At 58.9% G+C, this 57,162-nt stretch carries 51 protein-coding genes and 4 pseudogenes (1 of these 55 running past the window's edge); 37 read left to right on the forward strand and 18 right to left on the reverse strand.

Features of this window, described 5'->3' with window-relative positions; all coding sequences use genetic code 11:
• The 7 genes and pseudogenes from ACSQ36_RS40895 to ACSQ36_RS40925 all read left to right on the forward strand — a co-directional run.
• Positions 1-140: the 3' portion of an ATP-binding cassette domain-containing protein gene (locus ACSQ36_RS40895; RefSeq protein WP_436186602.1), read on the forward strand. It extends 661 nt beyond the left edge of the window; the window shows 140 of its 801 coding nt (coding positions 662-801); its start codon lies beyond the left edge, outside the window; its stop codon occupies positions 138-140.
• A complete protein-coding gene (locus ACSQ36_RS40900) occupies positions 97-954 on the forward strand; it encodes an ABC transporter permease (protein WP_436186603.1) in 858 nt (285 codons plus the stop codon). The genes ACSQ36_RS40895 and ACSQ36_RS40900 overlap by 44 nt, the downstream gene beginning before the upstream one ends.
• A 756-nt stretch (positions 955-1,710) precedes the next feature.
• Positions 1,711-2,163, forward strand: a complete 453-nt coding sequence (locus ACSQ36_RS40905) for a YMGG-like glycine zipper-containing protein (protein ID WP_436186604.1) — start codon at positions 1,711-1,713, stop codon at positions 2,161-2,163.
• A 391-nt stretch (positions 2,164-2,554) separates the two neighbouring features.
• Positions 2,555-2,776 (forward strand): annotated as a pseudogene (locus ACSQ36_RS40910) (IS110 family transposase); the annotation flags it as partial.
• 27 nt (positions 2,777-2,803) lie between these two features.
• A complete protein-coding gene (locus ACSQ36_RS40915; protein WP_436186993.1) occupies positions 2,804-3,175 on the forward strand; it encodes a transposase in 372 nt (123 codons plus the stop codon).
• Complete coding sequence (locus tag ACSQ36_RS40920) at positions 3,124-3,621, forward strand: IS5 family transposase (protein ID WP_436186994.1); 498 nt, start codon at positions 3,124-3,126, stop codon at positions 3,619-3,621. Before ACSQ36_RS40915 ends, ACSQ36_RS40920 begins: the two co-directional genes overlap by 52 nt.
• A gap of 121 nt (positions 3,622-3,742) precedes the next feature.
• The gene (locus ACSQ36_RS40925) at positions 3,743-4,321 is read left to right on the forward strand and encodes a hemerythrin domain-containing protein (RefSeq protein ID WP_436186605.1); all 579 of its coding nucleotides are present in this window, start codon (positions 3,743-3,745) and stop codon (positions 4,319-4,321) included.
• 162 nt (positions 4,322-4,483) lie between these two features.
• On the opposite strand, the gene ACSQ36_RS40930 is transcribed toward ACSQ36_RS40925, so the two are convergent.
• Entirely contained in the window at positions 4,484-5,320 is an 837-nt protein-coding gene (locus tag ACSQ36_RS40930) for a potassium channel family protein (protein WP_436186606.1), read from the reverse strand.
• 367 nt (positions 5,321-5,687) lie between these two features.
• Between ACSQ36_RS40930 and ACSQ36_RS40935 the strand changes: the two genes are divergently transcribed.
• The 3 genes from ACSQ36_RS40935 (at position 5,688) to ACSQ36_RS40945 (ending at position 9,607) form a co-directional block, all read left to right on the forward strand.
• Entirely contained in the window at positions 5,688-7,208 is a 1,521-nt protein-coding gene (locus tag ACSQ36_RS40935) for an ArsR/SmtB family transcription factor (protein WP_436186607.1), read from the forward strand.
• A 263-nt stretch (positions 7,209-7,471) separates the two neighbouring features.
• On the forward strand, positions 7,472-8,296 hold the full coding sequence (locus ACSQ36_RS40940; RefSeq protein WP_436186608.1) for a universal stress protein: 825 nt from the start codon (positions 7,472-7,474) through the stop codon (positions 8,294-8,296).
• A 12-nt stretch (positions 8,297-8,308) separates the two neighbouring features.
• Positions 8,309-9,607 (forward strand): NRAMP family divalent metal transporter, encoded by a 1,299-nt coding sequence (locus ACSQ36_RS40945; RefSeq protein WP_436186609.1) that lies wholly within the window; start codon positions 8,309-8,311, stop codon positions 9,605-9,607.
• A gap of 256 nt (positions 9,608-9,863) precedes the next feature.
• Here ACSQ36_RS40945 and ACSQ36_RS40950 read toward each other — a convergent pair whose 3' ends face one another.
• The 3 genes from ACSQ36_RS40950 to ACSQ36_RS40960 all read right to left on the reverse strand — a co-directional run bounded on the left by ACSQ36_RS40950 (position 9,864) and on the right by ACSQ36_RS40960 (position 11,506).
• Positions 9,864-10,880, reverse strand: a complete 1,017-nt coding sequence (locus ACSQ36_RS40950) for a CorA family divalent cation transporter (RefSeq protein WP_436186610.1) — start codon at positions 10,878-10,880, stop codon at positions 9,864-9,866.
• A gap of 124 nt (positions 10,881-11,004) precedes the next feature.
• Positions 11,005-11,214 carry a ChaB family protein gene (locus ACSQ36_RS40955; RefSeq protein WP_436186611.1) on the reverse strand — a complete coding sequence of 70 codons (210 nt, stop codon included), beginning with the start codon at positions 11,212-11,214 and terminating at the stop codon, positions 11,005-11,007.
• A 52-nt stretch (positions 11,215-11,266) separates the two neighbouring features.
• Positions 11,267-11,506 (reverse strand): hypothetical protein, encoded by a 240-nt coding sequence (locus ACSQ36_RS40960; protein WP_436186612.1) that lies wholly within the window; start codon positions 11,504-11,506, stop codon positions 11,267-11,269.
• 805 nt (positions 11,507-12,311) lie between these two features.
• On the opposite strand from ACSQ36_RS40960, the gene ACSQ36_RS40965 reads away from it, so the two are divergent.
• The 11 genes from ACSQ36_RS40965 (at position 12,312) to ACSQ36_RS41015 (ending at position 24,545) form a co-directional block, all read left to right on the forward strand.
• Complete coding sequence (locus tag ACSQ36_RS40965; RefSeq protein WP_436186613.1) at positions 12,312-13,460, forward strand: PAS domain-containing sensor histidine kinase; 1,149 nt, start codon at positions 12,312-12,314, stop codon at positions 13,458-13,460.
• A 1,153-nt stretch (positions 13,461-14,613) separates the two neighbouring features.
• Positions 14,614-15,555: a TIGR00730 family Rossman fold protein gene (locus ACSQ36_RS40970; RefSeq protein ID WP_436186614.1), complete on the forward strand. Its 942-nt coding sequence runs from the start codon at positions 14,614-14,616 to the stop codon at positions 15,553-15,555.
• A gap of 238 nt (positions 15,556-15,793) precedes the next feature.
• Positions 15,794-16,168: a hypothetical protein gene (locus tag ACSQ36_RS40975; RefSeq protein WP_436186615.1), complete on the forward strand. Its 375-nt coding sequence runs from the start codon at positions 15,794-15,796 to the stop codon at positions 16,166-16,168.
• Between the two features lie 35 nt (positions 16,169-16,203).
• Entirely contained in the window at positions 16,204-16,701 is a 498-nt protein-coding gene (locus ACSQ36_RS40980; RefSeq protein WP_436186616.1) for a hypothetical protein, read from the forward strand.
• A 48-nt stretch (positions 16,702-16,749) separates the two neighbouring features.
• Positions 16,750-19,578 carry an AMP-binding protein gene (locus tag ACSQ36_RS40985; protein ID WP_436186617.1) on the forward strand — a complete coding sequence of 943 codons (2,829 nt, stop codon included), beginning with the start codon at positions 16,750-16,752 and terminating at the stop codon, positions 19,576-19,578.
• Between the two features lie 202 nt (positions 19,579-19,780).
• The gene (locus tag ACSQ36_RS40990) at positions 19,781-20,008 is read left to right on the forward strand and encodes a hypothetical protein (RefSeq protein WP_436186618.1); all 228 of its coding nucleotides are present in this window, start codon (positions 19,781-19,783) and stop codon (positions 20,006-20,008) included.
• 164 nt (positions 20,009-20,172) lie between these two features.
• Positions 20,173-20,421 (forward strand): hypothetical protein, encoded by a 249-nt coding sequence (locus tag ACSQ36_RS40995; RefSeq protein WP_436186619.1) that lies wholly within the window; start codon positions 20,173-20,175, stop codon positions 20,419-20,421.
• Between the two features lie 410 nt (positions 20,422-20,831).
• Positions 20,832-22,295 carry an MBL fold metallo-hydrolase RNA specificity domain-containing protein gene (locus ACSQ36_RS41000; RefSeq protein ID WP_436186620.1) on the forward strand — a complete coding sequence of 488 codons (1,464 nt, stop codon included), beginning with the start codon at positions 20,832-20,834 and terminating at the stop codon, positions 22,293-22,295.
• A gap of 143 nt (positions 22,296-22,438) precedes the next feature.
• Positions 22,439-22,654, forward strand: a complete 216-nt coding sequence (locus ACSQ36_RS41005) for a hypothetical protein (RefSeq protein ID WP_436186621.1) — start codon at positions 22,439-22,441, stop codon at positions 22,652-22,654.
• Positions 22,655-22,845: 191 nt separating this feature from the next.
• Positions 22,846-23,367 carry a hypothetical protein gene (locus tag ACSQ36_RS41010; protein WP_436186622.1) on the forward strand — a complete coding sequence of 174 codons (522 nt, stop codon included), beginning with the start codon at positions 22,846-22,848 and terminating at the stop codon, positions 23,365-23,367.
• Between the two features lie 341 nt (positions 23,368-23,708).
• The gene (locus ACSQ36_RS41015) at positions 23,709-24,545 is read left to right on the forward strand and encodes a universal stress protein (RefSeq protein WP_436186623.1); all 837 of its coding nucleotides are present in this window, start codon (positions 23,709-23,711) and stop codon (positions 24,543-24,545) included.
• A 181-nt stretch (positions 24,546-24,726) separates the two neighbouring features.
• On the opposite strand, the gene ACSQ36_RS41020 is transcribed toward ACSQ36_RS41015, so the two are convergent.
• The 5 genes and pseudogenes from ACSQ36_RS41020 to ACSQ36_RS41040 all read right to left on the reverse strand — a co-directional run.
• Positions 24,727-25,275 (reverse strand): hypothetical protein, encoded by a 549-nt coding sequence (locus ACSQ36_RS41020; protein WP_436186624.1) that lies wholly within the window; start codon positions 25,273-25,275, stop codon positions 24,727-24,729.
• Positions 25,276-25,723: 448 nt separating this feature from the next.
• Positions 25,724-26,212, reverse strand: coding sequence for a hypothetical protein (locus tag ACSQ36_RS41025; RefSeq protein ID WP_436186625.1), 489 nt, complete (start codon positions 26,210-26,212; stop codon positions 25,724-25,726).
• A 595-nt stretch (positions 26,213-26,807) separates the two neighbouring features.
• Entirely contained in the window at positions 26,808-27,473 is a 666-nt protein-coding gene (gmtX, locus tag ACSQ36_RS41030; protein ID WP_436186626.1) for a gamma-mobile-trio protein GmtX, read from the reverse strand.
• Positions 27,470-28,726, reverse strand: a complete 1,257-nt coding sequence (locus ACSQ36_RS41035) for a hypothetical protein (protein WP_436186627.1) — start codon at positions 28,724-28,726, stop codon at positions 27,470-27,472. Before ACSQ36_RS41035 ends, gmtX begins: the two co-directional genes overlap by 4 nt.
• A 243-nt stretch (positions 28,727-28,969) precedes the next feature.
• Positions 28,970-29,026 (reverse strand): annotated as a pseudogene (locus ACSQ36_RS41040) (VPA1269 family protein); the annotation flags it as partial.
• Positions 29,027-29,082: 56 nt separating this feature from the next.
• Between ACSQ36_RS41040 and ACSQ36_RS41045 the strand changes: the two are divergent.
• A complete protein-coding gene (locus ACSQ36_RS41045) occupies positions 29,083-30,105 on the forward strand; it encodes an IS30 family transposase (protein WP_436186628.1) in 1,023 nt (340 codons plus the stop codon).
• On the opposite strand, the gene ACSQ36_RS41050 is transcribed toward ACSQ36_RS41045, so the two are convergent.
• The 3 genes from ACSQ36_RS41050 to ACSQ36_RS41060 are packed head-to-tail and all read right to left on the reverse strand — an operon-like array spanning position 30,102 to position 32,889.
• A complete protein-coding gene (locus ACSQ36_RS41050) occupies positions 30,102-31,175 on the reverse strand; it encodes an integrase family protein (protein ID WP_436186629.1) in 1,074 nt (357 codons plus the stop codon). The genes ACSQ36_RS41045 and ACSQ36_RS41050 overlap by 4 nt on opposite strands.
• 9 nt (positions 31,176-31,184) lie before the next feature.
• Positions 31,185-32,576, reverse strand: a complete 1,392-nt coding sequence (gene gmtY, locus ACSQ36_RS41055) for a gamma-mobile-trio recombinase GmtY (RefSeq protein ID WP_436186630.1) — start codon at positions 32,574-32,576, stop codon at positions 31,185-31,187.
• Positions 32,577-32,589: 13 nt separating this feature from the next.
• Entirely contained in the window at positions 32,590-32,889 is a 300-nt protein-coding gene (locus ACSQ36_RS41060) for a hypothetical protein (protein WP_165989488.1), read from the reverse strand.
• Positions 32,890-33,176: 287 nt separating this feature from the next.
• Between ACSQ36_RS41060 and ACSQ36_RS41065 the strand changes: the two genes are divergently transcribed.
• Positions 33,177-33,848: a hypothetical protein gene (locus ACSQ36_RS41065; protein WP_436186631.1), complete on the forward strand. Its 672-nt coding sequence runs from the start codon at positions 33,177-33,179 to the stop codon at positions 33,846-33,848.
• Positions 33,808-34,659 (forward strand): annotated as a pseudogene (locus ACSQ36_RS41070) (helix-turn-helix domain-containing protein); the annotation flags it as partial. The gene ACSQ36_RS41065 and the pseudogene ACSQ36_RS41070, both read left to right, overlap by 41 nt.
• 157 nt (positions 34,660-34,816) lie before the next feature.
• Here the strand turns inward: ACSQ36_RS41070 and ACSQ36_RS41075 are convergent.
• The 4 genes from ACSQ36_RS41075 to ACSQ36_RS41090 are packed head-to-tail and all read right to left on the reverse strand — an operon-like array spanning position 34,817 to position 40,381.
• Positions 34,817-35,179: a hypothetical protein gene (locus ACSQ36_RS41075; RefSeq protein ID WP_436186632.1), complete on the reverse strand. Its 363-nt coding sequence runs from the start codon at positions 35,177-35,179 to the stop codon at positions 34,817-34,819.
• The gene (locus ACSQ36_RS41080) at positions 35,176-37,059 is read right to left on the reverse strand and encodes an integrase (RefSeq protein WP_436186633.1); all 1,884 of its coding nucleotides are present in this window, start codon (positions 37,057-37,059) and stop codon (positions 35,176-35,178) included. The genes ACSQ36_RS41075 and ACSQ36_RS41080 overlap by 4 nt, the downstream gene beginning before the upstream one ends.
• Complete coding sequence (locus tag ACSQ36_RS41085) at positions 37,056-38,936, reverse strand: integrase (protein WP_436186634.1); 1,881 nt, start codon at positions 38,934-38,936, stop codon at positions 37,056-37,058. The genes ACSQ36_RS41080 and ACSQ36_RS41085 overlap by 4 nt, the downstream gene beginning before the upstream one ends.
• Complete coding sequence (locus tag ACSQ36_RS41090) at positions 38,933-40,381, reverse strand: site-specific integrase (RefSeq protein WP_436186635.1); 1,449 nt, start codon at positions 40,379-40,381, stop codon at positions 38,933-38,935. Before ACSQ36_RS41090 ends, ACSQ36_RS41085 begins: the two co-directional genes overlap by 4 nt.
• Before the next feature lie 84 nt (positions 40,382-40,465).
• On the opposite strand from ACSQ36_RS41090, the pseudogene ACSQ36_RS41095 reads away from it, so the two are divergent.
• The 4 genes and pseudogenes from ACSQ36_RS41095 to ACSQ36_RS41110 all read left to right on the forward strand — a co-directional run.
• Positions 40,466-41,623: pseudogene (locus tag ACSQ36_RS41095) on the forward strand (integrase); the annotation flags it as partial.
• Positions 41,624-41,647: 24 nt separating this feature from the next.
• On the forward strand, positions 41,648-42,625 hold the full coding sequence (locus ACSQ36_RS41100; RefSeq protein ID WP_436186636.1) for an AAA family ATPase: 978 nt from the start codon (positions 41,648-41,650) through the stop codon (positions 42,623-42,625).
• On the forward strand, positions 42,612-43,316 hold the full coding sequence (locus tag ACSQ36_RS41105; protein WP_436186637.1) for a hypothetical protein: 705 nt from the start codon (positions 42,612-42,614) through the stop codon (positions 43,314-43,316). Before ACSQ36_RS41100 ends, ACSQ36_RS41105 begins: the two co-directional genes overlap by 14 nt.
• Positions 43,317-43,669: 353 nt before the next feature.
• A complete protein-coding gene (locus ACSQ36_RS41110; protein ID WP_436186995.1) occupies positions 43,670-44,377 on the forward strand; it encodes an IS6 family transposase in 708 nt (235 codons plus the stop codon).
• Between the two features lie 77 nt (positions 44,378-44,454).
• On the opposite strand, the gene ACSQ36_RS41115 is transcribed toward ACSQ36_RS41110, so the two are convergent.
• The gene (locus tag ACSQ36_RS41115) at positions 44,455-45,669 is read right to left on the reverse strand and encodes a porin (protein WP_436186638.1); all 1,215 of its coding nucleotides are present in this window, start codon (positions 45,667-45,669) and stop codon (positions 44,455-44,457) included.
• A gap of 1,336 nt (positions 45,670-47,005) precedes the next feature.
• Here ACSQ36_RS41115 and ACSQ36_RS41120 point away from each other — a divergent pair.
• The 9 genes from ACSQ36_RS41120 to ACSQ36_RS41160 all read left to right on the forward strand — a co-directional run bounded on the left by ACSQ36_RS41120 (position 47,006) and on the right by ACSQ36_RS41160 (position 55,989).
• Positions 47,006-48,208, forward strand: a complete 1,203-nt coding sequence (locus ACSQ36_RS41120) for a CaiB/BaiF CoA transferase family protein (RefSeq protein ID WP_436186639.1) — start codon at positions 47,006-47,008, stop codon at positions 48,206-48,208.
• Positions 48,209-48,276: 68 nt separating this feature from the next.
• Entirely contained in the window at positions 48,277-49,047 is a 771-nt protein-coding gene (locus ACSQ36_RS41125) for a 3-ketoacyl-ACP reductase (RefSeq protein WP_436186640.1), read from the forward strand.
• Between the two features lie 27 nt (positions 49,048-49,074).
• Entirely contained in the window at positions 49,075-50,037 is a 963-nt protein-coding gene (locus ACSQ36_RS41130) for a dihydrodipicolinate synthase family protein (RefSeq protein WP_436186641.1), read from the forward strand.
• Positions 50,038-50,079: 42 nt separating this feature from the next.
• Complete coding sequence (locus ACSQ36_RS41135; RefSeq protein WP_436186642.1) at positions 50,080-50,538, forward strand: MaoC family dehydratase; 459 nt, start codon at positions 50,080-50,082, stop codon at positions 50,536-50,538.
• 1 nt (position 50,539) lies between these two features.
• Positions 50,540-51,304, forward strand: a complete 765-nt coding sequence (locus ACSQ36_RS41140) for an enoyl-CoA hydratase/isomerase family protein (RefSeq protein WP_436186643.1) — start codon at positions 50,540-50,542, stop codon at positions 51,302-51,304.
• 112 nt (positions 51,305-51,416) lie between these two features.
• Positions 51,417-52,445, forward strand: coding sequence for a TRAP transporter substrate-binding protein (locus ACSQ36_RS41145; RefSeq protein WP_436186644.1), 1,029 nt, complete (start codon positions 51,417-51,419; stop codon positions 52,443-52,445).
• Positions 52,438-54,342 carry a TRAP transporter large permease gene (locus ACSQ36_RS41150; RefSeq protein WP_436186645.1) on the forward strand — a complete coding sequence of 635 codons (1,905 nt, stop codon included), beginning with the start codon at positions 52,438-52,440 and terminating at the stop codon, positions 54,340-54,342. The genes ACSQ36_RS41145 and ACSQ36_RS41150 overlap by 8 nt, the downstream gene beginning before the upstream one ends.
• 25 nt (positions 54,343-54,367) lie before the next feature.
• Entirely contained in the window at positions 54,368-54,850 is a 483-nt protein-coding gene (locus ACSQ36_RS41155; protein ID WP_436186646.1) for a MaoC family dehydratase, read from the forward strand.
• Complete coding sequence (locus ACSQ36_RS41160; protein WP_436186647.1) at positions 54,847-55,989, forward strand: acyl-CoA dehydrogenase family protein; 1,143 nt, start codon at positions 54,847-54,849, stop codon at positions 55,987-55,989. Before ACSQ36_RS41155 ends, ACSQ36_RS41160 begins: the two co-directional genes overlap by 4 nt.
• Positions 55,990-56,056: 67 nt before the next feature.
• Here the strand turns inward: ACSQ36_RS41160 and ACSQ36_RS41165 are convergent, their stop codons facing one another.
• Positions 56,057-57,106 (reverse strand): LacI family DNA-binding transcriptional regulator, encoded by a 1,050-nt coding sequence (locus ACSQ36_RS41165; RefSeq protein ID WP_436186648.1) that lies wholly within the window; start codon positions 57,104-57,106, stop codon positions 56,057-56,059.
• Positions 57,107-57,162 lie beyond the last annotated feature (56 nt).

Genomic DNA, 57,162 nt, shown 5'->3' on the forward strand with positions numbered 1-57,162 from the left:
CGCGTGAGTTGCAACGAGCGCTGGGGGAAACCGCCAGTTTCGAAGATGTATTCGAACATTACACGAGCGAAGAAGCCGCGACGCAAGGTGCCTACAATGAAACCTCTCAAACCCGCCGTACAGCCAATCGGCTTGGTTGACACATCGTCACCGGAGCAGCCGGCACGGCGGTGGCCCGCGATGGGATTTTTGTCCAAGACGATCGCGATCGCCGATATGGAAGTGCGCAAGCTGCGCCACGATCCGACTGAACTATTGACTCGGGCGGTGCAGCCTGCACTTTGGCTGCTCATATTCGGGCAGGTCATGAGTCGGGCACGAGCGATCGATACTGCGGGACTACCCTACCTGGATTTTCTGACCCCGGGCATCCTTGCGCAAAGCGTGTTGTTCATCGCGATCTTCAACGGCATTTCGATCATCTGGGAACGCGATCTAGGCATCGTGCATAAATTCCTGGCAAGCCCGACTCCGCGAGCATCGCTGGTGCTGGGAAAAGCGTTGGGGGGAGCAGTACGCGCATTGGTCCAGGCAGTAGTCGTCATGATTCTTGCGGCAGTACTCGGGGTCAAGATGCGCGTAGATCCGTTTGCGCTGGGAGGAGTTGTGTTGTTTGTCGCGCTGGGCGCCGCCGTGTTTTCGAGCTTCTCTTTGATTATCGCGTGCCTGGTCAAGACCCGCGAGCGTTTCATGGGTGTCGGACAGTTGCTTACGATGCCACTGTTCTTCGCCAGCAATGCTATTTACCCTACCGCCATGATGCCGCGCAGCCTGCAGATCGTGGCCCATCTGAATCCGTTGACCTATGAGGTCGATGCGCTCAGATTGCTGCTTCTTCCGGGGTTCGCCGGGACGCCACATCTAGGACTAGGGGTGGATCTAGTCGTACTCAGCTTGACGCTTGCAGCGCTTGTGGCGGTGAGTGCGCGACTCTACCCGCATATCGCGCGCTGATAGAAAAACGAAGCATTCGTACGCGGGCTATTGATTTCCCAAGTCCGCTGAACAAGTCTCGGCAGGAGTTGAGCTCCTCAAAGAATCGATCTTTAACGCCGGAACCATAGTGCAAACGCCTGAAATCACCACTTCGTTAATCGGTCCCTAGTTATTTAGCAATGCTATATTATTTCCAAAAATTACCTGCACTACGCATACGTGTTCGGCGCCACGAGAGCGGGAGCTTGGGTGGAGTCTTTTGATTTCAACATAGGAGAGAAAAATTGAACCGTCTCAACGTCTTGGTACCACTCGTGGCGCTAATTGTCGCTAGCGCCTGCGGGCCAGCAAGTGCCGCGCACGTTGGCGTTGGCATCGTTGTTGGAGGACCTTACTACTATCCAGTCGTACCAGTGCCCTATTACTACCAGCCAGGACCCTACTACTACCCTCCTCCTCTTATGGTGGTGCCTGCAGCGCCACCGGATGACTATGTCGAGCAGGGGCAAGTGGGAGGGACCCCGCAGATGACTAGTGGCCCAGGACCGCAGAGCGGCTCCTGGTACTACTGCGATGCAGCGAAAGCGTACTACCCGTATGTGAGGGATTGCCCAGCCGGTTGGCGGCCGGTAGCGCCCCAACCTAGTTCCTCCAATTAAACGCTGAGCGAAAGGTCACCCCGTGAAACATGCAAGGCTTGCATTACTCGGTTCATTGGGCGCATCGCTGGTAATTTTAGGCGCCTGTGCCGTCGTCCCGACAGGGCCCAGTGTCATGGTCCTCCCTGGCACCGGAAAGAGTTTCGAGCAGTTCCGTGCAGACGAGGCCTCGTGTCGCCGGTTCGCCTTCGAACAGGTTGGCGGAGTCTCGGCCAACAACGCCGCCACCAACAGCGCGATTGGTAGCGCCGCCGTCGGCACAGCGCTCGGCGCGGCGGCTGGTGCGGCGTTCAATGGTGGCTCTGGGGCCGCCGTGGGAGCGGGCGTCGGGCTGCTGGCGGGCAGCATGGCCGGCGCAAACGCCACTCAAGGATCTGCTTACGATGTGCAGCGCCGCTACGACTACGCATACATGCAATGCATGTATGCGACCGGCAACCGCGTGCCGGTCCGTGGTGCGATGATAAGCACGCAGCAGGGTGTCGGATCCTATGCGACCCCGAGCCGGGCTTCAGCTCCACCGCCTCCGCCGCCCGGTATGCCGCCCCCGCCACCGCCGGGTTATTGACGCTCTCGACCCAGATGGCTATACCCGGCCCTCGTCTTGTCCACTTCGCCTCGTCGATCTGCCGCGCGCTGTGCCTTCAGGCGCCTCCCGTATCGCGGCATTGAGTCTCTTCCGCCCTTCAGTTGATCGACATCAGTCTCGGAGCATTTCTCGGCTGCGAACGTAGTTCGGAGCGACGCGCCAAGTTAACACAGATCGAGCATCAAACGACATCGTGCACACCAGTTGATCTCGATCAACGACTTAAATCAGATACGCGCCATGCTTTTTATAAGAGGTGGTTTCAAAAAGACATTGCGGGGCTGTTAACTTTCTCGACATGCTGTAATGGGATGGTCACCCCCACCTCTCAGCGAGTAGGCTGCTGAAACTTTCCAGCGGAGGCCATGCCATGCAAGACGTCACGTTAGTCGGGATTGATCTGGGCAAGCACTCATTTCACGTTCATGGGCAGGACAGAATCGGCAAAGCTGTGTTTCGTAAAAAGCTCTCGCGCAAGCAGGTGCTTGAGTTCTTCGCCACCTTTCACGGCTGCACTGTCGTGATGGAGGCATGCGCTGGCGCTCATTGGATGGCACGAAAGCTCAGAGATCTCGGACATGCCGTTAACCTTGGCCATCGTGACGACGAGACCAAGGGAATGGACAAGCCGATCATTGACGACGAATTATGGAAGCGAATCGAACCCTTACTGCCAAAGCCGAAGGCTCGACGCGAGAAGTATCCAGGTCGCAAGCCAGTACCCGACCGCGCGGCATTGAGCGGCATTGTCTTTGTATTACGCACAGGGCTACGTTGGCGCGATCTACCCGCCGAAATGGGTTGCGGCTCCGGGGTGACCTGTTGGCGCCGCTTACGCGACTGGCAAGAAGTAGGCGTGTGGGATCGATTGCACGAACTGCTGCTCGACGAGTTACGCGCAGCTGGACAGATCGACTTGTCGCGGGTGGTTGTCGACTCATCTTCCGTGCGGGCTATTGGGGCGGGCCAAAAACTGGGCCGAACCCCGTAGATCGTGCGCGGCCCGGCTCTAAGCACCATGTCGCTACTGACGCAAACGGGGTACCGCTCTCGATTATCTTGACCGGTGCCAATCGTCATGACGTCACACAATTGTTGCCGCTGATCGACGCGATTCCAGTCATCCGTGGCATTCGCGGCCGCCCTTTGCAAAAGCCCCAAGTCGTCTATGCTGACCGCGGATACGACTCCGAAGCACACCGACAGAAATTGCGCGAACGGGGCATTAAACCTGTACTCGCCAAGCGCCGCACTGAGCACCGCAGCGGACTCGGAAAGTATCGATGGGTAGTCGAGCGTACGCATGCTTGGTTCCATAATTTCCATCGTCTGCGAATCCGCTACGAGCGACTCGCCAAGATCCATGAAGCCTTCTTGAAGTTCGCTGCTTGTCTGATCTGCTGGAATACTCTCCAGCGATCTATTTCCGCTTTTTGAAACCACCTCTAAGTATCAGTTTGGTATCTCCTGGTCGTGCTTCGCAGTCAACGAATGACAGTGCCTGCATCGCGATCGCTCGACCTTCCTTCTTGCCTTCTTGTATCACCGCGGAGTTAGCATGTCTGCATGGGGACCACGAACGGCCGTACAGGTCATTCTCGCTGAGCACGAACAGTTGACGACTGTGATCGGGGGAATGCTCCGGTTTGTCGATATGCTGGACGCGGGAGGCAAGCCTCCGAGCCTGATGGTTTTCAGGGCGATGCTCTATTACATCCGTGAGTATCCTGACCAGGTCCATCACCCGAAAGAAGATCGCTTTCTGTTCACACGATTGCGCGCACGCACGCATGAACTCGATGAAACCATCGAGGAGCTCGAACTTCAGCATGCTCAGGGCGACGTACGGCTTAGAAATCTGGAGAATGCCCTAACCCGCTATGAATTGACGGGAAAACCGGCACTCCCCGCGTTGCATGTGTTAGTGGAGGAGTATGCAAAGTTCTACGCCAACCACAGGCAACTGGAAGAGGAGCGAGTTCTGCCGGTTGCGCAACGGGTGCTAACGAAAGAAGACTGGAACGAGATCGACCGTGTCTTCTGCGCTAATCGCGACCCCTTCGAGGGTGTCAAACTTGAAGAGGATCTCGACAAGCTGTTCTCAATCATCGTTAAAACCTTCCCGGATCGGAATTGATAGGCGGACACGGGCTTGCAATAGTCCAACAGCGTCCCTTCCGATGCAATGGCGCGGAATCTCCCAGAATATAACGACCCGCGCTCGCCAAATGCCCCACGCCTTTAGCGTGGCGCAAGCCGCTGATTCCAGCTCCCCGTTGTATCCGCGCCGAACGGCGACTCAATCGCTAGAAGGAGCGTCGGGAAGACGCGTCTCAACTAATCGATCGTCGTCCGAGTCGAGGTGCACTCTTTGTGAAGCCGAGTCGCGGTCGCGTGTTTCGCATAAAGCCTGCACGCTCTCACGCAACGCAACGATCTCCTTGTGCAAGTGCTTGATGTCGCGATGCATTTCCCGGCGCAGTACTCTTTCTTCCTGACCCACAAATATCGCCGCGATGCTCGCAAACACTAGGGACAGCATGCCGTAGCCAAGCAAGACCACGAACGCGGCAAAAATGCGGGACGCCGGTGTCGTCGGCGCGATGTCCCCATACCCAACTGTTGCACTGCTTTCGAATGCGAGCCATACGCCCTCGGCATAGGTATGCACTCGCGGTTCCAGCCAGTAGAAGCCAGCGCCTGCCGATGCAAGCAGGGCCGCACCTGCCAAGAACAGCAGGAGCAATCGGTTAGGCGAGAAGAAGTCGCGCAAGGACAACACGATCCGCAGGGCTACGAAGGCCATGAATGAAATGCGAAGCACCCATTCCAGCGACGACCACGGGGACGTGCCCCACGCGACGCTTGCCGCTGATCCGAGCAAGATTCCGACGTCATACCGGTTGCGAAGGAGAAATCGCGCGGGTCTGCGACTCAGGTGGGTAGCCCAGGCCAGTGAAGCCGCGAACCCGGCGAACATGCACGAATACAGTATTCGCCCAAGGTCACGAAAGAAAGAGGGTCCGACCGTCAACTGAACGTAGAAAGCGGGAATCGCGAGCACGCTGAACGCGAGTAGAGCCCAGTGAAGCCAGCGCCACGCGCGCACGGCCCTGGGATCATCGTGCGGATCCATGCCCTCCAATCCGGGAACGTGAAAACCATCGTCCATTTGATGAGCCGTAGCAGGGGTAAATTCAGACCTGAATGCAAACACCTTCCGGCAAAGTGCTTCGCCGTGGCACAGCGCCGAACCGTGCCGGATTTGCTCATCCTATAAGAACGACTTCAAATATCTTTGATCCGGATCAGACATATGAAGTGCCATGCTTCCAACAGATTAGCCAGGCCGTTGCTATGAGAGTTGGCTGCTCGACTCGCAGCCGTCTTGCCGGCCGGACGGTGGATCAACGGGCTCCATTTCGTTCCAACCTAAGCCGGACGAGCCGGAACCAAACAGGTAATACGATGTGTTGCGTAGCCATCCGATGACGGTGTGAGCCATGAAGGCCGATCTGATTGAGCGTTACGCGGCGAATTTGCACGGCGTGCTGTCGTGCTTTGACCGAATCCTGATCACGGGCACGCTGCCCGGCGCGTGCTACGCCGCGGGCATGACGAGTTTTCTGAACGCCAACGGCATTCGCATATTTGACTACGCCAGGTTCGCCGAACCGCTGCGCGAACGCATCCGGGTGCGCTCGCAAGAGGTCTGCGCCGCCGCCGGCATCGAGATTGAGCACGTCAACAAGAGCCACATCCGCAAGGAAGATTTGGTGGCACGCGTGCTGCAGGGGCGTGGCGATGCACCCGGGCTGGTGCACGTCATCTCGGCGATGGAGGCCTGCCCGAGCTACAAGCCGTGGCACGACAAGAGCAGCGGCAAGACCTACCTGCGCCCCGAGACGGGCAAGTGTCTGCACTACTACTTCTACTTCTACTTCATCGATGACGAACTCGGGCTGTGCTACCTCAGGGTCCCGACCTGGGCACCGTTCGGCTTGCAGTTTTACTGCAATGGCCACGGCGCTGTGGCCCGTGCGCTCAAGCGCGAGGGCATCGGGTTCGTGCAGGCCGACAACGCCTTTTTACGCATTGCCGATGTGGACCGTGCACAGGCCATAGCCGACGCGCTGAGCCCCGATATGCTGCATGAGCGGCTGGACCGCTGCGCGCAGTGGCTGTGCCCGGTGCCCGACGTGTTCGGCCAGACCTACCACTGGAGCCTGCGGCAGGCCGAGTATTCCACTGACCTGATGTTCCGCAGCCAACAGACGCTGGTGCCGCTGTACGACGTGCTGTCGCGTCAGGCGGTGCTGGCCGCGCACGCCGGGAAAGTAGCCAGCTTCCTGGGCAAGAAGGTCACGCCGCAATTGGCACAGGAGATCGGCTCGCGACTGTCCACCCGCATCGAGGGGCGCTGCATCAAGCACCACATGGGCGTTGCCAGCGTCAAGGTTTACGACAAGTTCTCCCATGTGTTGCGCATAGAGACCACCATCAACGACGTGAGCTTCTTCAAACACCACCGCAAGGTGGAACACAAGAATGGCCAAAGCACCTACGAACTCGCAGCGTTGAGGAAAACCATCTACAGCCTGATCGACCTGCGCGAGATCATGCTGGGCTGCAACCAACGCTACCTGGCGTTTTTGTCCAGTCTGGATGACCCAAGCGCTGGTGAGCGCGACCTTCAACGTTTGAGCCAGCCGCGCGTAGGCAGTGATGAGCGCAGGGTCAAAGGACTCAACTTCTTCAACGGCTGCGAGCAAGCACTGCTACGTGCCTTGCAGCGCGGCGAGTTCAACGTGCATGGCCTGCGCCGTGCCGATCTGGCCAGGCATGTGGACATGAGCGCCTCAGTGCTGTCCCGACAGCTCTCGCGACTGCGCACACTCGGCTTGATCAAGAAGGTCGCCCATACCTACCGCTACTACCTCACGCGTCTGGGCCGTGCCGCCATCGCTGCTGCCTGTTCTCTCACTCGTTTCAACATCGTTCCAATTCTGGCCGCAGCACACTGAAGTCTTCTCACAAATCGCGAAGACTTAACTCCTTAGTTACTAAGTTCTTTGAGGCAGAGGCGCGACAATTCAAACTTTTGCGTTGTTTTCTCTATCGCTTACCGTTGGAGCAGTCACTTGATCCGCATCAACGTATATGTACGATGTAGGACGTCAAATGCATGAAAGGCGATTTCCGTGACTAAAGTGCCGGCCGCCCCTTGGAACGCAGTCTGGTCGACAGCGCCCCCAGATCCGATTCGGAAGCAATGAGGAGACTGGACATGTTTCGCGACATACTGGTACACGTGGACGGGAGCGAGTCAGGGCGACGTAGACTGCACTTCGCTGTCGACTTCGCTATGCGCTCGGGCGCGCGACTCAGCGGACTACATGTGACCCCGCCGGCAGAAGTCCCGCCACGATACAAACCAACTCGAGTGGCAGACATCGCCGCACATCTTTCCTCGAAGTTGGCTCTTGATGCCCGAGCAGCAGCGACGGCGTTCAGCGAAGAAATCGCCGGTCGCTTGGCTGATTCATGCTGGTTCAGCGCAGAGGGCAACATAGCCGAATGTATCAGCAACAGGGCTCGCTCTACCGATCTTGTCATCCTGGGGCAGAACGATTGGCAAGGCTCGCCCGAAGCCCATCCGCTGCCGATCGCCCACTCAGTCGTACTGCGTTGCGGTCGCCCAGTTCTAGTTGTGCCCGCTGCATTGCAGTCGAGCTCGATCGCGAACATTGTCGTGGCGTGGGATGGTAGCCGCGAAGCCGTAAGAGCAATCCACGATGCGTTACCGCTATTGCGTCTATCCCGATCGGTTCAGATCTTGACCGTCACCTCCCAGTCTGCTGCGGACAGCAAGGCAGATGCGGAAAACCTGTTCGCGCACTTGGCCAAACACGGTGTCAAGACCGGATCAGACGAGCTGCAACTCAGCGCGCTCGAGGATGATTATTTACTCCTGGAGCAGATCAAGAAAGGACCCTACGACCTAGTGGTGATGGGAGCGTACTCACACCCCGCGTGGATGGAGTTCATCTTCGGTGGTGTGACCCAGTCCGTTCTCCTGTCGTCGAAAATACCGGTGCTTGTTTCTCATTAGACAGGTGAATGTATGGACGTCAATGGACTGCCCCGCTCAAATGTGTTTCGTGTCCTTTGGGAGCGCCTGAAGGAGCACCCGCTTTCGCGGGTAGGACCGGGGCTCATCACTGGCGTAGCTGACGACGATCCTAGTGGCATCGCCACGTATTCGCAGGCCGGCGCTCAATTCGGTCTCAACATGCTGTGGACGATGGCGCTGGCATTCCCTTTGATGGCCGCGATTCAATCGATGTGCGCGAACATTGGCCGAGTCACGGGGAAGGGACTCGCTGCCAATATTAAGACCGCGTTTCCACCGGTCGTGCTTCAGGGGGTCGTACTGTTATTGCTTGTAGCGAATACGCTCAACATCGCAGCAGACGTCGCTGCCATGGGGGAAGTAGCGGAGCTCGTCACGGGATTCAACCGCCATCTCATGACGGCCTTCTTTGTGTTCGGGACGCTTCTACTGCAGGTATTTGTACCCTATCACCGTTACGTCTTTTTCCTGAAGTGGCTGACGGTCTCCCTGCTTGCCTACGCCGCTGTTCTGTTCACGGTTCACGTCCCTTGGGGCCAGGTCGTGTTGCGCACGGCCTGGCCGCATTTCACGCCAGATTCTACCGCTGCCGCCGTAGTCGTCGGGGTCTTCGGAACGACCATCAGCCCGTATCTCTTTTTTTGGCAGGCATCGGAAGAAGTTGAGGACATGCAGGCCAGAAAGGGCATGCCTCTCGTGCGCGATGCACGTGCTGCAGGAACAGAACTTCGCCGCATCCGCTGGGATACCTGGAGTGGCATGCTCTACTCCGACATCACCGCCTACTTCATCATCCTTGCGACCGCCGTGACACTTCATGTGGCAGGGGTTACCGACATCAACACAGCTGCGCAGGCGGCCAGCGCGCTTCGGCCGCTGGCTGGCGACTTTGCCTACATGCTCTTTGCGCTTGGCATTCTCGGCGTGGGCATGATCGGCGTGCCCGTACTCGCGGGCTCTGGCGCCTATGCGCTCTCCGAGGCGATGGGTTGGAAAGAAGGTCTTGAACGCAAGGTGAGCGAGGCGCGCGGATTCTACGGCATCATAGCCATCAGCGTGCTCGCCGGACTGGGTATCCAGTATTCGCCGATCAGTCCGATGAAGGCGTTGTTCTGGAGCGCAGTGATCAACGGTGTGGTTGCTGTGCCGCTGATGGTTGTGATCCTCATTCTGGTTTCGAAAAAATCGGTCATGGGCGCTTTCACTGCGAGTCGGCCGCTCATCATCCTTGGCTGGATCGCGACGGCGGTTATGGGTGCAGCGGCCGTGGCGATGTTCATCCCGGGCTAGGGATCGCGGCCGGGAAGCACTCGACGTTAGCTGGCCAATTAATCCGCGTCCGATGTTGATTTAAGGGCTGGCGGGGACTCGTCAGTGACCAGACGACCCGAAATACCTCTGGTCTCGCATTCTACGAAGGGACCTCCCGCTTCACGCATCGGAACCGCCGGCTACCGTGCACGCTGTATCTCCACAGGCAGAGTGCGGCCGGTGCATTTGATGAGCCTGGTCGGTACCCACTCCATTTGGCGGCACGCTGATGTATTCAATCCTGCCTTCGCCGGAAAATCAGCCATGCGGCCAAGCTTGTCAGGACCGCCGACATCATGGCGACGATCCAGAACCCTTTGTTGTCGTACCTTAAGGGAATGCCACCAACGTTCATACCCATCAAGCCGGCGATCAGATTTGTGGGTAAAGCGATGACGGTCACGGCCGTCAGGATCAGCACGCTGCGGTTGGTGTGCTCCCCTACTCTGTCGGCGATGTCCTCTTCCAGCATCTCGATGCGCTCTTGAAGACCCGCCATGTCGCGTAGCGTAAGGGAAAATTCCTCGGCGGACTGCCTCAGCGACTGAGCGTCATCTTCCTTTACCCAGTGCGGTGGCCGATTGACAAGACGGAACAGAGCGCCGGGTTCCGGTGCCAAGAGGCGGCGCAAGCGCACGAGATCGCGGCGAATACCGCCGAGGCTGGAGCGCGTGGGCAATCGGCCGGCGAGCAGCATCTCTTCAACATTGTTGGCGGTTTGGGCGGAGCTCCGGACGATGCCGAGCAGCGCGTCGGCTTGCTGTTGCAGGAGGTGGATCAAGAGGCCCATAGGGCTATGAAAGGCTTCCCCTCGCTCGACTGCTAGGCGCAACTGATCGACCGAACGCAGAGGAAGGCTACGCACGCTCAGAAGACAGCGAGCGCCTGCATTCAGCCATAGCGTTGCGACTTTGAGCGGCTTTTTCCGCTCGAAGTCGTAATCGACGTCATTGATTACGGCGATGAGGTTCTTTTGCACATGTTCAATACGAGTGGAGCGAGACGCCTCTTTGAGCGTGTCGCCGAATGCCTGTGGCAGTTCAACATGCTCTAGCGGCCAACCGTCCAGGACGGTCGGGATGTCATGAAACTGCAGCCAAATGAATTCCTCGCCCGCGCCGTCCTGACGCTTGAGCCACTCGATAGCTTCTTTTGCATCGATCTTGCGACCCATCCCGCTCACGGAGAACAGGTAGCCATGGTCCAGCGGCCAGTGATCAGGGTGCCGCGCTGACGGAGATTCGGTGGCCATTCCAAGTTCCTTCCAATCGAAGAGTATCCGCCCGCCCGACGTTGCTACCGTGGTCGCATTCGACGCCCACGGCGCTAACACCCATCCGGTCAATCGATTGGGACGCAGACCTTTGCTCCAACGATCAATCCCGCCGCATCCAGACATCACTGACCTTGGTGTAGGAGCGTTTTACGGCTGCCCAGGCAATCCGGCGAGCGATTTCCTCCTGGCGCGGATCTCCAGCATGCGTCGCATAGGCGTGGTTGAACGCGGCGCGATAGATGTCTTGCGCATGTGACGGCAGATGATCATGTACTGAAGCAGGTAGATCGACATTGGATTGGTAGGGCATGGGTCTTCCAAACAAGGATCACATCTACCCGCATCGGCGAAAATCGCCCTTCCTATTTTTCAGAGACCGCCACTAAGCTGGCAAGGGCTGAGGTTCTTTGGCAAGCCGCTGGGTGAGCATAGCCAGCACCGAAGAATCTAAGACGCGTCGATTCAAACCGCGACAGCAGGCCACGCGTGCCGGCAAGCTGGGCAACCTTCATGCGGAAACGGGGATGCAGGCACACAATCGTTAATACAATGAAAGCACCGGGCAACATAAGGAAACTGAAAAATACGAGGCGTTTTGACATGCTGCACTCCTGTCTGGCGTGTACCGGGATGCAGTCAGCTTAGGTGCCGGGCGCGCAGGGACGCTTGATCTGGGTCAATCGACCAGTCGCCCTCATAGCGATGCAGCGTGGATCCGACACTCGCCCGCGGGTACGGCGCAGGCGCCCTTCACGGATTCGGCTTGCCGTGACATGGTGGAAATTCTCGACGGTCATCGCATGCACACGCCATGCTGGTGACAAATTCCAGCGAACCTCTTGCACGATGCCATCTGCGATAGCCGCGTCTCCGAAGTCATGCTTGTTCAGCTCGTGCACCATGCTCGCGGCATTACTCTCCGCTTGCGCACAACGCAAAAACGCGCGTCGGCTCGACCGGAAGTTGGGAATCAAATGAGTCAGCAAGATCCCCTGTCGCTCGGTTTGTTCGCGATGGCATGGAATTTTGCCCGCTTTGCCGTGAACTCACGATTCGCTGGCCATGGCATGGTCGTTCATCTGGGTGGAATCAGCCGCGTGGCAAAAGGTGTGCCGAGCACAGTCGCTGTCCGACTACAAACTCGGGATTGATCGCAACCGGACGACCGCTGGGAGCGCCGGATCGCCATCGTTTGCTGGTCCGTGCTTGCTTGAATACGCTGTAAATGATCGCCCTCGTCCGTGAGAGAGGGCGGGTAAACGCTTATCAGCGTGGTTACGACAAATGTTCGACAGACGGCTATATTTTCATGGAAACTCTGACAGAATTAAGCGTTGACATCATACTTCCGAGGTACCAGGCGGCAATTCGGTGGCAAACCCACTCAGTTCATTCTCGGGAAATACAATGGACGCCGGCTCCGAATCTCCAGAACTGCAAGGTGAACACGCATCGGGTTCCGAAATTCCGATCGCCGAACGTTACCGTCTGCTAATCGACGCGGTCACGGACTACGCGATTTTCATGCTCACTCCGTCGGGCCATGTTGCTACGTGGAACATGGGTGCACAGAAGATCAAGGGTTACTCTTCTGATGAAATTGTTGGTCGCCACTTCTCCGTTTTTTACTCGGACGATGACGTTGCCCAAGGAAAGCCGGACAAAGAAATTGCTATTGCGGTCTCGCAAGGCCGCGTGGAGGACGAGGGCTGGCGCGTACGGCGTGACGGCTCACAGTTTTGGGCGAGCGTAACCATTACAGCGGTCTACGATGCGTCGCGCACGTTATGTGGGTTCGCCAAGATTACTCGTGATATGACCGAACGCCGGCGACTGTCGGAACTCGAACACGCCAGCGAATTGGCTGCCGAAATCCAACGCACACGTGAAGACGAACAAAAGCGGATCGCCCGGGAATTGCACGACGACCTCGGACAACAACTAGCCGCCTTTAAGATGGCGGTGGCGATGCATGAAAGTCACCTAGGCGCGAGCGGCAGCTCGCGCCGATTGCTGTCAGAGACCCGTGGGTTGCAAGAGCAGATCGACGCTATGGCGGCAACCGTACGCCGCATCGCGACCGATCTGCGCCCGCCCATGCTCGATGACCTTGGACTGCTCTCCGCCCTGGAGTGGCTCGCAGACGATTTCAGTCGACGTTATGGGGTAAACGTGGCTTTGAATCTTCAAATGGGCGATCTGGAATTTACCGAATTTGCCGCGACGGCGATTTTCCGCATCGTGCAGGAGGCGCTGACGAATGTGGCGCGGCATGCACACGCCAACGCAGTGACCATAGAGATGGCTTGCACCGAGAACGTCTGCACGGTACGAATCCAGGACGACGGCAATGGCGTCCAACTCGATGCGCCGCGCACTCAACGATCCTTTGGTCTGCTTGGCATGCGCGAGCGAGCCCGTCAGCTGGATGGCACTGTCTTGATAGATAGCAAACCCGGTTGTGGATTCCAGATTGCGATTCAGTTTCCTAAGCGTGCTATAGAGCGAAATGGCATTGGGGTAACAAGGCCCCTGTGCGAGCGCCCCGATCAGTAGTTTGTATGCTCGGATGCGTAAGCTCCTGTCTGGCGCTTCGCTATGAATGGCCTATTAATACGACGGTCGGCGCCTTGTTCTCTAATGTGCAACTTCATTTTCTTAACTAACCCACCACCGGCAAAATGGCCTTACGTTTCGTGATTCCAAGTCAACGCCGGTACGTTGGTCGCAAAGAAGAAGACTCCGGTCTGTCGCTTACGCCGTCGTTTGAAAAGCGATAAAAATGGCTTCTGTCTCAATATTGGAAGAATGATAACAAATGGTGATAGATCGTATTACTTATGAAAGTGTAAAGTGTAGATAGGCTGGATGCGGCAACGAAGTCTCGTTTCGATACCGCACCACACGGTCCGTACCGACGCAGCAGGACTTTTCACGGCCACCACTCAGTGCCGTAAGCAGAATTGACTAGACTCAACGCCTCACCCGCGTCAGACCGGACAAGCGGCACGCATCTGAGTTCACTAACAGCATGAAGAGACACCGACTGGCATCATTCGACGAGTCTGACGCTTTCTGCGAGCACGAGAAGGCAGGTGATACGCGCGGCTTGAGGCACAACTCAACCTGATGCGTACACAGCGGGTCGACCACGCTCGGCTACAGGGCGAGCGCACAGTCGGGATTGGCGGGTTTCGCGGGTTGCAGCCGCCGGCCGTGCGACTGAATGTACCGCCTGCCTCGGCCTCCGCTCGAGTCTCTTTCTTTACGCCACGACCAGATCCAGCATCCAAACGCTGCCCGTGATCTGCGCCGAGCCCGTCTCCAGATCAAGTCAACGACCGACGCGCCTGGATATACGATTTGTCGCGGGCCAGCGCCCAGTTCCGAAGTGGCGAAACGCGAAAAGTGTAGTCAAGCGTGGTCGTTCAAGCAATGTACCATCGCTGGCCGCCGCCGATCTGCGTATGCGCTGGCACCGCGCGACGTGCAGACACCGCTGTGCCCCGCCCCCGATTCCGGTGACCTCCCTGCGCGCACCCGCTCAAACGGACGGCAGCGATCTGATCCGCTTGCCGAGAGCGAACAAATTCGCTGCCTCCATCCTGACTAGTGGATGAATTTGACATGGATCATGTTGTTCAGCGCTTGTGCGCCGATGATGGATCCAGTTCCGATACGAGCAGACATTCCTCTGCGCTAGGCTTCTATGACGGAAAAATTCGTTACCGCACCGACGCCGTCCGCTCCCTCGGCTGCGCGACACGATCCGTTTGCGCAGCAGACAGCGAAAACACGCGCGACCGACACCGAGACACAACGCCGAATTCGGCACCTAACCGAAAGCGCGAGCTATCGTCAGGCCGACGAGGACACGGCTTTCCTGCAACGTCCCGAAATGTGCGGCGTGCGCCTGCAACTCGATTACTGGAAGGCTGAAGAACTGCTGCAACGCCACCGGATTGATCACACGGTCGTCGTCTACGGCAGCACGCGGCTCGTGGAACCACGCGCTGCGCGGCTCAGACTCGAAGCGGCGCATCGCGCTCTAGGGGCCGCCCCCAATGATGCAGACTGCATGCTCCATGTCGGCATCGCTGAGCGCCTTCTGGAAAAGAGCAGGTACTACACGGTAGCGCGCAAACTGGGCCGCCTCATCGGGCGCTCGGAGGCAACGACGACGCTTCCGAAACTGACCATCGTCACGGGCGGCGGCCCAGGCATCATGGAAGCCGCTAACCGTGGCGCCTTCGAGTCCGATGCGGCAAGTGTCGGCTTCAATATCTCTCTGCCGCACGAGCAGTTACCGAATCCATATCTGACGCCGGCTCTCTGTTTCCGATTCCACTACTTCGCCATCCGCAAGCTCCACCTGCTGGAGCGCGCGAAGGCAGCGGTATTTTTTCCTGGCGGTTATGGCACCTGCGACGAACTGTTTGAAGTGTTGACGCTCCTGCAAACAGGCAAGATCAAACCTCTGCCGGTACTGCTCGTTGGCGAGCGCTTCTGGCGCAAGGCATTCGACGTCGAATTCCTCGTCAACGAAGGCATGATCTCCGTGAGCGACGCGAAGTTGTTCGTCATTACGGAAACGGCTTCGCAGATCTGGCAAACGATTGTTGAATGGTACGAACGGGCCCGGCATCCATGATGGCTGTCCGGGCGGTGCCCCGCATCCCTTTGTCCATTTGCAACCACACCGGACGTATCGATCCAAACCAAGAATCCGGCAAGGTTAAGGTCTCGAACACGGACGGTCTAGTTTGACCGGGATCAATCGAGCCACACCCGCACCATATAGGCTGGACTCAAGCAGAACCGGTGCTCAAGGCAAACATCGGACGACCTGGCGCATCACCCGTGACAGGCTACAAACCCGGAGGTGGACTATGTTGGCCGTACCACGAGTCTTTCATCAGAATGCGGGTGACCTGCTGCTCAATCGCGTGAAGTCAATGGCCGAAACTTTCAGAATGACCCTCTGCCGTGGCGAGCGTAACGTCATCGTCGAACGGCCCGATAGATCGCCGGTGGTCACGCCGGCACCCATGCACCTCCGAAGAAGAGTCGGCGCAATGTGTACAGAGGGCAGTTCGACGCTCGACGATCAATTCGAGATTGTCCGCAGCTCTCCGGGCGAGCACGACTCCTCCACACACCCGTTCATGGAAGGGAAATACAGCGTGGTCGTGCTTGGCTTGCAGACTATTATCGAGACATATTCCGGTCGACTCTCCCCAGATACGTATGGCGGTGGCGCATGATGTCTACGCGAATTTCACAGACGTCGGAGTTGCCCATGGCTATCACGCGGTTCTGCTTTCGCTATCGAGCCGCGCGTCACCACGTGAGGCTGTATGACGTGCAGATCGCGCTTGATAGAGAAGGCGGTGCGTGTCGCATCGAAGTCCGTCATGCCGCCGCGGCGGCAGACGATCTGCCACCTCTGTCTAGCGGCGTGCTGAGTGCCGCGCGCTTGCGTACAGCTGTCGACATGCTGGGCTTGGTCGAACACATCATCCGCACCGACAGAACCTCCAATGTACCCGGCACGCTCGTCAAGGTGGTCCACCTAAAGCACAGTGCTTTGCCAAAGCAGACCCAGCTCGGGCTGACGCGCAAGACCTGCAGCGTCGGTCAGCAATCACCTGCCGGAACTCGGGTCGACGGAGTCTGCCATCCGTCATCGCCTCTAAGAGCCGTGATCCGCACGAACCTGCCTCCGGCTCTCGCCGCTAACCGCACATCGCTCCTGCGCGCTCATGCCCGCCGTAGATATCCAGTGCGTCGCCCCTGACGCTCCGCCGAAACCCGACTGTTGCTTTTATTGAGGTGCCGCGCTGCCATGAACAACGATCAGGTTGTGAACGCCCCCGCTACCTCAAACCGACTCCTCGAGATTGTAGACACCCTCGCTAAAGAAATGCATGCCGATGAGCATGCACCCGGGCAGGTGAAGCTCGATACGCAGTTCGAGCGCGATCTCGGTTTCGACAGCCTTACGCGTGCCGAACTGCTGGCCCGCATCGAGCAGACGTTTCATCTCCACTTTCCGGTCGATACGTTCGCCTCCGCTACAACCCCGGCGGACCTGCTGCGCACCCTCCTGACGGCAGCTGCCGAGCCAGTGCCAGAACTGCTGGTCACGGGACACGCACGAGCCGAGCCAGCCGGCGCGATCGATACACCGCAGAATGCCGGCACACTGATCGAGGCATTGCAGTGGCACGTGGACCGGCATCCCGAGCGCACCCACGTCGTCCTGCTCGAAGACGGAGTGACGCCCACGACGCTCAGCTACGGCGCACTCCATCGCGGCGCTATGGCCATCGCGCTTGGCTTGCGCGCGCGCGACATTGGACCCGGCGATACGGTGGCGCTGATGCTGCCCACTAGCTTCGAATATTTTGTCTCGTTCATCGGGATCATGTTGTGCGGCGCGATTGCCGTGCCGATCTATCCTCCGGCCCAGGCATCCCAGCTCGAGGATCATGTTCAGCGGCACACCGCGCTCCTGTCGAATGCCGGGGCAAAGATGCTGATTGCGTCCCTTCAAGTTGTCAGTGTTGCCCGGCTATTGCGCCTGCACGTTCCAACCATCGAGCACGTGCTGACACCGGCAGACATCGGCACTGATCTGACGGAAGAGCCCGTCATGCCAGATCCACAAAACATCGCGTTGCTGCAATACACCTCGGGTAGCACGGGCAATCCGAAAGGCGTCATGCTCACGCACGCCAATCTCCTCGCGAACATTCGCGCGATGGGGCAGAAGATGCAGGTCAATGCGAACGACGTGCTGGTCAGTTGGCTGCCGCTCTATCACGACATGGGTCTGATCGGCGCCTGGTTTGCGCCAATGTATTTCGGCATAACGCTCGTAGTGATGTCGCCGCTCACATTCCTCGCGCGCCCGGAGCGTTGGCTGCGCGCAATCGACCGATATCGCGGCACAATCACTGCCGCACCCAATTTCGCCTACGAGCGCTGCGCCCGCCACCTCGACGAGGCGGACCTTGATGGCCTCGATCTTTCTTCGTTGCGCTTCTCCTTTTGCGGCGCGGAACCGGTCAGTCCGGATACCATGCGAGCGTTCGCCGCGCGCTTCAAATCCTACGGGTTCGACGAGCACGCGCTGACATCGGTGTATGGCCTCGCCGAAAATACGCTGGGGTTGACGTTCCCGCCGCCCGGGCGCGGCCTGCGAATCGACCAAATCCAGCGTGAGCCGCTTGGGACGACACAGAAGGCTCTTCCAGCATTGAGTGGGAATCACTTTATCGAACTCGTCGGTTGCGGACAGCCGCTCGCCGGTAGCGAACTGCGGATCGTCGACGCAAATGGCCTCGAACAGCCAGAGCGGCATATTGGACGCATCGAATTTCGGGGTGCATCGGCCACTTCCGGCTACTACCGCAATCCCGAGCAGACTGCGCGTCTGATGTGCGATGGATGGCTCGATACCGGCGACCTGGGTTACTTCGGTGACGGCGAATTGTTTATCACAGGACGCACCAAAGACATGATCATCCGCGGGGGACGGCATTTCTTTCCCCAAGAGCTCGAGGACGCCATCGGCCGCCTGCCGGGTATTCGCTCGAACTGTGTCGCGGTGTGCGGAAGCACCGATCCGTCGAATGGCACCGAGCGCGTCGTGATCCTCGCCGAGACCGCCGAGACCAATTCCTCCGTGCGTGCGCAACTTGTAGCGCACATCAATGCTGTCACGATCGCGCTACTCAGCGCACCGGCCGAACAGGTGAGCCTCGTCCCACCGCTCAGCATCCTGAAGACACCGAGCGGTAAGATACGCCACGCCGCGACACTCGAGCTGTTCCAACGCAGCGGGCAAAGACTGGCCGCCCGCCCGCTATGGCGGCAACTAGTGGATCTCGCCCGCGACAGCATAGCGCCCGTGTTAAGACGCGGCGCCCGCCAGGTCGCGCATATTGCCTATGGCACCTACTGCTGGGCCGCTCTTGCCGCAATCGCTCCCGTCGTATGGTGCATGGTCGTCCTGCATCCGAACACACGCCGCAACTGGCAACTGAGCGCAAGCGCGTGCCGCCTTTTCCTACGGATGGCCGGACTGCAAGTTGAAACTAACTTCGACCCACGAACCATCGGGCAGGAACGCGTGATCATCGCCGCCAACCATACAAGCTATCTCGACGGTCTCGTATTGCTCGCGGCGTTGCCTCAACCGGTCAACTTCGTGGCGAAACGCGAGTTGTACGACCAGCGTTTCGTCGGGCGATTCCTGCGTGCGATTGGCACGTGCTTCGTCGAACGGCGTGATTATCGAGGCAGCCTCGAAGACGAGGCCCGTCTCATCGATCGAGCAAACGCAGACGACACGCTGCTGTTCTTTCCGGAAGGTACGTTCAGTCGCGCCGCAGGGTTGCGCACCTTTCATCTGGGCGCTTTCCGCGCGGCCTGTGTAACGAAGCGGCCCGTCATACCGGTCGCACTGGCAGGCGTGCGCTCGATACTGCCCGATGGGAATTGGTTGCCGCGCCGTGGCCGCATCGCGTTGACGCTACTCGCGCCAGTCGTACCCCACGGTGATAACTTCGCCGCCGTGACCCGGCTACGCGACGACGTGCGCCACGCGATCTCTCTGCACAGCGGGGAACCCGAACTGACAAGCAATTCCATGGACCCTAATGCGTGAGGACAGGGGATGCGGTTCACGTCCGTGCATTGTGTAGGAAAACACTGACACGACTGCCCGATGGCTTACACCAAGTTCAGCGCCGCCTGATTTGATTCCCGATGCCGGTGAACAATACTTAAGTCCATGGATACGCACGTCCAACGACTGTTACCGTCACGGGACATCGCACCCGTCAACGGACGATACAAGGAGATCGATCATGTTGAACCACCCCGCTTTTGCTCAATCCGTCCCTACGCCTGCGGGGAAACACGACCCCGACTCAGCGCGCGGCGAGTTCGATGAAATCCTCACGCTTGCACGTGAGGCCGGCATGCTGATCACGCTTGACGGACAGATTGGCCGAGAAAAGTACCAAAGCATCGCCGGGTCCATCGCATCGTTCAGGCGTTTCGCCGAAGCCCTTCGCACGACCCGGCTCTGCTGAGTTAGAAATTGCCAGACCAAGTCTGCGCGATCCTCTCGGCACACCCGCCTGACCCCGATTCGAACTATGCGGGACGACTCTTCTCAGTGTCACCAAAGCCGAGTAGTGGACGAACGCGGTAAGGGCAGTTCAAATCAACGGAAACGATGTTGAAGGAGCCACAAATGAACATCGGAGAACAGTCTCTGCGTTTGCTGGTCGAAAAATGGTTTGCGCCAACTGCGGAGACGCCGGTTCGCATAACCCGATTCGGTCGCACACATGCCAATCAGGAGCGCTGTATACGCGTCGAGACACTTCGCACGGAAGGTGCCGTTGCAATTTTTTTCTTCCGGCACGATGACGGTATCTGGTGCGTTTTCCCGCCTAAAGTCCGGTGCCAAACGATGCGTGCTTATGAAAGTGCATTGTGATCGGGCTGTCAGCAGCGCAATCAACGGCGAACATGTCTACCGGTTTATCGGAGATCACCCTGATCGACGGCATTAAAGACGCATATCCCTCGAAAATGCTCGGAACATGGAAATGCGAGCGTGCGCCTGATACAAGGACGCGTGCTTGGATTTGCAGCGCATCCTGTTCGTACAGCGTAATCATGAGACACCGACAGGATCATCGTCAGGACGGCCAGTGTCCGTCGAAGCTGAAGACACAAGCATCCGTCACAAGCTATGAGCAACTCTGCAAACGGCCCTTGTCTAGTAGCCGTACTATCTGTGATACAGACGACAACATGGAGATTGAGCGAAACCCCAATTCACGATACTAGCAGCTCCAATCTCCACCTGACATATCGCACTCCACCCGTGTAGAAGGCCTTCTTATGAAACTGACATTCCTCGGTGCAACAGAGACCGTCACCGGATCGAAGTACCTTCTCGAGGGTGCGGGTCTTAGGCTGCTGATAGACTGCGGCCTGTTCCAAGGCACGAAGAACCTGCGCCTGCGTAACTGGAGTGCGTTGCCCGTCCCAACCGATACGCTTGACGGCGTCATTCTGACGCACGCGCATCTTGATCACAGCGGCTACTTGCCCGTACTTGCGCGCATGGGATATCGCGGACCGATCTACTGCACCAGTGGTACCCGCGATCTGTGCGGCGTGATGCTGCGCGACAGCGCGAAGCTGCAGGAAGAGGAAGCGGATTTTGCCAATCGGCACGGCTTTTCGAAGCATCATCCTGCACTACCGCTCTACACGCTCAAAGATGCAGAAGATGCACTGCAGCTGCTTGTGCCACGCGACTTCGACGCGCCAATGAAACTGAACGACCGCACGTCTTTCCGCTTGCTGCCGGCTGGCCATATTCTGGGCGCCGCAAGCGTTGTGCTCTGCATGGAGGGCAAGGTGATCGCCTTCTCGGGCGATCTCGGCCGTCCGGATGACCCCATCATGCGTGCGCCGTTGCCGCTCCGTCACGCCGATTACCTGGTAGTCGAATCGACCTATGGGGACCGTCTGCACAGCACGACCGATCCGGCTGCCGAACTCGAGGACATCTTCGCGCGCACGTTCAGGCGTGGCGGCGTGGTCGTGATTCCCTGCTTTGCGGTCGGTCGCGCGCAGTCCATCCTCTACTACATCGCGCAGTTGAAAGCGACTGGTCGGATGGCCGACGTACCCGTCTATCTCGACAGCCCAATGGCAACCAGCGTCACTGAGCTCTACGAGCATCACTTGGATGAACACCGGCTGACAACGACGCAAGCCAATGCGATTAGTCATGCGGCCGAGATTGTGCGTACCGTCGATGAATCGAAAGCGGTAGCCAGGCGGCACGGCCCGATGGTAATCATCGCCGGCAGCGGGATGGCAACAGGCGGGCGCGTGCTGCATCATTTGAAGGCGTTCGCACCTGACAGCCGCAATACGATCGCGCTCGTCGGCTACCAAGCCGCGGGCACCCGCGGCGCCGCACTCGCGGCCCACGCCCCGAGCATTAAAATTCACGGCGAATATGTACCGGTTCACGCTTCAGTCGAATCGATTTCTTCGCTGTCGGCGCACGCCGACTATCAGGAGACCCTGGCGTGGTTGGGGGCTATGTCAGCGATGCCCGAGCGCACCTTCATCACCCACGGAGAGCCTGCCGCCGCCGATGCGTTGCGCCGCCGGATCGAAGAAACGCTCCACTGGCGATGCGATGTACCGACGTATCTCGAGTCTGTCGAGCTGCCGGCATCCGCGAGTGGCGACAGCGTCCATCCATGCTCGATGGTGCAGACCGCAGACAGTACTAGCGAAGCAGGTGCCGATCAAACGGCCGGCCCCGCTTCCGCGGCCTAATCGAGGTGTATCCGCAGAATGGAGGGATTTTTTCGAGAAAAACTCGTGGATGATTGACGGGCGCTTTCGTCGCGCGCTCACGTAAGACGGCCACAGCTGCTGCATCGAAGCGCTCGAAGCTCAGTTTGCTGAGGGCTCTCGTCATGGGCTCGATGATCGGCCACGAGGTGTTTCACCGCCGCAGAAACATAGACTTGGGCACCAACACGGATGCCGTGCTGCTCGCCCTTTTGATTACCCGTGCGGGCATGCTGCTGATACCCACTTCATACGAAATAACCACCTCAAAAAACAAGTCCACCTTCAAGATGGTCGAACAGTCGCCACCGGATCGAGGGCGTCATCCAGCTCGCATTTAGCTGGGAAACCAGCCTGCTTGGGTAGTATGGCGTTACGCTAGATCTTGACGCAGATCATGATCTAGCTCCCTGGGATACGGAAAATAAAACCTATCGCGGGCGGCGGTAACCACGCGGGCCCTCACGAGGGTAAAGTCGCTCCGAGCTCTTCGGACATGCGTTGCCTGCCGTAGTTATCAGTGGAGGTAATAATGGAACTCAAGTTGCATTCTCACCACTTTGAGCGCCGATCTCCAAATTGGCGTGCAGCTGCAGTTTCAGGCATCGTGGCCGGCTCGGTTCTCCTCCTCTTGGCGTCGATACTCGTTGTCGCGATGGGCGGAAACGTTTGGGGACCGCCTCGCATGGTTGCCGCCATTGCTTTGGGGAAAAGTGTCTTCGTGCGGCCAACATCATTCGATGTAGTGATGGTGGTCGTAGCGCTCGCGATTCATTTCATCCTGGCGGTAGCGTTCGCAGTCGCTCTTTCGGTGCTCATGGTGGCGTTTAACTTGGATTCCAGTCTAGGAATAGCGTCGCTAACCGGAGCCTTGTCCGGGACGGCTATTTATGTCGTCAACTTTTACGGTATGACGGCTGCTTTTGCCTGGTTCCTAGACGCTCGCACATGGACTAACTGCGGACTACACATCGTCTTCGGCCTAATAGTCGCGATCTCGTACACGCGTATCGAGATCATTCGAAAGACGCGAGAAGGTCGGTCGGTGCGCTAACTCTTTGCCATAGTCTTGGAAGCCATATTCAGTGCGGTCGAGACGGAATCGGCCTTTTCGAATGATCAGCCACGAAGCTGCACAGGTTCGTGCAAGGGCAGTTGGAAAGACTTTTTAACAGCCAATCATCAAGCGACGGAACACTATAGCGCCTGAGGTATTTTCAGCAAGTGGATAGTTCTAAATTATTCATATACCTTGACCCTATGTCTCGACATGGTTCCTATGTGGAACTGTACGGTGCTCCTTGTAACGCAATTCACTCGGTTGGCCTGGGTCACGCAGGACCGACGTAGGTCCTGCAAACACCAAATGTATTGCCCACGACAGGAGCTCGCGAAATGAGTTACAAGACCATCGTTGTGCAACTGGACACGAGTGAGCACACACTTCGACGGCTCGACTGCGCCCTGCATTTAGCGAAGCGCTTCGGCGCACATCTATCGGCCGTTTTCACAGACTACGCATCGGATCCTAGATTTTATTATGAACGTGCGGCTGCAGAGCGCTATTGCACTTCGCTGGAGCAAACCTGCATCGATCGTCGCAAGAGAGTCGAGAAACTGTTCCGGGCCAGGCTTGCTAAGACAAAGGTCGCAGGCGATTGGGTCGCCAATGAAATGTATGCGCCCATTTCATTGGCACGCTATGCGCACTGTGCAGACCTAACTATCACCGGTCAGCACGACCCGGACGACCCCGAAACCTATCTTGCCGATCGATACCCCGAGCGATTAGTTCTGTCTGCTGGCGGACCAGTGTTGGTTGTTCCATGCACCGGTCCGGTGAACCCTCTCGGATCCAAAGTCGTTGTGGCGTGGGATGGTAGCCGGGAAGCTACTAGAGCCGTTCATGACGCGTTACCGTTGATGCAACTTGCCACGCACACTGTCATGGTTACTATCAATGAGAAAGGTGAGGATCGAGATAATCGCGCTTGCGTTTCGGACCTTCTTGTCGCGCTCGCAAGGCAAGGCGCACGAGTCGAGTATAGAGAAATTCAGGGGGTTGACGGTGCTGGGCCTGGGGAAACCCTATTGTCGTTTGCATCCGGATTCGGCGCGAACATCATCGTGATGGGCGCATACGGCCACTCGCGGTGGCAGGAATTGATATTGGGCGGCATGAGCCGCACAGTATTTGCGTCGATGCGAATTCCGGTGCTTATGTCGAATTAGATCGGGCGGCGGCGGATCGGCGGACTCGCCAATGTTGGAGCAGCACTGCTGCGCTGAAACACACGGCTAACGTGCACTTCACTATTCAAGCTCGGCGGCTTTCGATACCTCAAGGCTTAGATCGCTTTCTCGAACAAAGCGCTTCACACAGCCGCCTTCCGGCAAAATACTACGATCGTCGCTAAAGTGACAATGCAGATCTATGTATCAGCCCGACCTGAAGGAGATACTCTGAAAACCGTCGGTAGTTTTCAGCCAGCCCTGCGACAATGTCTTCAAGGTCATCAAGCGAGTAGGAGAGTTTGTCTTCGTTGCTTTCGATATAGTGCTCGCCCGACACGTCGGAATCATCGCGCACGGGTTTGATGCTCGGAGGAAGCCTGAAGATCCATTTCGGCTGGATCAAGTGGGGAGATTCGCTCAATATCCAGGTCGAATGGGCTATGTCGTTGCGTAGACGTGTCCGCGTATGCGGCATCGTCAAATATTGACCGACACGATCCAGTTGATCTATGGGGATGGATCGATGGCGCAGCAGGTCGAGCACGACCGAGTGTTTTTTACTGAAGTCCAAGTCGCGCGTCATCAGCATGATGGCAGCGACATCCGACCCTGTGACATTCGCTATGATGGCCTGCATCAGAAATTCGTAGCGCGCGAACCAATGGATGATCGTGCCAAACAGCGGAAAGTGCCTATCAGTAAGGCAATTCAACGGTTTTTCGGCCATCTGGATGCTCCTGTGAAATCCCATTCTTGGGACGGGCAGCGCCCGATCCCCCATATAGTCGCGTGATCATCGATATGCTCTTTGGGGTTCACGTTTGGAATATTTTCTGCAGCACGCGCGCTATCCGTAGTGCTCGCGACGTCGATAGGATCGATAGGCTATTTTTGGAATTGCGGTGCTCACGCAAACAGAGCGGGTCGACGTGAGATTGTCTCCATAGGCACGCAACCTGTGATTAGCTTAGGAACTTCATGCGAAGGCCACCTTGGCCTGTATCAAACTCAGGTGCGTCTGCCCTTAGCCGCCACGCTTGCCGCAATGCATCCATTTCCCGCACCTGTCGCTCATCGACTAATAAGCTGCAAGAGCCGAGAAATAACGCTAACCACAGGTTTGCGCTATTGAGGAATGGCGGAAAGCCTCATGTTTGAGATCATGTCGAATAAGTTTATGGTATGAAAATTGGCTGCAGGACGTTCTCCTTGAATTGTTCACGAATGCGTTCAAGGTCACGTGCCCTTTCTGCCTCCAAGAGAAGTTGCAGATGCTCGTCCGCATTTTTTTCGTCTGTCGAAAGGCGAGCACGTCCACGCGCTATATTGTCGACGCTGTACGAAAACGTACTCCACCACCAGCATTCGCGCTCGTCTCCCACCCGGTGACACCCTCCCGCGTCGCGCTGGAATGTCATTGCGGTCACGGGTGCATCGTTTATCTCGACTAATGCGGCCGTCGCCGCACGACCTGTCTTTGCCGCCGCGACCGCGAATGCCCTGAAATCCTCATGGTGTCTCTGCTCATTAGTTTGCAGTGCATATTCTTGAAGAATCGCAAGGCGAAATAACGCACCCGCCAAATAGGCATGCGCGGCAATAGGAGAATTTCGCTGCAAGGCCTCGAGCGGGTCGACAGGATACGCATCAACCTCCACTATCATTTTTAAGATGCCACGTCCGTTGCGAGGCAACTCTCTATAGTCACTTAACAAGCATAAAAATGAACGAGTGTCGGTGATACATTTGCTTATCTGCTCTTTGTCGATGTTTTTTTACCACCTCGCGGACACCCGCAATGAGCTCCTTGATCAGGAGAGGAAAATTCTGTTGCTCTTGCCTCCTATTCATTGCTCGCGACTACCCCTCCTGCGGATCCCTCGAGCCGAAACGCTACGTGATCCTGACGGCAGATGGCGTGCATCGCCGCGCGCGCGGTCATCCGTAGGCCAAATTAAATGCGTCACCGACGGAGCCTCGAAATATCGGGCCGATGCGCCGTTGAAGTGACATTTTTGCTTACAGTCCGAACGAAATAAAAGCGTCAATTCGCATAACTTATACCCTGGACATACATAGTTGGCCAACAAGTGACTGCAGGACTCGACGTGACGGAGCTGCCAGCGGCTCACCGAAACTATGTAGAAGTACATCGTAATACATACTTCCCTACCGTAAGCAGATGCGCGCACCGGTGCCGTTCCTTGTTACGAGGATGACGACAGCCTCATTCCTTTCATGGCAGAGATTCGTGTTGGGTTAATTGCGACCTAGGATTTTGCGGATGGCCCTCGCGAAGCCAACGTCGAATAACGTTCGACCTTTCGCGTTCGTGATTTCGCCATGACTGCCTTCTTGCCAGCCCTGGTCCTCTAGGAATTCGTGCGAGATGGCGTTTTGCAGAGCGTTGCGCTCAGACGGCGTCAAATGTTCGGACATCGTCGCCACCGCTGCAGAGTACGTGGATGGGGTGGGTACAATCGTGGCGCCGAGCGGACGCCGGTCAACCGTAAGTTGCGTTTGCGTCTTCAGTACATTGAGCTGGGCTTTGAGCTTATCCCGCTCAGCGATGATTGCTTGCATGATGGAGCGGATGGCGGGGTCCTCAATGCGCATCAGATATTCATAGCTGGCCAACGGCTTGGATGCCTTTGGCGCAGGCGGACCGGCGTACGTTGCCCACGCCTCAATGAGCGCGCGATAGTCGGCGGACTGGGCGTTATACAGCGCACGTCCCTTGAGCAAGCCCTGCGCCTCGCACAGGCGTCCAATGGATGGAAGCGAGAAGTCGCGCGAGCCAACGTCGTACTGACCGCGGCAGAGCTCATGCATCTGTGCCAGATTGCGACGCCGTTGCGCCCGAGCACCTTTGGCCAGTAGCGACTCGAGTACAACATCGGGATGAATCTCCGTCGTCATGTTCATCGTCTGCTCCGCACCAATAAGTCGCGAGTGGGCAAGCGGTGCGCCGGGCCAATGGCAGGTAGCAGCGAGGTCAGGTCGATGCCGAATTGCCGGCTAAGACTTTCTCCGGCATCTATCAATCGAATCACCTCTCGTCGTCCTGCCGCGGAATTCGGGTTCATTTGCTCTGCGAGCCGGGCCATGAACGCGTTGCCCACCCGGAGTTGTTCTTCTTCCGACAGCAACATGAACATCGGCGGCAGATTGTCACGATACAGCGCGGCGTCGAGCAGCTGGCTTCGGCGGAACACCGCCTTGCCGGGTTGAAGGTCTGGATAGACTTCGCCAGACTCGCATACGCCCGCCAACTGCAATAGTTCGGATTCGGTTTCCTCGAACACCAACTGCACGTCGGCCGGCATGCCGACGGCGACCATTTTCATTCCGCTGCCGTGGAAGGGCTCAAGGGCGGCCTTGCAACGCTCGATGAGTCGATAACAAGCGACCAGGTCCTCCGCCAGGTCGCTGAACCGCCTCATCGCGGATTCCCACAACCGCTCCGCTTGCCCGTACGTGTCGAGGCGGCTAAAGGGCTGCCGGGCCTCTTCCGCTTCCGCCTTTTGCTTCTTCAATTCCTGCAAAGTCGCTTCGTGGGCAAGACAGGCGTTGCGCGCCTCGTCAAAGTGGTACGCCAGCGTGTTGAAGTGCGCGGCCAACGCTGGCAGATAGTGGGGCTCTGTCACAAACCAACGGCAGCGCACGCAGTTGCGGCTACCGCCCGGGACAGGGCCATATTTTGGACTGACCGAACTGCAGCCTGCGGTAATCTGAGGTCCGCCGTTGTAACAGCCGCCGATGGTCGCGACGCTTTCTACTTCGCTGGTGTTGCCACCGACGAGGCACAGGCCGTGATGCATGGGCATCCAACCGGCAGGGTTACGCGCCGCTGGGTGCTGCGGGATAGCGGCGGACAGGCTCGCGGGGCTGTTGCAAATGGCCTGCTGGAGCAGCAGGTCATGCTCCGTATCGAGCAGGAAGTTTTGAATGCTCGCCTGCTTGGCTGCTTCGAGCCGTTGGGCGGCCCCCACCAACACGTCGCGGATTCGGTTCGAACCCGGCTTGGTGTAATAGAGTGTCATCATGAGGCGGCTGTGGCCGACCAGCTTCTGCAGCACCGGGAACGGCACTTGACCTTCAAGGGCCAGAGCCGTGACCAGCGAGACGCGCAGGCTGTGCAGCGGGAAGAGCGTGACACGGCTGCCGCTCCGTTGCATGGGCCGCAGTAGTCGTACGGGTACCCCGTTGCAGTGGGTCTCGCCCCGGTCAGCGAGGCGCGACTCGAAGGCTTCGAGCAGCGTGAACCAGCAGATCTCCAAAGCGCCATCACGTATAGGTAGGTGGTATTCCCCCGCTGGCGCCTCCGGTAGCCGAAAGAGGAAGCATGTGTCTGGGTAGCCCGCAAGTTGCACCTGACTCTTGGCCTTCATGTGGCGACCGTCTAATTCAATCCAGGCGGTACGACAGCGCACGGGGTTGTACTTCTCCTGCCAGTTACGCAGCTTCTCCAGCCAATGGAAGACATGGCGGGCTCAAAATTGAAGCGCAACACCGAAGCGTATAAGGTGTTGTAATGCACAAAGCGAATCAGTACGAGCAGTTGCAAGCCGAGGAACGTCTGGAGATTGCGAGCCTGCGTCAACGGGGATCGAGTATTCGGGCCATGGCCCGAATACTCGGGCGCTCGGCCTCTACGCTCAGCCGTGAACTGAGGCGCAATAGCTCTGTGCTCGGTTATGTCCCAGCGGCGGCGCACGCGCTCAGTTCGGCGCGACGAGCTGACACTGCCGTCACGCCCAAACTCGGGCCTCACAGCGCCTGCTGGAGGGTCGTCCTTACGCTGCTGGAGTGGCGTTGGTCGCCTCAGCAAATCTCTGGAGTCCTCAAGCGTATGTTTCCCACCGATCCGACTTTGCAGGTCTCGCACGAAACGATTTACACAACCATCTACGCCCACCCAGGCGGAGAATTACGGCGTCAACTTATTGCTTGTTTGCGTCGTGCTCATCGCGCCCGCATGTCGCGCACACGGGGCAATGATCGTCGCTGGCAAATTCCCAATATGGTCAGCATTCACGTGCGCCCACCTGAAATCGAGGATCGCGTGATGCCCGGGCACTGGGAGGGCGACTTCATCAAAGGCGAAGGCAATCGCTCCTCAGTTGGCGTGTTGGTGGAGAGAACAAGCCGTCTGGTACTGCTCGCCAAGATGAACGATGCCACAGCCGAATCTGCACTGGCCGGCTTCTCGGCCAAGCTCAACTCGATTCCCGAACACTTGCGTCAAAGCTTCACTTACGACCAGGGGCGTGAGCTCTCACGACATCAAGAACTTGCCGCTCAAACTGGCGTGAACGTCTATTTTTGCGATCCACATAGCCCGTGGCAGCGCGGAACTTGTGAAAATACCAATGGCCTGTTGCGCGAGTACTTGCCCAAAGGCACCGACCTTTCCGTCCATAGTCAGGCGGACCTCGACATCATTGCCGACAGCTTGAACAACCGACCTCGTGCCACACACGCGTTTCATTCGCCCTTCGAGGTATTCGCCGCGACGCTACAAGCAGCGGATCTAGCAACGTCATCTAAACATTAACCTAGCTGTTGCACTTCGACTTGAGACCGCCCATCCTGGTGCACCGGGCCGCCGGCAGCCCACGGCAGGATGTAGCCCTTCTCTTGCGCTGACCTGACGAAGTCGGCGGTCTTGTTCGTGTTGATGTAGAGCACCGTGCAGGCGGACTCACTGTCCGAAAGCAGCCCGCCGCGGCGAAAGACGCCCAGGCGCAACGGCCGGTGTTCGCCGTGTGCAAGCGGGTGTAGGTTGCGCACCCAGCGGCCTGCTTCGTACCGCCAGGTGTCGGCTTCGCCTGAATCGAGCATGCGCACCTGGAACGTCCGTAGCGGTAGGATGAGCTTCACCAGCAAAGCCACCCAGCGCACCGGACTCCACATCTCCAGCACTGGGCCACCACCTGTTTGCGTGCGTTCACGGATACGCCACACGCAGTCCGGATCGGACCGGTCAATCTGAGTTTCGCTCACCGGGAACCAGTCAGGCGCTGGGTATCCGCGTTGCCCAATTCCTACCCCCAACGCGCTGTGTGCCCACTGCCAGTCGCGGAAGTGCAAGCCCGCCGCTAGCATCTGGCGCAGCTCGTCAATGTAGCCATAAGGCAACGGCGAGTGCACGCTCTCGTCGCGTTTGGGTAGTCCGGCTCCGGAGCCGCGCGCCACCGGATTGTGGTAAGCGGGCGATATCACAAGGTGGCCATGGTCGTCCGACACGCTGAATTCGTGTAGTAGGACGAAGTGCAGGAATGCGTGGATGGCATTGTTGTACGCGATACCACCGTAGGAATCGGGACATGCGGTCCGATAGAAGTCCGGCAGAACGGTGTGTCGCGCGAGGAATACTGCCGGGTCGAGCGGAAGGTCCAGCCTAACCAGGTACCTCTCGAAGAAAGCACTCAGCGCGGAAAGTCGGGTGCTCACCCCCAAGGTCTCGCCCTTAAGCCACTCGACAGCAAGCAGGCGCCAAGCGGCCAACTGGGGATATTCGCGCTCGACCCAGCTCAGCGCCGGGTCACTATTTCGCTTGCACCCCTTAACTTTGTTGGCGGGTACGGATCTACCGGATGCCTTCCCTCTGGATGCCTTTGCCACTTCGTTCCCTCACAGAATAAATTCAAAGCCCCCGGGCGTAGGTGGGTGCCCCGGCGATGCGTTGCCCTGCAGCCGCTGCGCGGCGGCCATCAGCGCGGCCAATGCCTCTTTGGTGGTGGCTTGCGTATAGATCTCCTGGCTTTCGGGGGAGGCATGATGCATGAAGCGCCGAATGAGTGCGCGCTCGATGCCGGCGTTCGTCAAGCGTCGACCATAAGCGTGGCGATGACCGTGTGGCGTTGTGCCAAACGCTTTGGCCACGGTCAAGCCGATGCGCTCGCAGGCTGCTGCATGGGCCTTGTTGTACTGGGCGAGTGAATATGGTTTGCCCAGTGGGTCGCGGCGCAGATTGATAAATGCGAACGGATGGTTACGCGCGACGCGCGCAACCTGTTCGAGGTAGCGATACCACAGTCTCAGAAACAACTCGCCGTACTCGGGCAAAAACCAGTAGGCCCGCTTATAGAAGGCGGCATCGTGCGTGCCGCCTTTCCAGCCCGCCGCGCGCCTGTCCATCACTTCAGTACGCGGCACGAGGCCAAATTGCTCCGCGAGGTAAGCCGCACGATTTCCCTTCTTGGGTCGACCACATTCGTCACGCCAATCCGACGGCGCAGTGCCAAAGCTCGGGTGGTGAATGAGCACCATGGCCTGATTGGTGCTCTGCGGATTGGGAAACACATCGCTGATATAGAGGTGGAACGGTTCGGACTCACGGAAGCCCGCGCCATGCAGCAACAGCGTGATGAGCATGTTCCGGTAGTCGTACCGATTGCCGGCTTTGAATCCCTCGAACAGCAGTTCCGCGAAGCGCTCCTCAGGGAACGCTGGTGGCTCATCCATTTCGACTCTTGGCAGGCGTCTGTATCGCGCCCGATGTCCAGTGTATTCGGGGGTGGCGTTGACTGCCCACGTGTGCCCCAGAAACGCATGGTTGCGCCGATATTGGTAGGCCACCTCGTCGAGCATGCGGTCGTAGGCACCGCCGGCGTATCGAGGAATTACCGCGGCGGCAGATGGCCGTATGTCGCTAAGCCAGCAAAAGAAGTCGGTGAGCTGCGCCACAATATGTTGCGCGTCGTGGGGCGAACGCGGCGCCCAGCATAGCCAGCTCGGGTCCAGGTGGCTTTCAAGTTCAAAGGTACCCGTATAGAGCCGCTGCGCGAAGTTGAGGAATAGGCGATGGCGGTCGGTCTCTGCGGGGTTGCTTAGCAGATAGTCAAGGAACATTCGTACCGACCGCACGACCTTCTTCATCCATTCGAGGCTTCGGTCATGGCTGCGGGCGAGCAGATAGTCAAGCAGTGGCTCCAGAGGTCCCGCAGGCGTCAGCAGGACCGGAAGCTCCCTATAAGCGCCGCTGGAATCCGTGTAGACCTTCGCTTTGACGGTCACGAACATGGGAGCGGTACCGCTACGCGTTCAACCGTCGTAGCAGCGCGATGGCGCTGCGGAAATCGAGACGGTGCAGGTACATTACCAAATCCACCGCGCCCCCACCGCCGCGGTTGGCACGGGTGTCGTAAAACTTTGGTCCGTCGGTAATCAGTTCATAATCTCGGCCACAGACATTGGCCTGCCAGCGCTCCGTGCCTTTTCCCTTGATGGGCACAAATGTAGCGTCGCACTTAGAATGAATGGTCAGCAAAGGAATCAACAGATTGGCGGGCAGCTCTCGCCAGCGGCGTAACTCAGTTTCATCAACTCTCGGCACTTCGCCACCTCCGCCCAAGCTACTCGGCTTTCAAAGAAAGCCAGCTACTCGACACCGTCATTCCCGGATACATAGCGCAACGAACGAAACATAGAATGTATAAATAGGATATAGCTTTATAAAACGCAAGGTAAAAACAGCCATTTTCGAGAGGTGTTTTCTAGTCAATTCGCCTATATCCGCCCCAACTATGTATCTCCAGCCGGGGGGGAATATTCGCATAAGTCCGTATTAAATTCGTCACCTCGCCTCCTACACTTCGAATCCCGTCCGTAAGGCCCTGACTTATGGAAAATTCTCTGTATATTCCAGAGCCAGTCGCGCTCGCCCGTCCACGCGGCGGCCACCGGCTCGAAGTATTCAGCCCGAAGCTTGCGCGCCGCGTCATGTTTTACCGGCGTCCGCTGCTCGACCAATGGCTGCTCCTTGAGACGAATCCCAAAGTGATTGCGTTTTGCGAACGCCCGGGCTATGTGATGATCAACGGATCCCGTCGTCTCGCTGACTTCTGGGTCCATTACGTCGATCTGCGAGAATTAGTTATCCTCATAGAATCTGAAATTGATGGATCGGTTACACCATTCCCCTGCGACGATGAGGAAAACGAGTTACTGATCCGGTTTGTCGCGCCGGCTGAACTAGCCGCTGCGCGTGTATGGCTCGACAACTGGCAGCGGATGCTCCCCTACCTTGTCACCAACCGCGGTCTCATTCCGTCAACGCTGTCCGGAACGATCGCCCGTTTCCTGAAGCAATCTCAACGATTGCTCGATATCGAGCGGGAATTCTCGTCCACCGATCCTGTTCTGGTTCGCGCTGCCTTGTTTGGTCTGCTTCATGACGGCCGGGTCAGCTCACACGAGATTCAAACGCAACCCCTGTCCCTGCTCACGCCATTCGTGGCTACGGAGGCACCTTATGAATCGCCGCAAACCAGATCTGCAGGCGATCGACGTTAGCGCCTGGCCCACTGTCGCCTATACCGAGTTTGACCAGGCGACGCGGAACATGTTCGAGAAGCGCCAACAGGCCATATTGCGCTACGTCGCCGGGGAATCGATCAGGGAAATTGAGCAGTCCGCCGGTATCAATCGCCGTCAACTGTACCGCTGGCTCGAACGCGCGCAGCAACAGCATCCTGACGGGCGCCCTTTCGGCTTTCGGGGACTTATCCGCTACATGCGCATCGCAGACTATGAGCGAGTGCGCGACGTACAGGTGCACGGCGAACGCGGCAGTCGAGGCGCCGCTGGCGCTCTGGCGCAACTCTTTGAACGCTATCCGGCGCTTGCAGGATGGCTGCTTCTTCAGGTCAAACGTCGCAGGGTACTGCTTGAGCAGATACATACGGACGGTCACTTACGAACTCGCCTGCGCGGTCTGCAATCGCTACACGATGACTTCCTGCACCAATGTCGGTCGGTAGGGTTGACGGCAGGTGACTATCCGTTCAACACAGCCGACCGTGCACTTCGTTCGCTGTCACGACGCTTAAAGGATGAGATGTTGCGCACGTTCGGGACGGCGGCCCGCTCGGCCGGAGCGCCGCACCTCAAGGGCTTGCCTCGCCTCGACGCAGCAGGTACGCCCGCGGCGACGCGTCCGTATCAGGTCGTCGAATTCGACGGCCACCGGCTCGACATCCGGCTCAAGGTTGTCGTACGCGATCCACTCGGCTTTGCACACGAATTCGAGATGGAGAGGGTTTGGCTCCTTGCAATCATAGACGTGTGTACGCGCGCCGTGCTCGGTTATCACATCGCGTTAGCCATACGCGCAAGAGAAAAACGATGGACATCAGGCGGAGCCTTGAAAATGCTGCAATCGGCAGACTGCGGGTTGTCCATTAGATTGGGAGAAAAAGTGGACACAACGACCATCGCGTGTCCATTTTCCTCCGCAAGTTTGCTTTATTTTATTTCGACATCTAGCGCGACTGCAACGGCAGGACACTACCGCTGCGCAGCACGGCCAGTTCTTTGCGCAGGCTGAATACCTGACGCAGCAGCGCGAGTTCACGAGCCAGCGACTCGTCAAGCTGTACCTGCAGATCCTTCGCGTCGCCCTTCGCGCGGTTCAGACGTTCCGTCAGCTCGAGCTTTGGCCGCTCGGCTACAGCGTTGGCCGCATCGATTGCTTCGATCAGCCCGGCGAACTGAGGGCGCGACTTCTTGATGCTGCCTTTCTTGCGGCCCGCCTCGATCGCCACGGTATCGTTGTTGATACGCGCACCCTTGCGCTTCTTCAGCCGCTCAAGGGCGGCGTAGTAGTCGGTCATGGCATCGCTCATGCGGCCTCCGGCTTCATCAGTTTCTCTTGCGCGTCAAGCAGTCGTTGCAGCGTCTGTGCCTCGATGCGGCATTCGACGCTCGCCTCATCGGCAGCGCGCAGCTTCTCGACTGTGGCCTGCTGCGCCTTGATCACGCGCTGAAGCTTCGACGGCATGACCACGAGGTTACGGCAGTTCGATTCAAGGCAATCCAGACGCATCCAGTCGAGCGCCGTCGACTTGCACGGCTCGACGCTGGCGCAGCCGCCAAGCACCGTCTCGCGGTACGCCAGTTCGCCCTTCCCGAACATCCTCACCGTCTGCTCGCGTGAGTAGACCGACACGGGCGACGCCTGCACGGCACGGCTCTGTGTCCATGCTGCGTGCCCGCCGAACAGCCGCTCGTCAGAGAACAGCACCTGCTCAGCGTACGCAAGGTACTCGGACAGGCCCTGTGCCTCGGCCCATTCCTTCGCGAAGTGAGCCTTGTCGGTGTCGATGAAGCCCTTCGCAAACGCCGAGCCACGAGCGTAATACATGCTCATTTCCTGCGTGATGTGCTGCAACTGACGCTTGAGCGTCGGCAGCGTGACGAGGCCGCTGCGTTGCGCATACAACGCGAGCGAGCGGCGAAGCTGATGACGCGTGAACGGCCACTGCTGCCCGACCGCGTACTTCGGTTCGTCTTCCCATGCGCGGTGCATGTCGACACGCTTCAGTTCGGCGATGTCTTCGGCCGTGATCGTCGGGAAGACGCGCTCACGAAAGCCTTCGACATCGTTATGTATGGTACTGGGCGCCCGGTTTGCCACGTACTTAAGATGCAGACCCATCCGACAGAACAGCAGGCGGGAACCGTCCGTCGATTCGGCGTAGCCTGGTGCGCTGTGCGCACGGTGCGCCTCGCCCGACAGCCGTTGCGCGAGCCTGACGGCGCGAGCACCGAGCGGGCTTGTCACCCAGCATGCGCGTTTGGGACGCCCGCCGGACAGCTTGGTCGTAACGCCCTCGATGGCATAGTGCGTCACGCCATCCAGCCGGGCCTCGCTCAGACAGTCGTACGGCAGGTTCTCCGCTTCCATCGCGCGCATGCCGGTGAACGACAGGATGACAAGCTGGCATAACGCGCTGATCGACGCCACAAGCGACAACACGATGTAAGGGGAGTCCTTGCACCCGAAGTGGACAGCAGCCGTCTTCAGTGCGGCACAGACGTCAGGGCGTTCGCCAGCGTATGCGCGCGCGAGGTAGTCCGACAGCGCGTTCGCGACGCTCTCAGCGATCCCGAGGTCATGCTCGCAGGTCGACAGTAAGTGTTGGTAGATCCGCGTCGGGATGACCGCGTATTGTGAGTTTCCGGCGCGTTGCGCGGAGCGTTCGAGCAGAGGCTTATGCAGTTGGGCCAACGGCACACGCAGCCCTGTGGCCTCGGCGCCCAGCCGGTGAAGCTTCGCCAGAATCGAATGAAGGCGTTGGGCCTTCATGTCGATCCCAGCTTGTGCCACATAGTCCAGAACAACAGCGACGTTGGATAGCCCTTCATAAAGAGTAAGCTGGTGTTCGGCGGCAAAGAAAGTGAAGTCCTTCAGGTAAAATGAACAAGATTGAAGAGTACTGGACGCCGGTACCGTCTCGGTCACTTCGTGCATAAGAAAGTACATGACCTGCTTCCACTGACGCGTAGTCGTGGCTGAAAGGATGCGGCCTGCGTCGTTAAGCGGGTGACCCCTAAAGTGGATATGGGTGCGGCGCGATCCAATCGTATATGCACGGATGTCCCAGGCGTCGTCACCAAACAGCGAAGCAGCGTTCCCGGCCTTGTCGTGAGTGACGACCGCATCGTCTTCGATCCGATACCAGTCGGGGCGCTCGGCGAGCGCTGCGATTAGCGTATTGTTCATGCCACTCCCAATTCGTAAAGCTGATCAAGCTTGGTCGACCAGAAAGCGTCAAGATTTCCATCAATATCAACGTCGTGCTCGATCTGACCGACCAGCGCGGCGTCGCGCTTGCATAGTTCATTCAGGAGGAATTCGACCCGTCGCAGCACCGCGCCGAACGAGCTCTCGTATTGCTCGAACGAGCCAGCACGCCCGCTCGCGAGCCTGATGCAGTGACGGCAACTCAGCAGCTTGCGGATGTCGGTGGCGTCAGCGTGCACGCGGTACTGGTCGCAAAAGAGACACCCTTCGGTCGAGCGGCAGTCAGGCTGTACGGTGACCGAAGCGGCGATCGGCGCAGGCTTGTGGAACTCGATGCAGACGCCCACCGCGCTCTTGATGGAGCCCGCCGGGTCGTTGCCGGCCTTCAGCACGGTCTTCTCAACTGAAGCGAGGAATGCGCCCATCTCAGCCTTGTGCGCGGTGTCCGTGCCGTTCGAGTACGAGCGCAGCGCCGTGGCCAAGGAGTGGCCCATCAGCCTGGCTGCGACGACAGGGCCGTGATTGCTCACCGCCCAATCCTGCTTTGCCGCACGCCACTGACGTGCGCTAATGCGCGGCAGCACAATCCCGAGCGTACCGAGTCGACTGTAAAGCCGATCAAGGAATTGGGTTGAGAGACCCGTTAGCCGCCGCAGCTGCGCATGATGCCCGACTACGACGAACAACGTGTCACAGTCTGCGTCCTGGACAAGATACTTGCGCAATGCCAGATACGCCTTGAGCTTTGGCATGAAGGCCAGCGAGACGGTGAACGTAACTTCCATTCCACCTGCACGGTACTTAACCTCGCGAAACTTCTGACGTACAACAGACGCATCCCGCAGGCTCGCGGCGAGCTCCGGGCTCCACTTCATTGCCAGCAGCTGCGCGAGGCTGACGCCCGTTTCAGCCAGAAACAGCGCGGCGAAGCAAGAGGCCGCCATCGAAGCATGCGAGCGGCGGATCGGTGACTGTACGTCCTCGTTGGCCGCCGTAAGATGTTTAGCCGTTAACCGCGCGATGCCCCACGAACGATGGCGAGGATTTTTAGCTCCAGCCTCGGCCAAGCGCCTCGTGAGTTCTTCCCGGGTGCGCAGCTGTCCCGTCTCCAGATTCCAGCCAAACAAGCCGTTCGAGTCGTGCCCTTCACCACGGCCATGTGTGTGCGGAACAAGGCAAAGATTCTCACCTCGCGCCGTGGTCACGCGCACCGGATATGGCTTGAAGTCGAGCACCAGCGTGCTGATGCTGCTGAAGAGCGCGTCAGCCCACGCGAGCAAGGCGGCTTGTGCCTCGGCGTCGGGCACAACTGTCGGTGCGTAAGCATAATGTTGCTGGCGCAGCACCCTCGCATCGGCGCAGAAGTCGTCGTTTCTGAATAACTCACGTAGCATCGACAACAGATTAGGCTGAAGGCGCGCGACAGTATTGTGGTTCAGGTTGCCCAGCGAGACCTGTTCACGCTTCTCACGAAAGTAACGATGAACCGCCTCCGCCGTAGCCTTCTCGTCACAGAGCACCTGATGCAAGCCCAGCCTGTCGGCCCAGTTGGCGAAGTCAAGCACGCCGCGCAGAGCAAGATAGACCGTATTCGGACGCATTGCACCAAGGGTCAAGCGCTCGGAAAGCTGTTTCACCAGCATGCGTACGACCTTGGCGCGTTCGCTGCTGAAGCTTGTATGGTCGAAAGTGTGTCGTGTGTGCCGCGTGCTCGACGTGTCACGCGTCAGGTAGCAGATCTGCCCAATATCGGAACGGTTGCTAATGCCTTCCCACTTGAGCAGCGCGCGCTCGGGGCGCAGCAGCGTCGTGCCTTCCGTGAGCGGCATGTGCACTTCCTCGTACAGCCGGTTCATGATGCCACCGCGCAATCGAGGGCGAGCGTGACCAGCGTCGACAGGTGCGCACTCCACCCGTCCTGCACAGCGTCGAACAGCTTGCGGTTTTCGCGGTAGCCGAGGTAAATCTCAGTCGTAGACGGCCGGGCGTGCCACATCAACTGCCGCAACTGATCGAGTGCCCGGGTGTACTTCGTCTCATTCGCTGTCATCGTGTCGACCATGTTCAGCCCGTAAGTCGCGCGCAGGTCGTGGAAGCTGACCGCATACCTGGGGTTGCCGAGCTGCACGCGCATCATGGGCAACAGTTCGTCCCTGATGAACTGACGCACGGCCTGCCCTGTCTTGACGTGACGGCGTACGTGCGAGCCAGTGCTCACCGGGGCGCGCGACGCGCAGTCCTCGTAGAGCGGCGCACCGCGATGGCTCAGAAAGAGCGGCTGGTCGAAGTGATCGCCGCCATCTGCCATCTGGCGACGCTTGCGCGCACGATCGCTGTGCACGTAGACGTACAGCCGCTCATAGAAACCACGCGGCAGATGCAACACGCCCTTGACGCCGCCCTTCGTGTCGATGCCGGTACCTGGCCCGCAGGGGAGACGGATGTCGTCGCCGTGAAACCCGTCAGGCTTGTGCATCACGTGTTTCGCGCGCACGGTCAGTACCGTCTGGATGCGGGCGCCCGTCAACAGCGCGAAGAGATGAACGAGCGTCATCTCGGTGTTGCCTAGTGCGGCTAACGATTCAAGCAGCGCCGACTGCTCGGAAGAGGGGAGCGGGCGCAGGCGACCACCGTCCTGGATGTGATCGTCCCATGGGTCTTCTACGCGCCGGCCACTGATCGACAGGTCGGTGGTCTTGACTTCGATCACGCCGCTGAAGCCCTTCTCGTCCTTGAACTCAATGAAGCGATCAGATTCGACCCACGGCGCGTTCGTGGGTCGAAAGCCTGCTTCGGTCATCAGCCAGCGATAAAAGCGCACCACGGTGCCCATACGACGCTTGGCAACGCCCGGAGACAGTTCGCCTGCCTGCACCGCCATCTTGATCGAGCCGCTATATCGGTAGGTCGGACGTTGCCGCTTGTTCACAGGGAAGACGAGCCAGTCGATACCCTCGTCATCCAGATAACGACGGAACGCTACCAGGTCGTCAGCGATGCAGGCGAACGTCAGCATGTTCGGCGACAACTTCGACTCGATCATATCGATGAGCCAGAGGTTCGCCTCAGCCCACGGCGCGCCGTCAACAAGTCGGACAACGGGAAAGAGGGGGAAGGTGCCTGCGATCCACTTCGGGCGGGTGTCGCGTCGCTTGCCGGTGTCGGGGTCTGCGAGCGGGACCGTGTGATAGATGGTGCCGCCCTCGGGGGTGGTGATACTGACCGGCGTCGCGCCGGGTGTGTCGCGGTCAACGACCTCGGTCAACGGCAGTTGCCGGATGGTCGTTCGTCTTGCTGTCATGATGCAGATCCTCTGCTGTGTTTGTGCGGGCGTCCGCTTTAACACAGCCTGCGAGTATCGGGAAATCGTTCTTCACTTGCGCATATAGCCAGAGAATACAGCCGCTACGACGTCATCAAGACAATCGAGAATGCGCTCGAACCTCATCACGCGCGGGCGTTCACGATAGCTGGCCTCGCCCGTGGAACGCAGGACGGCTTTCCGTCGGAGCGCCTACCCGAACTGGCGTATGCAACCTGGGAATGGATGAAGCTCGACAACGCGAAGGCAAATCTCGCGAATGAGACCTTGACGGCGCTATGCGAGTTCGTTGGCTGCGTGGCTGACGCCGGACCGAAATACAGTCCCGACGAACGGCCTTATATCGAGCGGTTCTTCGGCACGATCGCCAGTCGCCTCTCATCTCGGTTACCCGGCTACACCGGTTCTCATCCACGAGACCTGCGTCGGGCACTCGCTGATCCTAAAGGCGACCTGCGCCTCTACGTCTCCCTTGACGAATTGGGTGAACTGGTTGAGTACGCCATCTCAAGTTACAACGGTACGCCCCACACCGGCCTCAACAACGCGACGCCGCTGGAAGCCATGGAGTACTTCGTGGGTGGCAGGCAAACGCTGCTGGCGTGGCTCGCTGAACAGCGTCGCCGAACGCTCTGTCTGATGCAATCGGCAAGGCAGTGCCGCGTTCGGGCCTATATCGGGCAGGGTGTGCGTCCGCACATCAACCTTTACCGCGTCCGTTACACAAACCGTGTGCTTGCTGCCAGTACGCATCTGATCGGCCAGCGTCTGCTGATCTACATGAACGCGGACGATCTTCGCTCCGTACGGGCCTTTCTCGCGGATGGCACGGAGTTGGGCGTACTTGACGCTCAGGGCGCGTGGCAGTTGGTGCCGCACAACCTCAAGCTACGTCAGGAGATCTGCAAACAGTCAGGCAAGCGCCAGCGATTCTCTGACGCCGGCATGAATCCGATCGAAGCCTACGTTCAGGAGAAGTTCACACAGGCGAAGAAGACGCGCAAGGCGGCGACCGATCTTGCCCGTACGAAGCAGTCGCTGGCGTCGGCATCGACCGTACGCACGCCGCTCGGGCCGAGCCGTCCCGCCGAGAGCGAAACTGCAGTTACAGCGCGCACGCAATCATCGACGCAATCGCAAACCGACGGGCTCGCCTCACTTCCGCCACCCACGCCGGTGCGTCCACGAAAGCTCTCGATTGGTACTGGCCAAGTATTTTAACTTCGTCATTTTAGGGAGTGTGTCATGTCGCTGAAGATACCGCGTCCGGTCGATCCATCGCTGCATCCACTCGTCACTGGCAATTACCGTCTCGCCACACCCGCGATCGAAGGCTTCTACGAACTCGTCACGCGCTGTCTGCGCTACCGGATCATGGGTGCGCTCATCTATGGCCCGTCGCGGGTTGGCAAGACCCGCGCCATCGAGTACGTGCGGCTTCTACTCGCACGCGAATACCCGAAGATCACCACCTACCATGCACAGTGCGAGCACAAGCCGCGGCACGCCGAGGGCCCGTTCTTCGCAACGCTGCTTGAGGCGGTCGGCGACACTTGTCCGAATGCCGGCACAACGTCGACCAAACGAACGCGACTCTCGTTGCGCATTCGCGAGGCGGCCGCCAGGGCCGGAAGTGGCACCGTGATCCTGTTTTGCGACGAGGCGCAGAGACTGAATGACCACGAGTACGAATGGCTGCGCGACGTGCACGACGCGCTCGATCGTCAGCAAATCAAACTGTTCACGTTTCTCGTTGGACAGGAGGAACTGCTTGCACAGAAGACGGCGCTCCAGGTTGCGCACAAGACGCAGATCGTCGCGCGTCTTATGGTCGAAGAACTTGCCTTCTCCGGCATCCGCAACGCCGAGGATGTCGCAACGTGCCTTAATGGTTACGACCAGACCGCCTATCCCGAGCGGACCCCCTGGAGCTTCACGCGCTTCTATGTGCCTCAGTCCTTCGACGCCGGCTATCGACTGACCAGCGACGCCACCGTTCTGTGGCAGGCGTTCGAGGACGCACACCACAAGGCGAGCTTGCCGGGGATCCTGGACTTGCCCATGGAATCATTCGCACGCGCTGTCGAGATCGTGCTCAAGGACAGCGAACTCAAGGATGCACCAGGCTACTGCCCCGACGCAGCTTTGTGGACTCACTCGGTGCGTCACTGCGGTTACGTTCAGTCTCGACATGCCACCGGCCGCGTGCTTGCGACGGCGTAAGCCGGCGGCGCTTAAGCCGCCTCGTTTCCCGATTCTGGCGTTTGACGAGCGCGAACTCCGTCTGGCGCTCGGGAGCGTATTCAATCTCAAATGGCTAGTACCGGGAGAATCACTGGTCTCGATTCTGTGGAAGTTCGGCTGTGCAAACGCACTCGCTGCCGATTTCCTCGTTCAACTGATAGACCCCGATATTGACCCGTCTGTAGGCGTGGCTCCTGTGCGCGAGGTCGTCAACCTCAAGCGCCTTCGTCGTCTGCTGCGCCTGCCCGAGAACGTGCTGCACGCATCGCTGCTCGACGCGGCGGTCCCTGGTCGCTACCACCCCGCTTTCCGGTATTGCCGACAGTGCGCGGCACATGGCTACCACAGTGTGCTGTATCAACTCAACGATGAAGACCGTTGTCCTGCGCATCGGCAATCGCTCGAAACGCGATGCCTGCACTGTGGGGAAGAGACGCCCTACATCGTCAACACCAGCCTCGTCGAAGCACCGTTCCGATGCGTCTCGTGCCGCTCGCACTTCAGCTACGGGCGCCTTTCGCTACTTTCGACAACCCCGGCGATGCGCAGGCGGGACCGCGCTGCCATCAGTCATCGATTGCGTGTTCGCTCGGACGACAATATGGACGTCCCTCGTCCTGAGCAACGTCCACGGTCGCCGGCTGACGACTTACGCGCCATGAGGCGGTGACACTTTTAATTCGCGTCCGACAACCTGTTGAATTCTCGTGATTTTTCTCGCCGCCGCCGTTGCATTTAGGCGAATTGACAGATTTACTAGCGAAGTTGTGACAGATTTATTTCGGTCTACGCCAAACGCCGGCCCCGACGCGCCCACTTTCGAGCTCACCACTACTCCCGAGCCCACACACGAGCGTGCTCTCGCGCTCGTCCAGGCGATCCATCCGTAGACAGAAAACCGAACCCCGATTTCAAGCCAAGCGCTTGAATCACAATACAAACTTGTCTATCTCGCCGTGGAATCTCAGGCTAAAGAGATCCAACGCTTCGTCGGCAAGTGTCGTCGTCTTGTCACTAGGTCCGATGGCCTGTACTGGGTACCGATTCCCGCCAGACGTGATCAGCTACGCGGTGTGGTTATACTACCGATTCCCGCTCAGCCTACGCATGGTCGAGGCACTGCTGGCCGCACGCGGCATTGAGCTTACGTATGAGACGGTGCGGCGCTGGTCGGTGAAGTTCGGGCTGGGCATCGCCCGGCGCATCCGGTCTGCCGCGTTGGGCCGGGGCGACAAGTGGCACCTCGATGAAGTGGTCGTCACGATCAACGGCAAGAAGCACTGGCTTTGGCGCGCGGTGGACCAGCATGGAGCAGTGCTCGATGTGCTGGTGCAAAGCCGGCGCGACAGGCACGCGGCCAGGCGGCTCATGCGCAAGCTGTTAAAGAAGCACGGGCGCGCCCCACGTGTACTGATCACCGACAAGCTTAAGAGCTACGCGGCGGCGAACAGGGATCGGGGAATAAACGTCGAACACCGCCAGCACAAGGGGCTGAATAACCGGGCGGAAAACTCACATCATTCAACACGGGTGCGCGAGAAGGTGATGCGCCGCTTCAAGTCCGCGCGTCACCTGCAACGCTTCGCGTCGGTTCACGATCAGGTGGGCAACCTGTTCATGTACTGCCGCTATAACACGAACGCGCAACAGAAGCGAGAGGCGCGCGACCAGGCCTTCGAGGCTTGGGAAAGGGTGACGTGCGTCCCGATGCTGGGACGCCTCGTCGCGTAAGTTCGCCATCCTCGTGCGCCGCGTTTTCGCTCGGCCGCGCATCAACAAGTTGACAATACCGAACACACCAGTGCCCGTTAGAATCGGTGGATGATACCCACCCCCGCGGCGAGTTGGTTGCGTGAGGACGACGGCGCAGTCTGGAAGCCGTCGCCAATTGTAGCCGTTGCGTTGATGATATTGCCCGAACCTCCTGTGCCGAGCGTTTTCCCGTTACTGCGCTGGAATGTCTGCAGCGCGTAGAACCCAGTGCGCTTCGATAGCGCCCAGTACTCGGACAGATTGAACTGATGGTACTGAGCGGCGCTCTGGATACCGTTCGCCAGAGTCGCTCGCGTGTAGCTGTAACCTGTCGCAAAGTCCCACGCTGCGCTTGCCTTCCAGTGCAAGACCGCACCGGCCGTGTTGAAGATGGCTGTATCGCGGAACCTCGAGTTGATGCCCGGGATGTACTGGACGTTCGAGTAAGTCGCCGAGACATCCCACGCGCTGTTGAACGCGTAGCCGCCGACCACCGCAAAGCGCTGCTGCGCCTGTGCCGTCTGATAACCGTTGGTCACCGCCGACACGCCCGACTGGCCACCTGAGTTGGTGGTTGAGTCGGCTCCAAATGCGCCACCGCCAGGCGTCGAATTGTTGATTCGCGTGATACCTGCTGCAAGCCCGACCGGACCATTCGTGTATTGTACTGCCCCGCTCCATGTCGCCCCCTGGTTCACGCTGCCGGGTACGCCTCCCAGCGAATATGAACCGCTGAAGGTGAAGCCATATAGCTTCGGCGACGCATAAACAAGCGAATTGTTCGTTCGATAAATAGTGTCTAGTTCGTCGAGGTCGCCGGGGTGAGCGCCAAAAAATCCGGTGAGCCATGTGGTCGGTCCGTACGGAGCGAGCAGCGTGTAGTACGAGGTGTACTGCCGCCCCACCGTGAACGTACCGTATGAGGGGTTAGTCAGTCCGACCCACGCTTGACGGCCGAATAAGACGCCGGTGTATTGTTGAGCACCATTGTTTACGTTGAAACCGGACTCGAGCGCAAAGATCACCTTCGTCTGGCCTCCCAGGTCTTCAGCGCCCTTCATCCCTATGCGGCTGCCCGCCCAGATGCCAGACGAAAGTTTCACGTTCGAATGGCCACCGTTGTTCGAGCCGAGCGCGGCCTGGCTGTTTTGATAAACCAGCGAATCATCAACGATTCCATACAGCGTCACGCTGCTTTGTGCAACTGCGGGCGTCACAACCACCGCCGCCCCTGTAAAGAAAGCCAGCTTCACCGTCCCGAATCGATTCATCTGCATCTTCTCCATTGATTGATTTTTTTTGCAATGCGTGCACCGAACCGAATAAACCACGCACGCCTTTCCGTGTTCAAAATTGTGTCTGAAGCGCGCTAAATTGCTGCCGTAAGCGTCCATGCTGTGGGGACCAGAGGTGCATTCCCCCAGCACCAATACGTGCATATAGGACGTCAATTCGGATATCTAACTTATATACATGTCTAATGCGTCCCCTCCTTTTCTGGTTCTGATGAAATTCAACTTGCAGGCAGCGGTTGCTGGAGTATTGACGACTACGTACAGAGATGACTGGCACGCCTGCCGTTTCGTCATTCCAAGCGGCGTGACGCCAGAGGCCGGAATGACCTCAACGCTCCTCTACGCGAGAACCAACGACTGAAACGCCTGATCTAGCACGAGCGCCCGTCGCAGTCGCGGTACGCGTTGTCACACAGCGGGATTCCAGTTTCACTTTTGCTGCACGAATCGCCTGATCGAAGGTCGCTTCGCCTGCGACCTGGCGATGATCGATCGTCACCAGCCAACCGGAGTGCGAATCGCACCAGCGAATGCGTCGCTCTTCAAGCATGACGGAAAACCATCGCCAAATTGCTGCGTCCTCTGCATTTGCGGCCGCGGCCGCGTCCTGTCGGACAGCATGCAATGCGTCCGCGGTCTGCCTCGCATTTCTCATATTTGTTAGCGCCGTCCTTTCGCCACTGCAGTGAGATGCACTGTCACTTCAGATAGAGCACAAAATAACTTTCCAACGTTTCTGGTCACCCGCGACCGAACTATTGATTCGGGGTTCTCTTTTACTGCAAGACCATTCCGTCATCCTCGAACCCGCAATCTGCCTGACGGTTGGCAACTACTGAGCCGCCGTCTTTCGGATCTGTCCCGCCTGGTTGCCATGACGAACCCTGAGCGCGACAGTTGCAGCTCCGATCGCGTCTTCGCAGTGCACAAAAAAATGCTCTGAGAACGATGTCATAAAAGTCTACATTAAGCGCCGATCCGAGCGCAACCCGCATCTTCGGTTGACCACTACAAGCGGCGATATCGAAGGAAAATCTGACTGTCAACGGCTCTACAGATAGGTGTAAACGATAGATTCGAAATAACCTGAGTCGCGTTGACAAGAAATGTAATACACATTTAATATCTGAAAACGTTGTCATTGCGACGTTCCGTCTGAGGCTAGCGCCTACCCCCTGAAGCGATCCGCTGGGTCCCTGGAGCGAGAAGCATTCGGTGTTTCATCTCCTTGCGAACGGGGCGGCCTCGCTAATAGGCCGAAAACGGCCAGGCTCAGGCGTCGGCACTTGTAAATGAATTTCCTGGAGGATTCATGCTGCACGGCATGCGCGTCATCAGCTTCTGTCATTACCTGCAGGGCCCTGCATCAACCCAATACCTGGCGGATATGGGTGCGGACGTTATCAAGGTCGAAGCGATTCACGGCGCTTACGAGCGCAAATGGTCAGGCGCGGGCGTGTATGTCAACGGCGTCAGCGGATTTTTTCTGTGCGCAAACCGGAACAAGAGGGTAATCGCGCTGGACCTGAAGACGCCGGAGGGGCGCGATATCGCGCTTAGCCTGATCGATAGCGCCGATGCCGTCGTCGAAAACTTCAGGCCTGGCGTTCTTGACCGTCTCGGTTTGGGCTACGAGGCCATCAAGGCTCGTAAGCCGGAAATCATCTATGCATCGGCCAGCGGTTTCGGCGCGACCGGACCGATGAAAGACAAGCCAGGGCAAGACCTTCTTGTGCAGGCGCGCAGCGGACTGGTGGCAGCCTCCGGTGGTGGAAGCACGGCGGTCGGCGCTGCCGTGTGCGACCAGCACGGCGGTGCGCTGCTTGCCATGGGTATTCTCGCGGCCTATGTGAAGCGGCTCGAGACCGGGCACGGGACGCGTGTGGAAGGCAATCTGTTCAACGCCGGCATCGACCTCCAGGCAGAGGCCATCACCAACTATCTCACTGGCCCGAACAACACCGAGCTGTTCGAGCGCGATCCCCACCTGGCAACCTGGTTCCACCAGGCGCCTTATGGTATCTATAGGACTGCCGATGAACGGCCGATCGCGATCTCGCTCAACAATCCCGCCACCTTCGCCGATGCGCTCGATGACGACGGCCTGCGCGCGCTGGCGCGCATAGACCTGTTCAAGGACCGTGACGCGTATGCGCGTGCCACCGCTGCGGCCGTGAAGAAGTACAACTTCGAGCCGCTTGCGGCCGCGCTCGATGCGCTGCATATCTGGTGGGCCCCGGTGAACGACTACAGCGATCTGGCGAATGATCCTCAGGCAATCCACAACCGCGTCTTCGAGAAGGTCGAGGTCAAGGGTGGCACCGCCACCCTCGTCAATCACCCGCTGCGATACGACGGTGAAGTGCCGCCCGTGCGTCACCTGGCGGTGGAGATCGGACACGACACGCGGGAATTACTCGAAGAACTCGGCTACGACGCCGCGCGCATCGCCCGGATGGCTGAGGCCGGTGTCGTAGCGGGGGTGGATCTCGCCCCCGTCAGCGAACAGCTTTGAGCCTGCCGTGGAGCAAGCGACACCTGGGCTTGATGAACAGCCCCAGACCACAACAAGAGGATGTTGCAGTGACAGAGAAAAAGGTAGCCCTCGTAACGGGCGCGCGGCGGGGCATCGGGCGCGCAACAGCGTACGCTCTCGCCGCGGCGGGCTTTAACGTCCTCATCAACGACCGGTGCGAACGGCGTGAGGCTGAAGAAACCTTGTCCGGCATTGCCAAGCGCGGCGGCAGGGGAGAATTCTACGAGGCCGATATCGCCGATCTGAATAGTCACGCCCCGCTCGTCGGCGAAGCCTACCGTTCCTTTGGGCGACTGGATTGCCTCGTCAATAACGCCGGTGTCCAGATCGCCGTACGCGGAGACATGCTGGATGCGCCGCCCGAAGAATTCGACCGTCTGATCAACATCAATCTGAAAGGCACCTTCTTCCTGACCCAGGAAGTGGCCCGGCGCATGATCGCCGAGGACCCGTGCCGCGAGGGACGCAGTATCGTCACGATCACGTCGGCGAACGCAGCGATGGTTTCGCCGGAGAAGTCGCTGTATTGCATTTCGAAGTCGGCGTTGTCGATGGTGGTTCAGTTATATGCCGTGCGCCTGGCGAAAGCGGGCATCGCGCTCTTCGAGATTCGTCCCGGCCTCATCGCGACGGACATGACCGCGGCGGTGCACGATTTCTACAGCGCGCAGATCGAACGCGGACTCACGCCGATGCCGCGCTGGGGTACGCCCGAAGATATTGCGACGGCCGTCGCGAGCCTGGCAACGGGAGCCCTTCCGTACAGCACTGGACATGCCATCGATATCGACGGCGGGCTCCTTCTTTCGCGTCTCTAACTTTCCGGAACTACAAAAGGTACTCAAATGGATCACCCACGTGCGTTCGTCCCCGAAGGCGTCATTCCGGCCTGCCTTCTTCCTTTCGACTGCAACCTCAATATTGATGAACAAGCCTATCGATCCCACCTCAACGACATTGCATCGGTCGAAGGGGTGTCCGCCATCACAATCAACGGTCATGCCGCGGAAGTGCATGCGCTGACACTCGACGAGCAAAAGCGCGCACTCGTGGTGACCCGGGAGACATTGGGGGAGCGCATGCCGATCGTCGCAGGCGTCTTTACGAACAGCAGCCTTGAGGCGGCGCGCATGGCCCGCACCGCCCAGGACGAGGGTGCCGACGCCCTGCTCGTCTTTCCTCCCGACGTCATGGCGCTGGGCGGCCATCTGCGACCCGAAATGATCAGCGAACATGTCCGTCGTATCACGGACGCATCGGACCTGCCCATCGTCCTGTTCCAGTATCCGCTTGCGTCGAACTTGAGCTACTCCCTCGGCAGCCTGCTCGAACTGCTCAACCGGTTTCCACAGATTCGCGCCGTCAAGGACCAGATTGGCGACGGCAACCTTCACGAACGCCATATCCGTGAACTGCACGCACTTGATCAGCCTGTGAAAGTCCTCACCACGCATAGCGCGTGGCTGCTCGGATCGCTTGTACTTGGCTGCGACGGATTGCTCTCGGGCGCCGGCAGTGTGATCGCCGATCTCCAGGTGGCGCTGTTCAGGGCGGTGAAGGCCGGCGACCTCAAGAAAGCGCAGGCCATCAACGACCGGATCTATCCGACGGTGCGTGCGTTCTACGACCCCCCGCTTCTCGATATGCACAACCGGATGAAGGAAGCCCTGGTTCATCTGGGCCGGCTCAAGGAAGCGCACGTCCGGCCTCCTCTGATGAAGCTGCACGAAGCTGAGATTGAAAAGATCGGGCGGTGCATGAAGCAGGCCGGCATCAATCGTGAAATGGCCTACGCGAAAGTGTCCTGACACCCGGTGTCGGCGCTCCATCGCGTACCGGGCGCCGGCAACATGAACCCACTCACTGGCATCCGCACGATGACCCATTTCTATCTCAACGTTGGTGACGAGGTCGAGCTCGAGCGCGACGTCACCGCCGAAGCGGTGCGCATCTTCGCCGACCTGAGTGGCGACCACTCGCCTAACCATGTCGATGAGGATGCGATGTCCACCAGTGCCTATGCCGGCCGTATCGCCCACGGCGCGCTGCTTGTCGCTTATATGTCGGCTTGCTCGACGGCCATCGTCGAACGCGTTCCAGATGTGCGCAAGCTGGAAACACCGGTCTCGCTCGGGTATGACCGAATCCGCTTTCTCCTGCCCGTGTACATCGGGGACAAGATCAGGCTGTGCTATTCGGTGCAGGAAGTCGATGCCGAACGCCGCCGGTGCCGCTCGCAGATTCGAATAACGAACCAGAAGAACGAACTCGTGTGCGTTGGCGAGCACATCTTGAAGTGGGTCAAGTGAGATGAACGACAGCCTGATCGCTCAGCAACAAATTGACAAGGTCGCGCTCCTCACTCTGAACCGGTCGAGTCGCCGTAATGCGCTTAGCAAAGACTTGCTGACGGACTTGGATCGAATGTTGCGCGTCATTGCGGACGATAGCGGAGTATCGGCTGTCGTGATCACAGGCGCCGGCGAACGCGCATTCTGCGCAGGTGCCGACATCAACGAGCAACGTGAATTCACGCCGGAAGACGCTTACGCCCACATGCGCTTTGGGCAGGCGATCTTCGACCGTCTTGAAGCGCTGCCGCAGCCGACCGTCGCGGCGATCAACGGCTTCGCGCTCGGAGGCGGCCTGGAGCTCGCGCTTGCATGCGATATCCGCGTCGCCAGCACGCAGGCACTCATGGGCCTGCCCGAAATTACGCTGGCTAACCTGCCCGGCTGGGGCGGCACGCAGCGCCTGCCACGTCTGGTGGGCGTCTCGGTCGCCAAGCAAATCTTGTTGACGGGCGCCCCGGTCACCGCCGCCGACGCTCGGCAAATGGGCCTCGTCAGCGCGCTCTTTGAACCCGCCGGGTTGCTCGACGGAGCAGTCAGGATGGCGCAGCAAATCGCCATCCATCCCGGTGAAGCGCTTCGCACCATAAAAGCCGTGGTCGCGGTGGGCCTGTCGGAGGGCCGGCGCGAGGGACTCATGGCTGAGGCACGCGGTGTGGCCAACCTGTGGGGGACACCCGCCCAAAAGGCGGCGCAGCACGCTTTTTTTTCGCGCAACAAGTGATCGCTGCCAGCACGCGGCGGCCGGTCGCGAGCAGGCACATCTTCAAAGCGGATCCGGCGGTTCGCCAAGGCGGCTCCGCCCGGTAGTCATAAATCATCCAAAGGAGACAGGTTTGACCCAGCCCAATATTAAACGACGCGCAATCCTCAAAGCCGGAGCCCTTTCGAGCCTCGCCATGGCAGGAATCGGCTTGCCGTCCAAGCAGGCAGACGCGGCAATTACTTTACGACTGTCGACTTCCCTGACCGCAGACCCTGTCTATTCGGTCTCCGCGATCTGGTACAAAAAATTCAACGAACTCGTGCAGAAGAACTGCAACGGGCAGATTGCGGTCCAGTTCTTCCCCGATAACCAGTTGGGCAAGGAAGCCGACATCGTCAGCCAATTGCGTCTCGGTATCGTAGACATGATGATTGGAGGTTCGTCGATCTGGTCGACAGTCGTGCCAGAAGTCGGCGTCTTCGACATGGGTTATCTCTTCAACGGTTGGGACAGCTTCGGCGCGGCGCTCGACGGCGTACCGGGCAAGACGGTATCCAAGCTGCTGGTTGACCGGTCCGGCGTGCGTGTGCTTGGGTGGGCATTTCCACCGGGAGTACGAAGCATCCTGGCCAAAGCACCGGTGTCAAGCTCCGCTGAGTTGAAGGGAAAGAAGATCCGGGTGCTGCCGGTCACTTACTTCCTCGAGACCATGAAATTGATGGGCGCCGTCGCGACGCCTTTATCGTTCGGCGAGGTCTACACCGCGTTGCAAGCCGGCGTAGTGGACGGTTTCGAGCACGATGCGCCGACCGTGCTGGCGGGCAAGTATTACGAAGCCGCGAAGGTTCTGACGCTGACCAAACACATCTATAACCCTTACAACCCAATGATCTCGGAGCGCTCGTTCAACAGCAAAATCCCGAAGAATCTGCAGGAGGGTTTTCTCGCTGCCGCTGCAGACGCAACAACGTATTCGCGCGGCTTGGCGATCACGGCCGAAGCGCAGGCCATGGCCAAGCTCAAGGCGCAGGGCGTGCAAATTGTCGAAGCAGACCGCGCCGGTTTTCGCAAAGACGTGATGCCACTGTGGACGCAGTTCACCGATAAATATCCGAACATGAGGCCGGTCGTCGACGCGATCCGGACGTCCAATGCATGACGCCGGGGCCCACACGCCCCCGCTCGCCGACGCACAACTCAGCACGCCGCTCGGCATCATGCGCACCCGCGTCGACCGTTGGGTCGGGACTTTTATCGACGCAATGGCTGCGGCTTTGCTGGTCGTCAACCTGGCAATCGTCTTTGTGTCGGTCATCTTCCGGTACGCGCTGCATGCGCCATTCGAGTGGGCGGATGACGTGCCGCGCGTGCTGTTGGTTGCACTGACTTTCTTCGGCAGCGCCTCGGCGCTGCGCCGCGGACAGCATGCAGGAATCGAAGTGCTGCGCAAGAAGGTCAGCCCCGCTGCACGTGACGTGCTGGCCGCATTCAGCGTGCTCGTCACGATCATCGTGGCGGGTTGCCTCGTGTGGTTCGGTATCTCGCTGGGCGGCGATGTCGCCGCGCAGACCACCGCGAGCGGCATCTCGCAAGCATGGTTCATCTATCCGATGGCGCTTGGCGGGGCGGCCATGCTGCTATTCGCCCTGAACAAACTGATCGACTTCAGGCTCCGGCCGATAGTTTGCGCAATCGCGCTTCTTGCGGCAATGGCGGCATGTTGGCTGCTCTACCAAAAGCTCACACCGTCGATAGGATCGAATCCTGAACTCGTCATGATGCTGGCGGCGTTTCTCGTCTGTCTTGCTGCCGGCGTGCCTATCGCATTCAGCCTGGGATTTTCAGCGCTGACCCTGCTTGCTGTCGACGGGAACATTACCGGCGCGATCTTTGCGCAACAGGCGTCGTCCGGTGTCGATAACTTCGTTTTGCTGGCAGTCCCGTTCTTCATCCTCACTGGTTATGTGATGGAAGTGAACGGCATGTCGATTCGGCTCATCGAGCTGATACAGCGCGGCGTGGGCCATATCCGCGGCGGCCTGAACGTCGTCATGGTTCTGAGCATGATCGTGTTCTCGGGCATCTCTGGCTCCAAGCTCGCCGACGTGGCCGCCGTGGGCTCCGTGCTGATTCCGGCCGCTCGCCGGTCGAAGCAGGACCCTAACGACGCCGTCGCGCTGCTCGCTGCCTCCGCAGTCATGGCCGAGACGATCCCACCCTGCATCAACCTCATCATACTCGGCTATGTTGCGAACATTTCGATCACCGGACTTTTCATTGCCGGCATAGCGCCTGCACTGCTGCTCGCGGCCAGCCTAATCGCCATGTCGGTAATCTTTGCGCCGAAACGCGCCGTCGCCGTGGAAAGCCTGATGCCGGGGACGAACACCCGGCGGCTGCTGGTGAGCGCACTGATCTGCGGAGGCATGGTCGTGATCATCTTCGGCGGCTTCCGATCGGGTTTCGCAACGGCCACCGAGATATCCGCCTTCGCCGCGGTGTATGCGGGCGCGGTTGGCGGAATCGTTTTTCGCGAGCTCACCTGGAAGAAGACGTGGAACATGCTGGTTCATTCCGCATCGCTTGCAGGCATGGTCCTGTTCATCATCGCACTGGCTCAGACCGTGGCCTTCCTGTTGACGCTCTACCAGGTTCCACACGCGATTGCCGACACGCTGATCATGCTGTCGAAGCCGTTTGGCGCATGGAGCTTCCTGCTCATGTCCATCCTGATCCTGATCGTGATGGGCGCAGTACTGGAGGGCGCGGCAGCGATCATCATCTTCGGGCCGCTGCTGGTACCGGTGGCCATGCAGGTGGGCATCAACCCACTTCATTTCGGCACGATCCTGATTATGTCCATGGGCGTGGGCATGTTCCTGCCGCCGCTCGGGCTCGGTCTTTACGCGTGCTGTGCGATCGGCAACGTGCCCATCGAGGCGACAGTCAAATCGATCATCAAGTATTTCTCGGTGCTCCTGGTTTGCATCTTCGTCCTCGCCTTCTTTCCAGAAATCACGATGGCGCTGCCACGCCATTTCGGTTTCATGCAGTAGTACACAGACAACATAGGAGTGGTTCATGCAGACACAGGGACGCTATTACGACGACCTCGAAGTCGGGGATACGATTGATCTGGGCGGGATGTCCATTTGCGACGCGCACATCGTGAATTTCTCCGGCATTGGCGGCGACTTCTATCCGGTGCATACGGACGACGTGGCGGCGCGCGCGCTCGGCTTCGACCGCAGGATTGCCCACGGCCTCATGATCGTCACGATGGTCGACGGCATGAAGATGCGCTGTCACTGGCAACTCCAGGCAGTCGCGACGCTGTCCGTGACCTGGGACTTCAGGAAGCCGGTGCTGGCGGGCGATCGGATCTCGGCCACCATGCGAGTCGAGTCTAAGCGGACGACGAAGCGTGACGATCGCGCGATCATCGTGTTTGCGTTGGATGTCCGCAATCAGGACAGCGCTGTTGTCCTGACAGGCAAGAGCATGACCATGATGATGCGGCGAACAGCCGGCGCTGCGTCGCGCGTATCGGGAGTCGCAGCATGAGCGCCACGGTTGCCGAGACGATTGATTACGAGGAACTGCGCGAGGCCGCACGCCGCTTCGCCGAAAAAGCGATCAAGCCGATCGCCAATGAGCTTGACCGTACCTCGGCATTCCCGCAAGAGCTTTATCGTGAGATGTGTTCGCTTGGTCTCTTTGGGATCAACGTGCCCGAGGAGGTTGGCGGGGTGGGCGCGGATTGCCAGGCCTATGCGCTCGTCATGGAGGAACTGGCGGCGGGCTATGCGGCGATCGGAGATTATTTCAGCCTAATGGAGTTGCTGAGCACGCTGTTGTCGCGGTTTGGCACGAAGGAACAACAGGCCGGCTATCTCACCCCGCTGCTGGCCGGCGACAAGCTAGGCGCGTTCGCACTGACCGAACCGGAAGCCGGCTCCGATCTCGGCGGCCTGAAAACCACGGCGACCCGAACGCCGCATGGCTGGAAGCTCAGCGGGTCGAAACTGTGGATCCAGAACGCCCCGGTATGCGATTTCGCTCTCGTCCTGGCGCGCTTGTCACCGGCGGACGGACCGAAATCGATGGGTATCTTTATCGTCGATGCGGACCGGCCTGGTTTTTCGCGTGGAAAGAAAGAAGAGAAGATGGGGCAACGCGCATCGCAGATTGGCGCGCTCTTTTTTGACGAGATCGAACTGCCCGACACAGCGCTGCTGGGTGAGGCCGGCAAGGGCTTCAAGATCATGATGAGCGTGCTCGACAAAGGCCGTGTCGGGATGGCTTCGCTCGCTGTTGGCATCCACCGCGCGGCGCTAGAAGCGGCGATCGAACAGGCCAAGCAGCGCCGCCAGTTCGGACAGCCCATTGCCGATTTCCAGGCGATTCAGTTCATGCTGGCAGACATGGCGAAGGATCTCCATGCGTCGAGGCTGCTGGTCCAGGATGCTGCGCAGCGCATTGATACCGGAGCGGAATCGACCCAGTACTGCTCGATAGCCAAATGCTTCGCTACCGATGCGGCGAACTTGCATGTGTCGAATGCGCTGCAAATCTTTGGCGGCAGCGGATACATCAAGGACTTCCTGGTCGAGCGCCTGTTTCGCGACGTGAGGATCACTCAGATCTACGAAGGAACCAATCAGATTCAGCGGATGATCATCGCTAGAAAGATCCTCACATAGCCGTTGAAAATGAGCGCGGCGCTCAGGTCTTACGCGGCGCCGCGCGATCATGAGCCGAACACCGACCTCACGATGCAGCCGTCGCCGTCACCGGTGCCCCCACCGTCCCACGAATGATCAGCTTTGCCTCCAACTCAATGCACTCGAGCGGCGATTTCCCGTCCAGTTTTTCGAGCAGGAAATTTCCCGCATGCACTCCCATGTCCGTCGCCGGAACCTGCATGGTGGTTAGCGGCGGGTTCAGATGCGGGGCGAATTCAAGATCGTCGAAACCCGTGATGGAAATCTGTGACGGCACGCTGATGCCCGCCGCGATGCACTCGGAGATACACCCGAACGCAAGAATGTCGCTGCTGCAAATAATGGCTGACGCGCGTTCCGGCTGGCTCAGCAGCTTGCGTGCGGCGTCGCGTCCCGACGTGATCGCATAGGGCGCCTCCACGATGCGTTCCTCCGGTACCCGCAAGCCACGCTCGGCCAACGCTGCGCGTATGCCTTCAATACGGGAGTTCACGCGGTCGTTGTCCTTGCGCACGCCGGAAAGAATCGCAAATTCGCGGTGTCCGACACTCATCAAATAGTCGGCGACCTGTTTCGCGGCTGCGCGATTATCGAAGCCTACGCAGGGATGCCCTGCGTAGGGATCGTAGACGTAGGTATTGATGTAAGGCACTTTACGGATATGAAGGAATTCGTAAAGCGCCTTGTCGTGCGACGTGCCAACGAGCACTACGCCCTCCGCGCCGCGCTCGATCAGAAGCTGCGTCTGCCGGAACTCTTTCCGGGCATCGAAACCTGACGTGGTGACGATGAGCGAGTAGCCCTCTTCTCCCAGGCGGTTTTCAAGCGCGTTAGCGACGCGTGCATAAATGGCATGGTCGAGCGTGGGCAGCACCGCACCGATCATGCGCGTGCGCCGTGACCTGAGCGCCCGCGCAGCGTTGTTCGGCGTGTATCCAAGTTTCCGCACGGCGGCCAATACGCGTTGCGCTACCTCGTCGCGCACGATCTCAGGCGTATTTAGAACTCTGGAGACCGTTGACGGCGAACAGCCAGCAACGCGGGCAACGTCCAGCAAATTTACGGTTTGTTCCGCTGATTGAAATCGTTCTCTCATCTTCGCTTTACTTTCAGGACCCGGCGCGAGTCTTTGTTGCTGTCATGGATTTTTCC

The sequence above is a fragment of the Caballeronia sp. LjRoot34 genome (genome assembly GCF_964253815.1).
Lineage (GTDB): Bacteria > Pseudomonadota > Gammaproteobacteria > Burkholderiales > Burkholderiaceae > Caballeronia.

What these genes read in the sequence shown, in the direction of transcription:
- ACSQ36_RS40900 (WP_436186603.1), top strand. Translation starts at nt 97, where the DNA reads ATGAAACCTCTCAAACCCGCCGTACAGCCAATCGGCTTGGTTGACACA.
- ACSQ36_RS40905 (WP_436186604.1), top strand. Translation starts at nt 1,711, where the DNA reads ATGGTCCTCCCTGGCACCGGAAAGAGTTTCGAGCAGTTCCGTGCAGAC.
- ACSQ36_RS40915 (WP_436186993.1), top strand. Translation starts at nt 2,804, where the DNA reads ATGGACAAGCCGATCATTGACGACGAATTATGGAAGCGAATCGAACCC.
- ACSQ36_RS40925 (WP_436186605.1), top strand. Translation starts at nt 3,743, where the DNA reads ATGTCTGCATGGGGACCACGAACGGCCGTACAGGTCATTCTCGCTGAG.
- ACSQ36_RS40930 (WP_436186606.1), bottom strand. Translation starts at nt 5,320, where the DNA reads ATGGATCCGCACGATGATCCCAGGGCCGTGCGCGCGTGGCGCTGGCTT.
- ACSQ36_RS40935 (WP_436186607.1), top strand. Translation starts at nt 5,688, where the DNA reads ATGAAGGCCGATCTGATTGAGCGTTACGCGGCGAATTTGCACGGCGTG.
- ACSQ36_RS40940 (WP_436186608.1), top strand. Translation starts at nt 7,472, where the DNA reads ATGTTTCGCGACATACTGGTACACGTGGACGGGAGCGAGTCAGGGCGA.
- ACSQ36_RS40945 (WP_436186609.1), top strand. Translation starts at nt 8,309, where the DNA reads ATGGACGTCAATGGACTGCCCCGCTCAAATGTGTTTCGTGTCCTTTGG.
- ACSQ36_RS40950 (WP_436186610.1), bottom strand. Translation starts at nt 10,880, where the DNA reads ATGGCCACCGAATCTCCGTCAGCGCGGCACCCTGATCACTGGCCGCTG.
- ACSQ36_RS40955 (WP_436186611.1), bottom strand. Translation starts at nt 11,214, where the DNA reads ATGCCCTACCAATCCAATGTCGATCTACCTGCTTCAGTACATGATCAT.
- ACSQ36_RS40960 (WP_436186612.1), bottom strand. Translation starts at nt 11,506, where the DNA reads ATGTCAAAACGCCTCGTATTTTTCAGTTTCCTTATGTTGCCCGGTGCT.
- ACSQ36_RS40965 (WP_436186613.1), top strand. Translation starts at nt 12,312, where the DNA reads ATGGACGCCGGCTCCGAATCTCCAGAACTGCAAGGTGAACACGCATCG.
- ACSQ36_RS40970 (WP_436186614.1), top strand. Translation starts at nt 14,614, where the DNA reads ATGACGGAAAAATTCGTTACCGCACCGACGCCGTCCGCTCCCTCGGCT.
- ACSQ36_RS40975 (WP_436186615.1), top strand. Translation starts at nt 15,794, where the DNA reads ATGTTGGCCGTACCACGAGTCTTTCATCAGAATGCGGGTGACCTGCTG.
- ACSQ36_RS40980 (WP_436186616.1), top strand. Translation starts at nt 16,204, where the DNA reads ATGGCTATCACGCGGTTCTGCTTTCGCTATCGAGCCGCGCGTCACCAC.
- ACSQ36_RS40985 (WP_436186617.1), top strand. Translation starts at nt 16,750, where the DNA reads ATGAACAACGATCAGGTTGTGAACGCCCCCGCTACCTCAAACCGACTC.
- ACSQ36_RS40990 (WP_436186618.1), top strand. Translation starts at nt 19,781, where the DNA reads ATGTTGAACCACCCCGCTTTTGCTCAATCCGTCCCTACGCCTGCGGGG.
- ACSQ36_RS40995 (WP_436186619.1), top strand. Translation starts at nt 20,173, where the DNA reads ATGAACATCGGAGAACAGTCTCTGCGTTTGCTGGTCGAAAAATGGTTT.
- ACSQ36_RS41000 (WP_436186620.1), top strand. Translation starts at nt 20,832, where the DNA reads ATGAAACTGACATTCCTCGGTGCAACAGAGACCGTCACCGGATCGAAG.
- ACSQ36_RS41005 (WP_436186621.1), top strand. Translation starts at nt 22,439, where the DNA reads ATGGGCTCGATGATCGGCCACGAGGTGTTTCACCGCCGCAGAAACATA.
- ACSQ36_RS41010 (WP_436186622.1), top strand. Translation starts at nt 22,846, where the DNA reads ATGGAACTCAAGTTGCATTCTCACCACTTTGAGCGCCGATCTCCAAAT.
- ACSQ36_RS41015 (WP_436186623.1), top strand. Translation starts at nt 23,709, where the DNA reads ATGAGTTACAAGACCATCGTTGTGCAACTGGACACGAGTGAGCACACA.
- ACSQ36_RS41020 (WP_436186624.1), bottom strand. Translation starts at nt 25,275, where the DNA reads ATGGCCGAAAAACCGTTGAATTGCCTTACTGATAGGCACTTTCCGCTG.
- ACSQ36_RS41025 (WP_436186625.1), bottom strand. Translation starts at nt 26,212, where the DNA reads ATGATAGTGGAGGTTGATGCGTATCCTGTCGACCCGCTCGAGGCCTTG.
- gmtX (WP_436186626.1), bottom strand. Translation starts at nt 27,473, where the DNA reads ATGAACATGACGACGGAGATTCATCCCGATGTTGTACTCGAGTCGCTA.
- ACSQ36_RS41035 (WP_436186627.1), bottom strand. Translation starts at nt 28,726, where the DNA reads ATGCAACGGAGCGGCAGCCGTGTCACGCTCTTCCCGCTGCACAGCCTG.
- ACSQ36_RS41045 (WP_436186628.1), top strand. Translation starts at nt 29,083, where the DNA reads ATGCACAAAGCGAATCAGTACGAGCAGTTGCAAGCCGAGGAACGTCTG.
- gmtY (WP_436186630.1), bottom strand. Translation starts at nt 32,576, where the DNA reads ATGTTCGTGACCGTCAAAGCGAAGGTCTACACGGATTCCAGCGGCGCT.
- ACSQ36_RS41065 (WP_436186631.1), top strand. Translation starts at nt 33,177, where the DNA reads ATGGAAAATTCTCTGTATATTCCAGAGCCAGTCGCGCTCGCCCGTCCA.
- ACSQ36_RS41075 (WP_436186632.1), bottom strand. Translation starts at nt 35,179, where the DNA reads ATGAGCGATGCCATGACCGACTACTACGCCGCCCTTGAGCGGCTGAAG.
- ACSQ36_RS41080 (WP_436186633.1), bottom strand. Translation starts at nt 37,059, where the DNA reads ATGAACAATACGCTAATCGCAGCGCTCGCCGAGCGCCCCGACTGGTAT.
- ACSQ36_RS41085 (WP_436186634.1), bottom strand. Translation starts at nt 38,936, where the DNA reads ATGAACCGGCTGTACGAGGAAGTGCACATGCCGCTCACGGAAGGCACG.
- ACSQ36_RS41090 (WP_436186635.1), bottom strand. Translation starts at nt 40,381, where the DNA reads ATGACAGCAAGACGAACGACCATCCGGCAACTGCCGTTGACCGAGGTC.
- ACSQ36_RS41100 (WP_436186636.1), top strand. Translation starts at nt 41,648, where the DNA reads ATGTCGCTGAAGATACCGCGTCCGGTCGATCCATCGCTGCATCCACTC.
- ACSQ36_RS41110 (WP_436186995.1), top strand. Translation starts at nt 43,670, where the DNA reads ATGGCCTGTACTGGGTACCGATTCCCGCCAGACGTGATCAGCTACGCG.
- ACSQ36_RS41115 (WP_436186638.1), bottom strand. Translation starts at nt 45,669, where the DNA reads ATGAATCGATTCGGGACGGTGAAGCTGGCTTTCTTTACAGGGGCGGCG.
- ACSQ36_RS41120 (WP_436186639.1), top strand. Translation starts at nt 47,006, where the DNA reads ATGCTGCACGGCATGCGCGTCATCAGCTTCTGTCATTACCTGCAGGGC.
- ACSQ36_RS41130 (WP_436186641.1), top strand. Translation starts at nt 49,075, where the DNA reads ATGGATCACCCACGTGCGTTCGTCCCCGAAGGCGTCATTCCGGCCTGC.
- ACSQ36_RS41135 (WP_436186642.1), top strand. Translation starts at nt 50,080, where the DNA reads ATGAACCCACTCACTGGCATCCGCACGATGACCCATTTCTATCTCAAC.
- ACSQ36_RS41140 (WP_436186643.1), top strand. Translation starts at nt 50,540, where the DNA reads ATGAACGACAGCCTGATCGCTCAGCAACAAATTGACAAGGTCGCGCTC.
- ACSQ36_RS41150 (WP_436186645.1), top strand. Translation starts at nt 52,438, where the DNA reads ATGCATGACGCCGGGGCCCACACGCCCCCGCTCGCCGACGCACAACTC.
- ACSQ36_RS41155 (WP_436186646.1), top strand. Translation starts at nt 54,368, where the DNA reads ATGCAGACACAGGGACGCTATTACGACGACCTCGAAGTCGGGGATACG.
- ACSQ36_RS41160 (WP_436186647.1), top strand. Translation starts at nt 54,847, where the DNA reads ATGAGCGCCACGGTTGCCGAGACGATTGATTACGAGGAACTGCGCGAG.
- ACSQ36_RS41165 (WP_436186648.1), bottom strand. Translation starts at nt 57,106, where the DNA reads ATGAGAGAACGATTTCAATCAGCGGAACAAACCGTAAATTTGCTGGAC.